The sequence below is a fragment of the Bacteroides sp. 1001136B_160425_E2 genome (assembly GCF_015559655.1).
GTDB classification, from domain to species: Bacteria; Bacteroidota; Bacteroidia; order Bacteroidales; family Bacteroidaceae; genus Bacteroides; species Bacteroides luhongzhouii.
Window position 1 is genome coordinate 346,029 of the sequence record NZ_JADMQH010000001.1, and the last position, 57,671, is coordinate 403,699.

General features: G+C 39.2%; 61 protein-coding genes and 3 tRNA genes (1 of these 64 only partly in view). 49 read left to right on the plus strand and 15 right to left on the minus strand.

Annotated elements, in window-relative coordinates; translation table 11 throughout:
* From I2I04_RS01210 to I2I04_RS01225, 4 genes are all read left to right on the plus strand, one after another.
* Positions 1–213: the 3' portion of a SusC/RagA family TonB-linked outer membrane protein gene (locus I2I04_RS01210; protein ID WP_195470157.1), read on the plus strand. 2,853 nt of this gene lie to the left of the window's left edge; only the last 213 of its 3,066 coding nucleotides appear in the window; its start codon lies off the left edge, out of view; the stop codon is at positions 211–213.
* Between the two features lie 12 nt (positions 214–225).
* The gene (locus I2I04_RS01215; protein ID WP_195654084.1) at positions 226–1,758 is read left to right on the plus strand and encodes a RagB/SusD family nutrient uptake outer membrane protein; all 1,533 of its coding nucleotides are present in this window, start codon (positions 226–228) and stop codon (positions 1,756–1,758) included.
* A gap of 142 nt (positions 1,759–1,900) precedes the next feature.
* Positions 1,901–4,210: a beta-glucosidase BglX gene (gene bglX, locus I2I04_RS01220; RefSeq protein ID WP_149941787.1), complete on the plus strand. Its 2,310-nt coding sequence runs from the start codon at positions 1,901–1,903 to the stop codon at positions 4,208–4,210.
* A 48-nt stretch (positions 4,211–4,258) separates the two neighbouring features.
* Positions 4,259–5,632, plus strand: a complete 1,374-nt coding sequence (locus I2I04_RS01225) for a glucoamylase family protein (protein ID WP_410489749.1) — start codon at positions 4,259–4,261, stop codon at positions 5,630–5,632.
* A 27-nt stretch (positions 5,633–5,659) separates the two neighbouring features.
* Here I2I04_RS01225 and I2I04_RS01230 read toward each other — a convergent pair whose 3' ends face one another.
* The gene (locus tag I2I04_RS01230) at positions 5,660–8,221 is read right to left on the minus strand and encodes an outer membrane beta-barrel family protein (RefSeq protein WP_195654086.1); all 2,562 of its coding nucleotides are present in this window, start codon (positions 8,219–8,221) and stop codon (positions 5,660–5,662) included.
* Positions 8,222–8,454: 233 nt separating this feature from the next.
* A complete protein-coding gene (locus I2I04_RS01235; RefSeq protein ID WP_055235161.1) occupies positions 8,455–8,904 on the minus strand; it encodes a hypothetical protein in 450 nt (149 codons plus the stop codon).
* Between the two features lie 967 nt (positions 8,905–9,871).
* Between I2I04_RS01235 and I2I04_RS01240 the strand changes: the two genes are divergently transcribed.
* The 21 genes from I2I04_RS01240 (at position 9,872) to I2I04_RS01340 (ending at position 27,734) form a co-directional block, all read left to right on the plus strand.
* Positions 9,872–10,624, plus strand: coding sequence for a class I SAM-dependent methyltransferase (locus I2I04_RS01240; RefSeq protein WP_195654087.1), 753 nt, complete (start codon positions 9,872–9,874; stop codon positions 10,622–10,624).
* Positions 10,625–10,738: 114 nt separating this feature from the next.
* Positions 10,739–10,813 (plus strand) — tRNA-Pro (locus I2I04_RS01245).
* Between the two features lie 35 nt (positions 10,814–10,848).
* Positions 10,849–10,923: transfer RNA gene (locus I2I04_RS01250), tRNA-Pro, on the plus strand.
* 252 nt (positions 10,924–11,175) lie between these two features.
* Positions 11,176–12,432, plus strand: a complete 1,257-nt coding sequence (locus I2I04_RS01255) for a phage integrase SAM-like domain-containing protein (RefSeq protein WP_195654088.1) — start codon at positions 11,176–11,178, stop codon at positions 12,430–12,432.
* A gap of 164 nt (positions 12,433–12,596) precedes the next feature.
* Entirely contained in the window at positions 12,597–13,712 is a 1,116-nt protein-coding gene (gene dnaN, locus I2I04_RS01260) for a DNA polymerase III subunit beta (RefSeq protein WP_195654089.1), read from the plus strand.
* 4 nt (positions 13,713–13,716) lie between these two features.
* A complete protein-coding gene (locus I2I04_RS01265) occupies positions 13,717–14,118 on the plus strand; it encodes a PcfK-like family protein (RefSeq protein WP_195654090.1) in 402 nt (133 codons plus the stop codon).
* Complete coding sequence (locus tag I2I04_RS01270) at positions 14,115–15,398, plus strand: PcfJ domain-containing protein (protein WP_195654091.1); 1,284 nt, start codon at positions 14,115–14,117, stop codon at positions 15,396–15,398. Before I2I04_RS01265 ends, I2I04_RS01270 begins: the two co-directional genes overlap by 4 nt.
* 13 nt (positions 15,399–15,411) lie before the next feature.
* On the plus strand, positions 15,412–16,305 hold the full coding sequence (locus tag I2I04_RS01275; protein ID WP_195654092.1) for a DUF4373 domain-containing protein: 894 nt from the start codon (positions 15,412–15,414) through the stop codon (positions 16,303–16,305).
* A 76-nt stretch (positions 16,306–16,381) separates the two neighbouring features.
* On the plus strand, positions 16,382–17,005 hold the full coding sequence (locus I2I04_RS01280) for a DUF6633 family protein (protein WP_229126896.1): 624 nt from the start codon (positions 16,382–16,384) through the stop codon (positions 17,003–17,005).
* Between the two features lie 86 nt (positions 17,006–17,091).
* On the plus strand, positions 17,092–17,517 hold the full coding sequence (locus tag I2I04_RS01285) for an ASCH domain-containing protein (RefSeq protein WP_229126897.1): 426 nt from the start codon (positions 17,092–17,094) through the stop codon (positions 17,515–17,517).
* Between the two features lie 95 nt (positions 17,518–17,612).
* The gene (locus I2I04_RS01290; RefSeq protein ID WP_008998646.1) at positions 17,613–18,176 is read left to right on the plus strand and encodes a hypothetical protein; all 564 of its coding nucleotides are present in this window, start codon (positions 17,613–17,615) and stop codon (positions 18,174–18,176) included.
* A 16-nt stretch (positions 18,177–18,192) separates the two neighbouring features.
* The gene (locus I2I04_RS01295; protein ID WP_117979996.1) at positions 18,193–18,681 is read left to right on the plus strand and encodes a hypothetical protein; all 489 of its coding nucleotides are present in this window, start codon (positions 18,193–18,195) and stop codon (positions 18,679–18,681) included.
* Complete coding sequence (locus I2I04_RS01300) at positions 18,678–19,421, plus strand: hypothetical protein (protein ID WP_117979997.1); 744 nt, start codon at positions 18,678–18,680, stop codon at positions 19,419–19,421. Before I2I04_RS01295 ends, I2I04_RS01300 begins: the two co-directional genes overlap by 4 nt.
* Positions 19,402–20,103, plus strand: a complete 702-nt coding sequence (locus I2I04_RS01305; protein WP_195654093.1) for a 7-cyano-7-deazaguanine synthase — start codon at positions 19,402–19,404, stop codon at positions 20,101–20,103. Before I2I04_RS01300 ends, I2I04_RS01305 begins: the two co-directional genes overlap by 20 nt.
* 5 nt (positions 20,104–20,108) lie before the next feature.
* Positions 20,109–20,441 carry a 6-carboxytetrahydropterin synthase QueD gene (queD, locus tag I2I04_RS01310; protein ID WP_195654094.1) on the plus strand — a complete coding sequence of 111 codons (333 nt, stop codon included), beginning with the start codon at positions 20,109–20,111 and terminating at the stop codon, positions 20,439–20,441.
* Positions 20,428–20,973: a 7-carboxy-7-deazaguanine synthase QueE gene (locus I2I04_RS01315; protein WP_195654095.1), complete on the plus strand. Its 546-nt coding sequence runs from the start codon at positions 20,428–20,430 to the stop codon at positions 20,971–20,973. Before queD ends, I2I04_RS01315 begins: the two co-directional genes overlap by 14 nt.
* The gene (gene folE / locus I2I04_RS01320) at positions 20,928–21,521 is read left to right on the plus strand and encodes a GTP cyclohydrolase I (RefSeq protein ID WP_117980001.1); all 594 of its coding nucleotides are present in this window, start codon (positions 20,928–20,930) and stop codon (positions 21,519–21,521) included. Before I2I04_RS01315 ends, folE begins: the two co-directional genes overlap by 46 nt.
* 3 nt (positions 21,522–21,524) lie before the next feature.
* Complete coding sequence (locus tag I2I04_RS01325) at positions 21,525–22,019, plus strand: helix-turn-helix domain-containing protein (RefSeq protein WP_117980002.1); 495 nt, start codon at positions 21,525–21,527, stop codon at positions 22,017–22,019.
* Complete coding sequence (gene terL, locus I2I04_RS01330; protein WP_195654096.1) at positions 22,000–23,445, plus strand: phage terminase large subunit; 1,446 nt, start codon at positions 22,000–22,002, stop codon at positions 23,443–23,445. The genes I2I04_RS01325 and terL overlap by 20 nt, the downstream gene beginning before the upstream one ends.
* A 428-nt stretch (positions 23,446–23,873) precedes the next feature.
* Complete coding sequence (locus tag I2I04_RS01335) at positions 23,874–25,322, plus strand: phage portal protein (protein ID WP_008998656.1); 1,449 nt, start codon at positions 23,874–23,876, stop codon at positions 25,320–25,322.
* A gap of 3 nt (positions 25,323–25,325) precedes the next feature.
* Positions 25,326–27,734 (plus strand): toxin glutamine deamidase domain-containing protein, encoded by a 2,409-nt coding sequence (locus I2I04_RS01340; protein ID WP_008998657.1) that lies wholly within the window; start codon positions 25,326–25,328, stop codon positions 27,732–27,734.
* On the opposite strand, the gene I2I04_RS01345 is transcribed toward I2I04_RS01340, so the two are convergent.
* On the minus strand, positions 27,729–27,992 hold the full coding sequence (locus tag I2I04_RS01345; protein ID WP_008998658.1) for a hypothetical protein: 264 nt from the start codon (positions 27,990–27,992) through the stop codon (positions 27,729–27,731). The genes I2I04_RS01340 and I2I04_RS01345 overlap by 6 nt on opposite strands.
* A gap of 83 nt (positions 27,993–28,075) precedes the next feature.
* Here I2I04_RS01345 and I2I04_RS01350 point away from each other — a divergent pair, with 83 nt between their 5' ends.
* The 11 genes from I2I04_RS01350 to I2I04_RS01400 all read left to right on the plus strand — a co-directional run bounded on the left by I2I04_RS01350 (position 28,076) and on the right by I2I04_RS01400 (position 33,555).
* Positions 28,076–28,780: a hypothetical protein gene (locus I2I04_RS01350; protein WP_008998659.1), complete on the plus strand. Its 705-nt coding sequence runs from the start codon at positions 28,076–28,078 to the stop codon at positions 28,778–28,780.
* 19 nt (positions 28,781–28,799) lie between these two features.
* Positions 28,800–29,384 (plus strand): hypothetical protein, encoded by a 585-nt coding sequence (locus I2I04_RS01355; RefSeq protein WP_008998660.1) that lies wholly within the window; start codon positions 28,800–28,802, stop codon positions 29,382–29,384.
* A 21-nt stretch (positions 29,385–29,405) separates the two neighbouring features.
* Positions 29,406–30,527 (plus strand): major capsid protein, encoded by a 1,122-nt coding sequence (locus I2I04_RS01360; RefSeq protein ID WP_008998661.1) that lies wholly within the window; start codon positions 29,406–29,408, stop codon positions 30,525–30,527.
* A 5-nt stretch (positions 30,528–30,532) separates the two neighbouring features.
* Positions 30,533–30,865, plus strand: a complete 333-nt coding sequence (locus I2I04_RS01365) for a hypothetical protein (RefSeq protein WP_008998662.1) — start codon at positions 30,533–30,535, stop codon at positions 30,863–30,865.
* The gene (locus tag I2I04_RS01370; protein ID WP_008998663.1) at positions 30,859–31,170 is read left to right on the plus strand and encodes a hypothetical protein; all 312 of its coding nucleotides are present in this window, start codon (positions 30,859–30,861) and stop codon (positions 31,168–31,170) included. The genes I2I04_RS01365 and I2I04_RS01370 overlap by 7 nt, the downstream gene beginning before the upstream one ends.
* Positions 31,167–31,622, plus strand: a complete 456-nt coding sequence (locus tag I2I04_RS01375) for an HK97 gp10 family phage protein (protein ID WP_032853451.1) — start codon at positions 31,167–31,169, stop codon at positions 31,620–31,622. Before I2I04_RS01370 ends, I2I04_RS01375 begins: the two co-directional genes overlap by 4 nt.
* Before the next feature lie 2 nt (positions 31,623–31,624).
* On the plus strand, positions 31,625–32,005 hold the full coding sequence (locus I2I04_RS01380) for a hypothetical protein (protein ID WP_008998665.1): 381 nt from the start codon (positions 31,625–31,627) through the stop codon (positions 32,003–32,005).
* Between the two features lie 2 nt (positions 32,006–32,007).
* Complete coding sequence (locus tag I2I04_RS01385; protein WP_008998666.1) at positions 32,008–32,607, plus strand: hypothetical protein; 600 nt, start codon at positions 32,008–32,010, stop codon at positions 32,605–32,607.
* An 8-nt stretch (positions 32,608–32,615) separates the two neighbouring features.
* A tRNA-OTHER gene (locus tag I2I04_RS01390) sits at positions 32,616–32,684 on the plus strand.
* Positions 32,685–32,785: 101 nt separating this feature from the next.
* Positions 32,786–33,313: a hypothetical protein gene (locus I2I04_RS01395; RefSeq protein WP_008998667.1), complete on the plus strand. Its 528-nt coding sequence runs from the start codon at positions 32,786–32,788 to the stop codon at positions 33,311–33,313.
* Positions 33,314–33,336: 23 nt separating this feature from the next.
* Positions 33,337–33,555 carry a hypothetical protein gene (locus tag I2I04_RS01400; RefSeq protein ID WP_229030923.1) on the plus strand — a complete coding sequence of 73 codons (219 nt, stop codon included), beginning with the start codon at positions 33,337–33,339 and terminating at the stop codon, positions 33,553–33,555.
* 99 nt (positions 33,556–33,654) lie between these two features.
* Here I2I04_RS01400 and I2I04_RS01405 read toward each other — a convergent pair whose 3' ends face one another.
* On the minus strand, positions 33,655–33,849 hold the full coding sequence (locus tag I2I04_RS01405; protein ID WP_008998668.1) for a hypothetical protein: 195 nt from the start codon (positions 33,847–33,849) through the stop codon (positions 33,655–33,657).
* Positions 33,850–34,112: 263 nt separating this feature from the next.
* On the opposite strand from I2I04_RS01405, the gene I2I04_RS01410 reads away from it, so the two are divergent.
* The 4 genes from I2I04_RS01410 to I2I04_RS01425 are packed head-to-tail and all read left to right on the plus strand — an operon-like array spanning position 34,113 to position 42,921.
* The gene (locus I2I04_RS01410; protein ID WP_195654097.1) at positions 34,113–38,747 is read left to right on the plus strand and encodes a phage tail tape measure protein; all 4,635 of its coding nucleotides are present in this window, start codon (positions 34,113–34,115) and stop codon (positions 38,745–38,747) included.
* Complete coding sequence (locus I2I04_RS01415; RefSeq protein ID WP_008998670.1) at positions 38,744–39,709, plus strand: hypothetical protein; 966 nt, start codon at positions 38,744–38,746, stop codon at positions 39,707–39,709. The genes I2I04_RS01410 and I2I04_RS01415 overlap by 4 nt, the downstream gene beginning before the upstream one ends.
* A 37-nt stretch (positions 39,710–39,746) precedes the next feature.
* Positions 39,747–42,374, plus strand: a complete 2,628-nt coding sequence (locus I2I04_RS01420; RefSeq protein ID WP_229126898.1) for a gp53-like domain-containing protein — start codon at positions 39,747–39,749, stop codon at positions 42,372–42,374.
* A 16-nt stretch (positions 42,375–42,390) separates the two neighbouring features.
* Entirely contained in the window at positions 42,391–42,921 is a 531-nt protein-coding gene (locus I2I04_RS01425; protein ID WP_195654098.1) for a DUF4376 domain-containing protein, read from the plus strand.
* Here I2I04_RS01425 and I2I04_RS01430 read toward each other — a convergent pair.
* Genes I2I04_RS01430 through I2I04_RS01450 form a run of 5 tightly spaced genes read right to left on the minus strand, consistent with a single transcriptional unit; the run spans position 42,891 to position 45,102 of the window.
* On the minus strand, positions 42,891–43,421 hold the full coding sequence (locus I2I04_RS01430) for a DUF4376 domain-containing protein (RefSeq protein WP_195654099.1): 531 nt from the start codon (positions 43,419–43,421) through the stop codon (positions 42,891–42,893). The genes I2I04_RS01425 and I2I04_RS01430 overlap by 31 nt on opposite strands.
* Positions 43,422–43,437: 16 nt before the next feature.
* Positions 43,438–43,848, minus strand: a complete 411-nt coding sequence (locus I2I04_RS01435) for a gp53-like domain-containing protein (protein WP_229126899.1) — start codon at positions 43,846–43,848, stop codon at positions 43,438–43,440.
* A gap of 26 nt (positions 43,849–43,874) precedes the next feature.
* Positions 43,875–44,279, minus strand: coding sequence for a gp53-like domain-containing protein (locus I2I04_RS01440; protein ID WP_195654100.1), 405 nt, complete (start codon positions 44,277–44,279; stop codon positions 43,875–43,877).
* A gap of 30 nt (positions 44,280–44,309) precedes the next feature.
* On the minus strand, positions 44,310–44,702 hold the full coding sequence (locus I2I04_RS01445) for a gp53-like domain-containing protein (protein ID WP_147338757.1): 393 nt from the start codon (positions 44,700–44,702) through the stop codon (positions 44,310–44,312).
* A 25-nt stretch (positions 44,703–44,727) separates the two neighbouring features.
* Complete coding sequence (locus I2I04_RS01450) at positions 44,728–45,102, minus strand: gp53-like domain-containing protein (RefSeq protein ID WP_195654101.1); 375 nt, start codon at positions 45,100–45,102, stop codon at positions 44,728–44,730.
* A 145-nt stretch (positions 45,103–45,247) separates the two neighbouring features.
* Between I2I04_RS01450 and I2I04_RS01455 the strand changes: the two genes are divergently transcribed.
* The 9 genes from I2I04_RS01455 to I2I04_RS01495 all read left to right on the plus strand — a co-directional run bounded on the left by I2I04_RS01455 (position 45,248) and on the right by I2I04_RS01495 (position 53,774).
* The gene (locus tag I2I04_RS01455; RefSeq protein WP_195654102.1) at positions 45,248–49,204 is read left to right on the plus strand and encodes a hypothetical protein; all 3,957 of its coding nucleotides are present in this window, start codon (positions 45,248–45,250) and stop codon (positions 49,202–49,204) included.
* A gap of 11 nt (positions 49,205–49,215) precedes the next feature.
* A complete protein-coding gene (locus I2I04_RS01460; RefSeq protein ID WP_195654103.1) occupies positions 49,216–49,539 on the plus strand; it encodes a hypothetical protein in 324 nt (107 codons plus the stop codon).
* The gene (locus tag I2I04_RS01465) at positions 49,536–49,802 is read left to right on the plus strand and encodes a hypothetical protein (RefSeq protein WP_195654104.1); all 267 of its coding nucleotides are present in this window, start codon (positions 49,536–49,538) and stop codon (positions 49,800–49,802) included. The genes I2I04_RS01460 and I2I04_RS01465 overlap by 4 nt, the downstream gene beginning before the upstream one ends.
* Before the next feature lie 20 nt (positions 49,803–49,822).
* Complete coding sequence (locus tag I2I04_RS01470; RefSeq protein WP_070751215.1) at positions 49,823–50,287, plus strand: phage holin family protein; 465 nt, start codon at positions 49,823–49,825, stop codon at positions 50,285–50,287.
* 127 nt (positions 50,288–50,414) lie between these two features.
* Positions 50,415–50,909 carry an N-acetylmuramoyl-L-alanine amidase gene (locus tag I2I04_RS01475; protein WP_195654105.1) on the plus strand — a complete coding sequence of 165 codons (495 nt, stop codon included), beginning with the start codon at positions 50,415–50,417 and terminating at the stop codon, positions 50,907–50,909.
* The gene (locus tag I2I04_RS01480) at positions 50,906–51,415 is read left to right on the plus strand and encodes a histidine kinase (protein WP_117611181.1); all 510 of its coding nucleotides are present in this window, start codon (positions 50,906–50,908) and stop codon (positions 51,413–51,415) included. The genes I2I04_RS01475 and I2I04_RS01480 overlap by 4 nt, the downstream gene beginning before the upstream one ends.
* Before the next feature lie 367 nt (positions 51,416–51,782).
* Positions 51,783–52,850 carry an ATP-binding protein gene (locus tag I2I04_RS01485; protein ID WP_147337309.1) on the plus strand — a complete coding sequence of 356 codons (1,068 nt, stop codon included), beginning with the start codon at positions 51,783–51,785 and terminating at the stop codon, positions 52,848–52,850.
* A 7-nt stretch (positions 52,851–52,857) separates the two neighbouring features.
* Entirely contained in the window at positions 52,858–53,292 is a 435-nt protein-coding gene (locus I2I04_RS01490) for an STAS-like domain-containing protein (protein WP_195654106.1), read from the plus strand.
* Positions 53,268–53,774: a hypothetical protein gene (locus tag I2I04_RS01495; RefSeq protein ID WP_195654107.1), complete on the plus strand. Its 507-nt coding sequence runs from the start codon at positions 53,268–53,270 to the stop codon at positions 53,772–53,774. Before I2I04_RS01490 ends, I2I04_RS01495 begins: the two co-directional genes overlap by 25 nt.
* A gap of 129 nt (positions 53,775–53,903) precedes the next feature.
* On the opposite strand, the gene I2I04_RS01500 is transcribed toward I2I04_RS01495, so the two are convergent.
* The 6 genes from I2I04_RS01500 to I2I04_RS01525 all read right to left on the minus strand — a co-directional run bounded on the left by I2I04_RS01500 (position 53,904) and on the right by I2I04_RS01525 (position 57,650).
* The gene (locus I2I04_RS01500) at positions 53,904–54,191 is read right to left on the minus strand and encodes a hypothetical protein (protein ID WP_117611177.1); all 288 of its coding nucleotides are present in this window, start codon (positions 54,189–54,191) and stop codon (positions 53,904–53,906) included.
* 104 nt (positions 54,192–54,295) lie between these two features.
* Positions 54,296–54,700 (minus strand): VRR-NUC domain-containing protein, encoded by a 405-nt coding sequence (locus tag I2I04_RS01505; protein WP_117611193.1) that lies wholly within the window; start codon positions 54,698–54,700, stop codon positions 54,296–54,298.
* Between the two features lie 330 nt (positions 54,701–55,030).
* Positions 55,031–55,564 (minus strand): ASCH domain-containing protein, encoded by a 534-nt coding sequence (locus tag I2I04_RS01510; RefSeq protein ID WP_195654108.1) that lies wholly within the window; start codon positions 55,562–55,564, stop codon positions 55,031–55,033.
* Positions 55,565–56,015: 451 nt separating this feature from the next.
* Positions 56,016–56,429, minus strand: a complete 414-nt coding sequence (locus I2I04_RS01515) for a YopX family protein (protein WP_008998690.1) — start codon at positions 56,427–56,429, stop codon at positions 56,016–56,018.
* Positions 56,430–56,459: 30 nt separating this feature from the next.
* Positions 56,460–56,657 carry a hypothetical protein gene (locus I2I04_RS01520; RefSeq protein WP_138301452.1) on the minus strand — a complete coding sequence of 66 codons (198 nt, stop codon included), beginning with the start codon at positions 56,655–56,657 and terminating at the stop codon, positions 56,460–56,462.
* 237 nt (positions 56,658–56,894) lie between these two features.
* Positions 56,895–57,650, minus strand: coding sequence for a DNA-methyltransferase (locus tag I2I04_RS01525; RefSeq protein WP_008998692.1), 756 nt, complete (start codon positions 57,648–57,650; stop codon positions 56,895–56,897).
* Positions 57,651–57,671: the final 21 nt, after the last annotated feature.

Consider the following 57,671-nt stretch of genomic DNA (forward strand, 5'->3'; position numbering starts at 1 on the left):
GTACAGTTAGCGTATACGTTCGACAAGAACTTGATTTCTAAAATACGCCTGCAGGCTCTGAAAGTCTATGTCAATATACAGAACCTGAAAACATGGAAACATAACACCGGATATACTCCCGAACTTGGAGGAACTGCCACCGCATTCGGAGTAGATGACGGCAGTTATCCTGTACCTGCAGTCTATACCTTCGGTATCAACCTAACATTCTAAAATTATAATTGTATGAAACTAGATAAATATATATATTCAATCTTTATTGCTGCAGCCGCGCTATCGCTAGGTAGCTGTAGTGACTTTCTGGATCGTAGTCCACAAGGACAGTTCACGGAAGATGACAATCCGAACGCACTGGTCAACGGTAAGATTTATAATGTCTATACGATGATGCGTAACTATAATGTCACAGCCGGACCTCCCGCTTTTGCCATCCATTGTTTCCGTTCGGAAGATTCGGAAAAAGGAAGTATTGCCAGCGATGGTTCTGATGTAGCCGAAATGTATGATGATTTCGTGTATACGCCGACCAACGGCCTGCTGGGTGCTTATTGGGGACAGAATTATGCCATCATCTACCAATGTAATGACATTCTTGACGCCATTGCAGAAAAAGAGACAGCCGGACAAACAGAGGCCGAGGACATCATCAATAAGGGAGAGGCTTCTTTCTTCCGTGCTTATTGTTACTTCAATCTGGTAAGAGCTTTCGGAGAAGTCCCCCTGGTGACTTATAAAATCAACGATGCATCGGAAGCCAATATCCCGAAGACAACTGCCGATAAAATCTATGAGCTGATTGACAAGGACCTGAAGACAGCGGAAGAGTCATTGCCGGAAACCTGGAGTACCGAATACACCGGACGACTGACTTGGGGAGCTGCCCGCTCTTTACACGCACGCACTTATATGATGCGCAACGATTGGGACAATATGTACACAGCCTCCACCGATGTCATCAGCAAGGGACTCTACAACCTGAAGACTCCGTATAACGAGATCTTCACAGATGACGGTGAAAATAACGGAGGTTCCATATTCGAATTGCAATGTACAGCCACTGCAGCTCTTCCTCAAAGTACCGTTATCGGTAGCCAGTTCTGTGAAGTACAAGGTGTGCGCGGAGCAGGTCAATGGGACTTGGGATGGGGATGGCACATGGCAACAGAAAATATGGCACAAGCTTACGAGCAGGGTGATCCACGTAAAAATGCGACCCTACTCTACTTCCGCCACTCGGACAGCGATCCTATCACTCCGGAAAACACCAACGAACCATACGGCGAATCTCCGGTTTCTCCGGCAATAGGTGCTTACTTTAACAAGAAAGCCTATACCGACCCGGCTTTGCGTAAAGAATATACCAACAAAGGATTCTGGGTAAACATTCGTCTGATCCGCTACGCAGACGTACTGCTGATGGGAGCCGAAGCGGCCAACGAAAAAGGCATCCCGGGCGAAGCAATCGGCTACCTGGAACAAGTTCGTGCACGTGCCAGAGGCACCAATATCAATATATTGCCTAAAGTGACGACTACCGATCAGGGAGAATTGCGTGAGGCCATCCGCCACGAACGTCGTGTGGAATTAGGTCTGGAATTCGACCGTTTCTATGACCTCGTTCGTTGGGGCATTGCAAAAGAAGTGTTGCACGCAGCCGGTAAAAACAATTATCAGGACAAAAACGCACTGCTTCCACTGCCGCAGACAGAGATCGACAAGTCTAAGGGAGTACTGGTACAGAACCCCGACTACCAATAAGAAAGTTTCCCGGTGCCGAACGGTTGTTTCCTCGGTGCCGGAACTACTGTTTCCCGGTGTCGAACAATGTCCTCCTCGGTACCGAGCATTCAGCGTATAAGGAGGACTTTATATGAATAGATATAAAAGTAGGAATAATAGCATGATATACAAAAAGTTAAGTCTATCCGTCCTGTTGTTTGCCGCAGGTTTTCTAACCGCGTCGGCACAAAAGTCGCCACAGGATATGGATCGTTTCATCGACGTATTGATGAATAAAATGACGCTGGAAGAAAAAATCGGACAGTTAAACCTTCCAGTCACCGGAGAGATTACTACGGGACAAGCCAAAAGCAGCGATATCGCCGCAAAAATCAAGAAAGGTGAAGTGGGAGGATTGTTCAATCTGAAAGGAGTAGAGAAGATACGTGAAGTACAGAAACAGGCTGTGGAAGATTCCCGGCTGGGTATTCCGTTATTGTTCGGGATGGACGTTATTCACGGATATGAAACGATGTTCCCTATCCCGCTCGGTTTGTCTTGCACCTGGGATATGACAGCCATTGAAGAGTCTGCCCGCATTGCGGCCGTAGAAGCGAGTGCCGATGGGATCTCATGGACTTTCAGCCCGATGGTGGATATCTCACGTGACCCTCGTTGGGGACGTGTTTCCGAGGGCAACGGCGAAGACCCGTTTCTTGGAGCAATGATTGCCGAAGCGATGGTGCGCGGCTATCAGGGGAAAAACATGGAACGGAATGACGAAATCATGGCCTGCGTAAAACACTTTGCGTTATATGGGGCAGGCGAAGCCGGCCGTGACTATAACACCGTAGATATGAGCCGCCAACGAATGTTCAATGATTATATGTTGCCGTATGAAGCAGCCGTTGAAGCGGGTGTAGGTAGCGTGATGGCTTCTTTTAATGAAGTAGACGGTATTCCGGCCACTGCCAATAAATGGCTGATGACGGATATTCTTCGCGGACAATGGGGATTCAACGGTTTTGTAGTGACTGATTATACCGGAATTTCAGAAATGATCGATCATGGTATCGGTGATCTTCAGACAGTATCTGCCCGTGCCATCAATGCCGGAGTGGATATGGATATGGTAAGCGAAGGTTTTGTAGGAACACTGAAGAAATCCGTTCAGGAAGGAAAAGTCTCTATGGAAACATTGAATACGGCTTGTCGTCGTATTCTGGAAGCCAAATATAAACTGGGATTGTTTGATAATCCTTATAAATATTGCGATCCGAAACGTCCGGCACGCGACATCTTTACTAAAGCGCATCGTGATGCAGCCCGCAGAATTGCAGCAGAAAGTTTCGTTCTTCTGAAGAATGACAGTCCCGACGGTAATCCGAACGGAAATCCGTTGTTGCCTTTCAACCCTAAAGGAAATATTGCAGTAATCGGTCCGTTGGCAAACAGCCGTAGCAATATGCCGGGTACATGGAGCGTAGCCGCTGTGCTCGACCGTTGCCCTTCTTTGGTGGAAGGATTGAAAGAGATGACAGCCGGAAAAGCGAATATCATGTATGCTAAAGGAAGCAATCTGATTAGTGATGCAAGTTATGAAGAACGGGCAACAATGTTCGGCCGTTCCCTGAACCGTGACAACCGCACCGACCAGCAGTTGCTGGACGAAGCATTGAACGTAGCCCGTCGGTCGGATATCATCATCGCAGCGCTAGGTGAATCTTCTGAAATGAGTGGTGAAAGCAGCAGTCGCACGGACTTGAATATTCCCGACGTACAACAGAATCTGTTGAAAGAGCTTTTAAAGACAGGCAAACCGGTGGTACTGGTGTTATTCACCGGACGTCCGCTTACGCTGAACTGGGAACAGGAGCATGTGCCTGCCATTCTGAATGTATGGTTCGGAGGCAGTGAAGCCGCTTATGCCATTGGTGACGCACTTTTCGGTTACGTCAATCCGGGTGGTAAACTGACCATGACTTTCCCGAAGAATGTCGGCCAGATACCTCTTTATTATGCGCACAAAAATACCGGACGCCCATTGAAAGAAGGCAAATGGTTTGAAAAATTCCGCAGCAACTATCTCGATGTGGATAATGATCCGCTTTATCCGTTCGGTTACGGCCTTTCTTATACGACGTTCTCTTACAGCGACATCGACTTGAGTCATTCCTCCATGGACATGAACGGTTCGTTGACTGCCGCAGTGGAGGTTACCAATACCGGAACATGGCCCGGATCGGAAGTGGTACAGCTTTATATCCGCGACGTTGTGGGTAGCAGTACCCGTCCCGTCAAAGAGCTGAAAGGTTTCCAAAAGATATTCTTGGAACCGGGAGAAATGAAGATTGTCCGTTTCAAGATTGCTCCGGAAATGCTTCGATACTATAATTATGACTTGCAACTGGTTGCCGAACCGGGCGACTTTGAAGTGATGATCGGTACGAACAGCCGGGATGTGAAAACTGCGAAGTTCACGTTAAACTAAACTTTTATGACCTTGATTATGAACGATAAATATAAAAGAATAATAGAAATGAGCGCACTTCCGCTCATGTTACTGTTTCTATCTACCGTTGCCCTGACTTTCCAGAGCTGTAAAGGGAAAAGCAAAAGCAACAACCTTTCCGCAGCCACCGACTCGTTATCGGACGACGCCCTGATGGATACCGTCCAGCGACGGACTTTCCTTTATTTTTGGGAAGGTGCCGAGCCGAATAGCGGGTTGGCTCCCGAACGTTATCATGTGGACGGCGTTTATCCTGAAAACGATGCCAATGTAGTCACTTCCGGCGGCAGCGGCTTCGGCATCATGGCTATCCTTGCCGGAATCGACCGCGGTTACGTCACCCGCGAAGAGGGACTGGCACGAATGGAACGCATCGTTTCTTTCCTCGAAAAGGCAGACCGTTTCCATGGAGCCTACCCTCATTGGTGGTATGGTGATACGGGCAAGGTGAAACCATTCGGTCAGAAAGATAATGGGGGCGATCTGGTAGAGACCGCTTTCCTCATCCAAGGTCTGCTGGCCGTACACCAATATTACGTCAACGGAAACGAGAAAGAGAAAGCACTCGCCCAACGTATCGACCAAATTTGGCGGGATGTCGACTGGAACTGGTATCGGCAAGGTGGACAAAACGTTCTTTACTGGCATTGGAGTCCGACGTATGGCTGGGAAATGAATTTCCCTGTACACGGCTACAACGAATGTATGATTATGTATATTCTTGCCGCCGCTTCTCCTACACACGGAGTACCTGCGGCTGTCTATCATGACGGTTGGGCACAGAACGGAGCCATCGTCTCTCCGCATAAAGTGGAAGGTATCGAGTTGCATCTCCGCTATCAGGGCACCGAAGCCGGACCGCTTTTCTGGGCTCAATACTCTTTCCTCGGACTTGATCCGGTGGGACTGAAAGATGAATACTGCCCCAGCTACTTCCACGAGATGCGCAACCTGACACTGGTCAACCGTGCTTACTGCATCCGCAACCCTAAACATTACAAAGGTTTCGGACCGGATTGTTGGGGACTGACCGCCAGCTACTCCATCGATGGATATGCGGCTCATTCGCCCAATGAACAGGACGACAAAGGAGTGATCTCCCCTACCGCCGCACTTTCGTCTATTGTCTATACACCGGAATATTCCATGCAAGTGATGCGCCATCTGTATGGTATGGGAGATAAAGTGTTCGGGCCTTTCGGATTCTACGATGCTTTCAGCGAAACGGACCATTGGTATCCGCAACGTTATCTGGCTATCGACCAAGGTCCTATTGCTGTCATGATCGAAAATTACCGGACCGGATTATTATGGAAACTCTTCATGAGCCATCCTGATGTACAGGCCGGATTAACCAAACTTGGTTTTAACACCAACAAGCAAGACGTGAGACAGAAATAAGAGGGAATCACGGTGTGCGGAAGTGGTCTACTGACCACCTCCACCACCGGTGTTTCCACCTCCTCCGCCGCCACCTTTCACATCGTCATTGTCGATGCTTCGTGCGGCTTTCTTCACACTGGCTTTCAACTCTCCAAGCCGATAGCTGATACTGAAACCGTAATACCGGCTCGGATATTTGCTCGAACTCTTCGAAATAAAGTTAGCTCCTTCTGTGTGATTATTGTAAGTTCTGTATTTCTCCAGAACATTGCTGCAATAAATATTCAAAGAAAGACGTTCTTCTTTCAGGAAAGAACGGCTCAATCCCAAACTATAATAACTATATCCTGAACCTTTTCCCTGCAAACTGATTCGGGGTGTGCTACCTCCGCCGTTCAGGCTCAAACGTACTTTTCCCGGTAAGGTCTGCTGAATTCCTCCATAAGCAGAAGCATTCCATCCATAATTGTGCAGCTCTTGGGCAGGACTCCGCAAATCGCTATAATTGCCACGTCCATTGACGTAAATTCTCGTTTTAGGAGAAGCATTCCAGTTCAAATAGAAGTTTAATCCTGTTTCCCGGCTCTTTCCGATATTACCGTATGTACTATACAGTGCACCGTAGGGAGCTTTATGCCCACCTTCAAAGATTTCTCCGTCTTTATCAGTAATCAAGCGACTGATTCTTTCAATTCCATTGTTATTGAAAGAATGACGCAAAGAAAGATTGATGTTGAACTTGGACGTAAAACTGCTGTAAGACAAGTCGAACGAATGACTCTTCTCACTCTTCAAGTTCGGATTTCCCTGACTGATAAACATCGGATTCTGATTATCGAAATAAGGATTCAAATTCCAGATACCCGGACGCCAGATACGCATATTATATCCACCACGCAAATTCTGCGTCTTTCCTAGTTTTATTCCCAAGGAAACGGAAGGAACCAGATCACTAAAATTCGAATTAAAGTTCTCGCCCGGACCCACCAGATACTTCACTTCTTGTATAGTTTGCTCATAACGCAATCCCGGTTTAAAAGTAAATCCCTTGTATTTCAACGTATATCCGGCATAAGCCGAGAGAATATGATTCAAATGACGGTACTCGCTACTACGATTTTCATTATATGCATAGTTTTCACTTGCTCCCTCGGCTTCATAAAACCGATTATCACTGGAGTTACGTCGGAAAATATATTTGGCTCCGGTTTCAATCGTATGCAGTTTTCCAATCGGAGTAGTATAGTCTACCTGGAAAGTCTGCTCCATCGTATTTGTCTTCCCGTCCGAATGGAAATTCTTTAATGACAATTCTTTTATAATATCCAGTTTATTTTCATCAGGCTCGATGTCCAGATAAGTATTATATGAATCATTCGTTTGGGGTTGGGAATTGATTTTATAAGAAAGCGTAATCATTCGTTCTTTATTTTTTCGGGAAGTACGCTGATAATCTATATTTCCGTTGATAGAATACCATGATCCTTTTCCATGATTGTCCGTTCTATAACGGTACGCAAAAGCCTGGCGATCAGCTCCGTGCATAATCGTATTTCCGTCACTGTTACTTTTGTCACTGCTGCCGTACATTCCGAAAGCCACGGTCAGCAGCCTCAACGTATCAATCTCGTAACTGGCTTCCAAATTGCCATACTGAAAATTACCTTTCGACTTGGAGCTACTCTCCGATTCCAGGTATTTTTCATTCTCCTTAGCAGGCTCATAGTTTTCGCGGTAACTGTCGGAATAGCTGCGCGGACTATTATTATAATTATAGTTGTAGTTGGCAGAAACAGTCAGCTTACCTTGTTTCACCATTGCATAAGTGCCGGCACCAACACCGTTATTGTTGACATTCCCCCTGAAAGTAGCCGTGTATCCTTCAAATCCGGAACCTACTGTGACGATATTCAGAATACCTCCGATACCTTCCGCATCATATTTAGCTCCCGGTGAAGTTATCACCTCAATATATTTGATTGTGTTTGCCGGCATACTTTTCAGTACTTCCTTCGGATTATTGCTCATCATATTATTGGGCTTTCCATTCACATGTATCTTGAAACTGCTACTGCCGTTCACCTGTACATTGTCTTCTCCATCCACCGTTACTAAAGGCACTTTCCGAAGCATCTCCAAAATGCTGTTCGATTTTGAGTCCGGGTCATCTTCAATATTATATTCAATCTTATCCACATCTACCTTTACCAAAGGTTTTTGTGCGACTACCTCCACTCCTTTCAGTACGTTATTAGCTTCTGAAGAAATCATTGTACCCAAGTCAACCTCCTTCGCAGACGGTTTTAGAGTAAACTCCTTTACTATCGGTGCTTTACCAATCGAAGAAATGGTGATGATGTAATTACCTGCAGCGACATTCAGCTTCTCCTGAAATTTACCATTTGCCCCAGTCACCGCCATCTTGACTGCTTTATCCGGAGCATTTTTCTTTGCTATTTTGATGGTAGCATACGGTTCTCCCTCTTGTGTTAAAGAATCAATAAGTACTCCTTTGACTGTATAAGAAGGAGCTGTGGATTTTTGTGCCCACCCCGCCACAGATGTGACGAACACGAATAGAATCAGTAGTAGCAGTCTGTGTTTCATGACTAGAAATATATTAGTTTATGTTTATTAGACGCAAGACATTCAAAAATGCTGCAAATTCGAGAGCCAAAAGTAGTTGGTTTATCTACACTTACGAATTTTTCGGAGTTAAGAATATAAAACGAATGGATAAAAAATCTTACTACAGTATATTTCTAGTATTTTTAAACATTTCTGTTTAGGGATATCTTTAAATATATCTATTCAGGGTTTAAAATGAGATAGAATGGTATTTACCGTCGTATCAACCGTATCAGCCGCCTTAAGTGAGCGCAGATTCTTCCAATCCAGCAGGTACTAAAGTTCTCTTCATATTTCGTGAACACTTTCTCACAATCCCGGAGCCGGCTGTTTTGCCTTTTCATAGCTGTTTGTATCTCTTTCATTCGAGCTATTTGCTCTCTTTGATACAAGAGTTCTTTGTCTTGACAGCCAATAATTTCAGCATATAAGTTACAGATATTTGCTTTTTCAATACATAGGTCTTCCAATGTGTCGATATACTCGGCTGTAACTCGATCCTTATTCTGATGCAGGAATCCGATAAGGCTTTCTTCATCAACAGTGGTGATACCTTTCTCATACGACATCGGGAATCTTTTCATATCCGCCCAAAGCCAGATTACTTCTTTGTTGATTCCATACTTGGCCGCCGCTTCTTCTACGCTAATCCATTTTGGCATAATGCTTTTGTTTTAATGTGTTCCACAATAAAAATGGAGTATTATTTTGTTTATGTGGAGCAACGGGCATTCACGTTTTCTGTATTTCGGGCGGACGGGGAATTGTTTAGGTTAGACTTTTGGGGTAATCATAACCGACCGGACACAAAAAAGACGTGAATGCTGTTGCACCATTATCTCCACTCGAGGTCTTAGCATACCCTATAGAAAGACAATGATAACAACAGACATCCACGCCAATCGTTTATATATAACACATCTCCAACGGATATGTTGATATAAAGCCGTTCGCGTGGAATATCTGTTGAATCATCTCTCCTCTATATGAAATTGCTAAGTTTCGAGTGGGAGAGACAATACATTACATATTCCATTTAGTAATATATATCGCCTTCTACTAGTTTCATCACGCTGATGAGCAGAAAGCGTATGACAAAGATATACATATTTTTTGAAATGTGGTGGAAATATGGAAATAAATGCTGGAAGTTATGTATATTCAACAAGCCGACTCAATTGTAATTCTTGGAGGATTTGGTTTAGGACAGCTATATCCCTAAAATTTGATTCATTCCTGCACTGTTTTGAATAAAATAATGGAGTATTATTCTGAAAACGTTGTGGTAAATCTGAAAAAGACGATTGAGTTTTTAAGATTCCCCGTTATCTTTTTATTATAAGATATGGGTCAAGGGTGAGGGGTGGTGAGGGTAGATTTATAACCTTTTATTTTATTATTTTCTATACTATCTCCTTTTTTATCTATAAAAAAAAATACGAAAGTTATAAATCTACCCTCACCACCCCTCACCCTTGACCCATTCATTAGCGCAACGTTTAACTCGTTTCTATGCAGAGATGAAACAAACTTTTAAGTCGGTTGCCCTGATTTATGCATACCCTTTCTATAATATATAAATTAAATCATATATTTGTGTTTTCATTCAACTTATCCTTTTAATAAATTATGAAAGAAAACAAATATAATAACAGCCATTTTTTCAGTCAGTATTCTCAAATGTCCCGTTCGGTAGAAGGCTTGAAAGGAGCCGGAGAATGGCATATATTGCAGAAAATGCTCCCCGATTTTGCAGGGAAAAGAATTTTGGACTTAGGCTGCGGATTCGGTTGGCATTGCGCCTATGCGATAGAACACGGAGCGACACACGTTACCGGAATTGATATTTCGGAGAAAATGCTCGAAGAAGCCCGGAAAAGAAATCCTTCTTCACTCATTGAATATCAATGCATGGCTATCGAAGACTTTGATTTCCAGCCAGATTCTTATGACATTGTCATCAGTTCGCTAACCTTCCATTATCTCGAGTCTTTTACAGATATATGCAAAAAAATCAATAACTGCCTGACTCCGGAAGGCGCCTTCGTCTTCTCCGTAGAACATCCGGTATTTACAGCCTATGGCAATCAGGAATGGCATTACAACCAGGACGGGAAGCCTATCCATTGGCCGGTAGATCGTTATTTTACGGAAGGCAGGCGCACGGCAGTCTTCTTGGGCGAAGAGGTTGTCAAATACCACAAGACGCTGACTACGTATATAAACGGACTCCTTCAAACCGGATTTGAGATATGCGAACTTATAGAGCCACAACCGGACGAAAGATTGCTGGATACCATCCCGGGAATGAAAGATGAATTACGGCGTCCAATGATGCTTCTGATCTCTGCCAAGAAAAAAAGTGAAGACGCAAAGCTATGAGATTCAAGGCATTGAAAAATAATAGATAAAAAACATTCGTTTAGCTATTGTTAATTAAAAAATACTCCCTATCTTTGCACCGCTTTTGAAAAGAACAACCCTTCAAAAAAGTAGCGGGGTGTAGCGCAGTCCGGTTAGCGCACCTGCTTTGGGAGCAGGGGGTCGTGGGTTCGAATCCCGCTACCCCGACTACAAAGAGAAAGGAAGTTCTGTTAAAAGTTTTTCGGGGTGTAGCGCAGTCCGGTTAGCGCACCTGCTTTGGGAGCAGGGGGTCGTGGGTTCGAATCCCGCTACCCCGACGAAAAAATCAAGTCAAGAAAAATTGAATGGTGTTGGGCTGATACAGTTTGTATCGGCTTTTTTTGTTTGTGCAAAATAGACCCAATTATACCCTATTTTGGGGCAAATAAAAGGGATAATTCTTTGAACTATCTTTGAACAAGTTTTTCTATTTGCACCTATTTAGTGGAAAATAAAGCAATTTCCCGCCAATTTACCCCGATTCAAGCTGTTTAATGCAATTTTAAACAATTAAAAAACATTAAAACAGTATGGCAACATTTAAAGCGATCGTTTTCCAAACAGGAAGACATATAAAACAAGATGGAACATCAAATATAAAAATTAGAATCTATCATAATAGAGAATCCCAGTATATAGCAACCAGCTACTATATCCGCCCAGAAAACATGGACGACTCTGGCCGGATATTACCCAACGTACCTAACAGTGAAATGATAGAGTACGAAATAAATGCGTATATCCAAAAGATCAGGAGAGAGTATTTGAAGTTAGGACAAGAAAGAACCCAATTTATGTCATGCAAGGACTTAAAAGAAGAAATAGAAAAATCATTAGTTCCTGATGCCGAGTTTATAGATTTTGTAGAGTTCACTCAAAATATAGTAATTCAAACGGAAAAGAGAAAAACTGCCGAATGGTACAGATCTTCTATCGATACCCTATGTTGGTACATGAAAAGAAAAAAGATAGATATAAAACTTATCACTTCATTCATGCTGAATAAGATGATCAAAGACTTATATCACTCCGGACCTGCCGGCACACCTTTAGAACCAGGCACGATAAGCCATTATCTTAGGGGAATAAGAGCATTGTATAACAAGGCAAAACTCTATTATAATAATGAAGACTTTGATATTATAAGGATTCCTGGCGACCCATTCAAGAAAGTTGAAATCCCAGAGTATCGGAGAAAACGAAAGAATATAGATGCCAACACCTTATTAAAAATCCGAGATTTTCAGTCTGATAAGAAATGCACCAATATGGCTCGTGATGTCTTTATGATGATGTTCTATATGATGGGAATCAATATCAATGATTTATATAGTATATCATGTGAACGTCGTGGAAGGCTGGAATACACACGTTCAAAAACAAAAACGCGGAACAATCATGAGCAAATACCACTTTCGATAAAAATAGAACCGGAACTCCGCATCCTCCTTGATAAATACACAGAGGGTTATTTCCTCTCTTACTTTCATACCAACTATTGTAACTTGAACAATTTTATGCGGGCAGTCAATAATGGGCTGAAAGACATTTGCATGAACTTAGAACTCGATTTCAAGATTACCACGAACTGGGCCAGGCATAGCTGGGCCAGCTTGGCGCGCAACAAGGCTGGAGTTCCTAAAGCTGATATTGATTTCTGCCTTGGTCATGTGAATAACGATTATAAAATGGCCGATATCTATATTGATATAGATTATAGTATTTGTGATAAGGCAAATCGTGCTGTTTTGGACTTATTGCAAAAAAAAGAAGAAAAAAAGACCTGAAACGTTTGCAAAAACAAAAACTCTCTATATATTTGCAACCGAAATGGTGTTGAGCTGGATAAAATAATGATTTTATCCGGCTTTTATTGTATATATATGCTTCAATAGCTCATATTACTGGAATTCATTTCATTTTTACGCTATGCGCCACAAAACAATGACGCATGGAAATTACAGTTTCAAAAACAGCTTTATTAGATAAGCTTAAATCAATCGGGCGAATCATACAGCCCAAAAATTCAATACCGACCTATGACAACTTTTTGTTTGTCGTCGATGAATTTGGTATCATCCTAGTTACAGCAGGAGAAGAAGGCGGGCGTATCTCTACCAATATTGACGGTAAAGCAGACTTTACTGATCGTTCTTTTATGGCTAATGCCAAAATATTACTTGATGGATTAAAAGAAATCCCAGAGCAGCCATTAACTATTCATCTCTACGAAAAAGAATTGGTTGTCAAATATGCTAATGGAAAGTTCTCTATACCTGTTGAAAAAGGAGATCAATACCCGACAATGAGTACGGATAATACTGCTACCCCATTACTTGTATCAGGAAATGACTTACTATATGGAATAAGGCAAGTATTGTTTTGCAGTGCCAATGACGAATTACGTCCGGTACTGAATGGAGTCTATTTTGATATAGATTTAGATACTATCTCATTTGTTGCAACAGACGGTACCCGACTTGCGATGATTGAGAATCCTTCCGCTTATACACGCAAGGAACGGGCAGCCTTCATCTTGCCAAGTAAATTTGCCAAAGTCCTTTCTAATATTGTTCCGGAAGATTGCATGGAAGTAGAAATATCGGTAAATCAGACTAATATTTTATTTAAGTTTGATTCATACCGTTTAATCTGCCGCATGATTGAAGGTCGGTTCCCTAATTATCGTGCTGTTATCCCTCAAAAGCAACCCAACCGTGCAGTATTGAAAAGAACCGATATTGTATCAGCCTTAAAACGCGTATCTGTTTTCTGTGATGAAAACTCTTCTTTGGTGATACTTAAGTTTTGTCCTGATTCCCTTAAAATTACAGCCCATAATGTAGACTTCTGTAAATCAGCAGAAGAAACTGTCGCTCTACGAACAGGTTGTGATATTGAAATTGGCTTTAAGAGCAGCTTTTTAATCGAAATGATAAACAATATTCCCTCCGAGGATATTGCTATTACTATGAGTGACCCGTCGAAAGCCTCAATTCTTACTCGTTGCGATGAAGAAGTTCGTAGCTTGACTTATTTATTAATGCCTTTATCTATTAACTATTGATACTATGGGAAAAGAATACCAATCACCTAAACAGGTTATTCAATCATATTTGGAAGAGAGAGCAAAGAGTGATTCCCTCTTTGCCACTTCCTACGCAAAGCCAAACAAGAATATAGATGAATGTTACGACTATATCATAGGAGAAGCAAAAAAACGTGGTGGTAGTGTTGTATGTATGTCTGACGATGAAGTATTCGGATTGGCAGTTCATTACTATGATGAAGATGATATCAAAGTTAGTAAGCAGCCTGCAACAAAAGCAGTTGTTTCTAATCGACCTGAAAAGAAAAAGGAACTTATACCATCTGTTGAGAAGACCAAACCGGAGCAGATTGCTAATAATAAACGTAAAGGAAAGAAAAAGGAAATACCTTCTGGACAATTTTTATTATTTGAAGACTTATGAGACCAAGAACAAAATTACAGCTTAGGGTTACTAATTTGAGTAGCCATCTGCCTAATATTGAGAGTTTGATGATTGACTGGGCTAAGAATGAGTGTTTGAAACATATAGGATATGCAACCAAGTCACGTATTATCTGTATGGAGTGCGGCCAACGTTTCGCTCCGGAACTTGTAAAACGTAAACGTGCTGTTTGTCCTCATTGTGATACGTCTTTGAAAATAGAACAGTCAAGGAAGCGAATCAATAAACAGACGATGTTTATTGGCAAGGCAGAAATTTGTGAAGAATTCCAGGTTATCCGATGCTTTGAACTATATGCTTATTATCGTGAAGGCAGGGAACCTCATTATTTTATTCAGGAAGTGCTTCAACATTGGATTAAAGACGATGGAAAACGGGAAGTGATGGCTCTTGCAAGAAATACAGGCTGTAGTGGTTGGTGTGGAAATCTTGAAATTCGTAACAAGACTGTAGGATCGTATTATAGTATCGGAGATAATGATGTTTACTGTGATAAATACCATCCGGATTCTGTATTCAAACCGCAATACACAAGGATGGGAATAGATTACAGACTTCATGGACTGTCATTTCTTGATGCAATTAATGCCATTCCTGTTAATCCTAAGCTCGAAACGCTTCTTAAAGCAAAGCGGTATGATTTATTGAGTCATTGGTACAGTCTTCGTTATAAAGTAAGCAGCTATTGGCCTTCTATAAAAATCTGTCTTCGGAACAAGTATAAGATAAAGGATGCTTCGATGTGGTTTGATTATTTGGACTTGCTGACACGTTATCATAAAGACCTGCATAATGCTTACTATGTTTGCCCTACGAATCTGAAAAGAGCCCATGACTTATATGTAGCAAAGAAAAAGCGTGATGATGAAAAGGCACGCAAGGCACGTGATATGCAGCGTTTGCTTGAACTTAAGAAATATGCCGAAGACTACATTAAGGAGAAATCGAAATTCTTTGATTTGAAACTGTCGGATGGTAAGATTGTGGTGATACCGTTGAAAAGCCTTGAGGAATTTAAGAAAGAAGGAGAAATTATGCACCATTGTGTCTTCTCAAATGAATATTTCAAGAAGAAGGATTCTCTTATCCTTTCTGCCCGAATAGGCAAGAAACATATTGAAACAGTCGAGGTCAATTTGAAGACGTTAAGTATTGTTCAATCTCGTGGTGTCTGCAACAAAAACACCGAGTATCATGAACGCATTATCGGGCTCGTAACAAAGAATATGAACTTAATACGTCAAAAGCTGACGGCTTAAAAAAGATCTAAATATGGCAAGACCATTAAAACAGGGACTGGATTATTTTCCTTTAGATACAGATTTCTTATCTGATAGGAAAGTACGCAAGATAATAAATGCTTGTGGTCCAAATTCCGTCACTATACTAATTTGCCTGCTATGTAATATCTACAAGGATAAAGGGTATTACATTGTGTGGGACAAAGAAATGCCTTTTGATATTGCTGATATAGTTGGGGTATCCGAGGGCGCTGTAAGTGAAGTTGTGAAGAAGGCCCTACAAGTGGAATTATTCGATAACACCCTGTATAGAAAGTTCCATATTTTATCTTCCCATGGTATTCAAAATAGATTTAAAAGCTGCACTTCAAAAAGGAAAGATGTTGAAATTATCCCCGATTTTTGGATTATTGACGTCAATAACTCGATTAATGACGTCAATAACTCAATAAATGTAGTCGATAATGAACAAAGTAAAGTAAATAAAAGAAAATCTTCTCCCCCACATATACGCGTGGGAGAGCTTTTTCCGGCGGATAGCTTCTTCGATAAGTCCTTAGATGATTGCTATGCTGAACTTAAATCAAATCAATCATGGGCGGAAACAGTAACGATGAATACTCGTTCTTCCGGCTACAATGACTTTACACTAGAAATTTTTTACGAGTATTTGAAGCAGTTTTTCATGGAGCAACAGAATAAAGGCGAAACAGAGAAGTCTCCCAAAGATGCTATGTCCCATTTTGCTAGTTGGTTGAAAATTGAGCTTAAAAACAAGAAAGATGAACGGAGAACTAATAAAAACAGGACTGCAGATAGTGCTAAGTCCGTCACAGATTGTCCAGAAGACAGCAATCAGAAAGGAACTAACGCCGATACAGAAGGCCTTACAAGCTGGATCGACAGCCTCTCAATTGGTCGCTGAATGGAGCGGTACAATCGCACAACTGAACTGTAATGTCTTATTGTCAGATGTGGCTAATGCAGAAAATATACCCACTTTGGCAGACGTAAACAGGAGCTTTAGCAACTCAACATCGGTAGAGATCATTACCGAGCATTTGAAATCTGTGCTGAGATATGCTGGTGTTGAGTTGACTAATGCTCAGCTGGCAGAAACAGCCCTATCGATACTATCTAGCTACTGGTACCTGAATTTAGCTGAGTTATGTATCTTCTTCTCCCAGCTAAAGAACGGCAGCCGCGGACAATTCGTCTGGGGATCGAAGATCAATAATCAAGCGATCATGGTAGCACTTGTCGAATTTTGCAAAGACAGGCGACGTGAAATTGAGTATAGAGAAAATGAACTTATACGAAAAAAGGCTGAAACTGGCTATACCCGTAATGAGAACTTGGTTAAAGATATCGTAACGGGAGTTCAAAATACCAGAAGAGAACGAGAAAAAGCAAAACAGGACTTCAAGACCTTCTGTAAGCTATTTCCATATCTGCCTGATAAGTATGAGCCCATGGTGCTTTGGAAAGCATGGGGAGGCGACAATGAAGCTCTACATAAAATCTACGGCGAGAAGATTCCTGCTAAAGATGTGACCGAGATGGATATTGGAATGTATTTGTGTAATTACAATATTGCAAAAAGCAAAGATAATGAGAGAATATAAAACATTGGCTATTATTGCCATTTTAGCTATAATTTTTTATACAGTGTGTTATTTCGCATTGTATTGGTACATAGATAAGTATCTATATGAAAATTAAAGTATTAACAGTAAAACAACCGTGGACCTCTTTGATAGTTCACGGTATCAAAGATATTGAGAACCGAAGTTGGCAAACAAATTTTCGTGGACGTGTATTTATACATTCAAGTGCACAGGGCGATATTGCTAAATTTGGTTGCTTACAGCCAAACCAAAGATTAAAGGTGCTCAATACACCTATGAGTCGTATAGGTTTCAACGATCTTCCTTTTGGCTCCATCATCGGTAGTGTAGAGATTGTAGATTGTGTACAAAATCATCCCTCAATATGGGCGGATAAAGGTGTTTATCACTGGGTACTCGCTAATCCCGTTCTCTTTGAGAAACCCATCGTGGATATGAAAGGTAAGTTAGGATTGTGGAATTATGATTGGGAGGATACGAATACTTCCAAAGCTATTGTCGGTATATAGAAAATAAAAGCGGCCAGCGTACCACCGCCGGCCACTCTCATAAGCACAAAGCTTATAGCTATTAGGAACAGCAAATATATAAAATCTTTGTGCTTATGGCAAGTAAAGCAGTAAATAATTACATAACTAAACGCTACGAACGCTGGCTTGATTACTCTTTGTATCATTGTGGGCTTGCCGGCATTCCTGATGAAGCGACAGATGTCTTGAATGAGGTCATTTGTTCGCTCCTTCAAAAGAAAAACAGGTTGCTTGACAAACTACTTGAAACAAAAAAAAATGGCTATACAGAGCTTGATTTCTTTGTTTTGAAGATGATAAAGCTAAACGCATCCTCTCCTACTTCACAGTATAGGAGTAGATACAAGCCCCTGCCTGTGGATGATAATGTAGATTATTCAAGGCTGGATATTGAAGATATCCCGGATGAATCAGAAGATAGAAATACTGAAATACTAAATAAACTGCATTTAGTAAGAGATACATTTGAAAGCCTTGATTTAGGTCCAGTAGCAGCTCGTGTTTTTGAGTTTCATTTCTTCCAGGACGGTAATTTTTCCGACTGGGAAGGTCCGGAGACATTGAAACAACTATATGAAATTTATAACGGAGTGCAGGAACTTATTAGAAAGAAAATAGCCGGGGAAACTATATTTTAGTGAAAATTCCTTGGTCATGGAAGAAAAAGTAGAAATTAAGATTGATCCCCGGAACTATCGTATCCATGGGGACGAAAACAAGCGGCTTATTCATAAAAGCCTCGTTGAATGTGGAGCCGGTCGGTCCGTATTGGCCGACCGTGACAATGTGTTAATCGCTGGAAACGGCGTGTATGAGGAAGCTCAAAAGTTAGGTCTCAAAGTGCGTATTGTAGAGTCTGACGGAACGGAGCTCATTGTTATTAGACGCAAAGATTTATCTACGGAAGATGAAAAGAGAAAACTGCTAGCCTTGGCAGATAATCATACTTCCGATACTTCTCGTTTTAACTTCTCTGCTATTGTGGAAGATTTCGATATTGATAAACTTGGAGACTGGAAAATGGATATTCCTTTTGATGATATTCCTGCCGATATAGATAGTTTCTTTGTAGGATCCGACAAGACGGAGAAACAAAAGAAAGTTATTGTTTGCCCGCATTGCGGTAAAGCCGTCGAAATATGATACTATATTTGGCAGGTTTTAAATCTAGTGCTAGAAGATGGAAACTTGATACAAGCAATATTTATCTTCTTAGCTCATTTTGGGAACACAAATCCGGTAAATATGGTGAGTATGTAAAGCAAGAAAAACATATCCTTGATAGTGGTGCTTTCTCTGCGTTCTCCGGTAAGAATAATAACTTTGATTGGGATACATACGTAAAAAAGTATGCAAACTTTATTATTCAGAACAATATTCAGAAATTCTTTGAACTTGATATAGACGTTGTGGTTGGATTGGAAAAGGTCGAATACTACCGTCGTTATCTAGAAGACAGAACAGGTCGTCAGCCTATTCCTGTCTGGCATGCTAATAGAGGAAAAGATTATTTTCTCCAAATGTGCGAAAACTATAGCTATGTTGCTATTGGTACGACTTCAGCTATGGAGGAAGGACGACGGATCAGACAGAATCCGATGATCTTAAAGTGGTTTATAGATCAAGCTCATAAAGCAAATGCTCGTATTCATGGGCTTGGTTTTACTAATACAAACTATCTCCCTTTTTTAAACTTTGATAGTGTTGATAGTACCACATGGCTGGCCGGTGCAAAGTATGGCCAAGTTTACGTATTTGAGAATAATAAGATGGTTTATCACAATCCCCCTAAAGGTATGCGAGTGGCTAACCACGATTTAGTAAATCGTCACAATTTTAATGAATGGATTAAATTTCAACAGTATGCAAAACAATTCTTATAATAACAAAGTACTCCTTTACTCGGGAGGCATGGATAGTTGGCTAATAGACAAGATTTGGAAACCAGATGTGAAACTATATGTAGATATGAATACAAAGTACTCACAAGAGGAAATAAAGCGTCTTCCCAGAGACGTAATCATTGATAAACTGGACCTGTCCAAGTGGGAACGAGAAGATAAAATTATTCCATTACGGAACATGTATCTTATTGGAATTGCCTCCAATTATGGAAATGAAATCTGCCTGGGTGCTACAGCTGGGGATAGAGTTCTTGATAAGTCTCCGGTGTTTGCAGATATCTATGAACAGCTTTTGAACTATCTCTATCAAAAACAACATTGGACAGAGGAAAGAAAAATTAAAATAAACCTTGACTTCAAGCGATACACCAAAACAGAGCTTATCAGAATTTTCGTAGAACAAGGAGGCAATATTGAAGAAGCTTTTACTTCTTCCTTTAGCTGCTATTCTCCGGAAGGTGGTAAAGAGTGTTGGAGCTGCAAGCCTTGTTTCCGGAAGTTTATAGCCTTTGCTCTAAATGGTTATCCCTTCACAGAAGAAGTGGTCGCAAGGAATATCACTTATATCAAACGAGAAGTTCTTCCTCTAATTGAATCTGGATATTATGGACGTAAGCAGGAAGAAGAAGAAATAAAACAAGTATTATCAATTTATAAATAGTTATTATGTACACAGTTAAGAAACGTATCGAGATATCAGCTTCACATAGTTTGAAGCTATCCTATGAGAGTAAATGTCAGAACCTGCACGGACACAATTGGATTATAGTTGTTTGGTGTCAGGCAAAAGACTTGAATTCAGATGGAATGGTAATTGACTTCAGTCATATCAAACAAAAGATACAAGATAAGTTGGACCACAAGAATCTGAATGAGATTCTTCCCTTCAATACAACTGCGGAGAATATGGCAAAATGGATTTGTGATCAGATCCCGGGATGTTTTAAAGTAATGGTACAAGAATCTGAAAATAATATTGCGTGGTATGAAAAAGATTAATGAGATTTTTTATAGTATCCAGGGAGAAGGTTATCGTACTGGTACTCCTGCTGTTTTCGTTCGTTTCTCCGGATGTAATTTGAAATGTCCCTTCTGTGATACACAGCATTCCTCCGGAAAAGAGATGTCGGATGAGGAAATTATCAAGGAAATCTGCTTCTATCCTACCCGCTTCGTAGTTTTAACGGGTGGCGAGCCGGGACTGCAGATAGACCGAGAGTTTATCGATAAGCTCCATCAGGCAGGAAAGTTTATTCAGATAGAAACAAACGGGACAGTTCCCCTTCCTATCGGTATTGATTGGATTACTTGCTCACCGAAAGAAGGAAGCAAAGTTATTGTTGTCAATCCTCACGAAATAAAAGTCGTCTATACAGGGCAAGATCTGTCAACCTATGAAGCCATGACAGCTGCAGTATATTATCTGCAACCATGTTCCTGTCAAAACACAGAAGAAGTTATTAACTACGTAAAAGAACACCCAAAATGGAAACTAAGTCTACAGACACAAAAGATATTGAATGTGCAGTAAGGACAATCTTATCGTATATTGGTGACAATCCAGAACGCGAAGGATTAAAAGGAACACCGGAACGCATTGTCAGAATGTGGAAAGAACTATTTCGCGGGTATGATCCTGAACAGGCACCGAAAATAACAACTTTCCCCAATGGTAAAGATGGATTATCCTTTAATAGCATAGTTGCAGACTCTGGTAACTACTACTCAATGTGCGAGCACCACATGATGCCTTTCTTCGGAAAGTATTGGTTTGCCTATATTCCTAATTCGGAAGGAAGCATATTAGGCATCTCAAAGATTGGCCGCGTTATCGATTATTGTGCAGCCCGCTTACAGGTACAGGAGAGACTAGCTCAAGATGTCGTTACGATGATAGTGGATGCACTCGGAAAAGAACACCCACCGTTAGCAGTTGGTATTATTATGGAAGGAGAACACTTGTGTAAAACCATGCGTGGAGTAAAAAAACAGGGAAAAATGCGTTCTTCTTTCTATTTTGATAATGGAAGGTTGCCTGAATTGAGGGCTGAATTATCACAATTTGCTAGTTTTGGTTAGTTTATGACAGAGAAGAAGAATCCGGCCGAGAAGAAAAAAAGAGGGCGTAAATCAGAGTACAGAATAGAGTATGCCGATCAAGCTCTAAAGCTTTGTTTGTTGGGTGCAACAGATAAAGAGCTCGCCGAATTCTTCTCTGTTTCAGAGCAAACCTTAAATAAATGGAAAAAAGACTATCCCGAATTTCTTGAGTCCCTAAAAAAAGGAAAGAATATTGCGGATGCGAACGTTGCATCTCGGTTATATAATCGTGCTATCGGTTATTCCTGTAAGGCAACAAAATTTGCAACATCCGAAGGAAGAATAACAGACTCAAAAGAATATATTGAGCATTACCCACCTGATACGACAGCCGCTATATTCTGGCTGAAGAACCGGCAGCCGGAGAAATGGAGAGACAAAAAAGAAGTTGATGCAAATGTGAACCTTGGTGATGAATTGGAAGGATTGAGTGACGAACAACTACAGGCTATAATTGATGGCAAAGAAGAAGAGTAAAAGACAAATATTGATTCGTAAAGCAAAGGCTGCTACCATACTCCGCAAACGAATAGCAAAGAAAGACTTTTGGGCGTTTTGTTTGTACTATGATCCGAAGTTTTTCTCTAAACGTCTGTTCCTAAAAAAGGTCGCAGAAGCGTTCATGCGTGTGTATGAATCATATTCTGCCAGTATAATCTACCGTCTTGCTGTCAGTATGCCGCCACGTGCCGGAAAGTCTTATATATCTTCTCTATTCATTGCCTGGATGTACGGACACTTTCCGCAAGAGTCAGTTATGCGTAACTGTTGTTCGGATACTCTCTATAATAAACTATCATACGATACTCGAGATGTTGTGAAATCTAGGCGTTTTAAAGAAATATTTCCCGATATCCATTTAAAGGGTGATAAGCAGAATGTCAAGAGCTGGAGTGTGGAAGGCGCTCGGCAGGTAAGCTACTTCGGTGGTGGTGTTGGTGGTACCGTTATTGGATTTGGCGCGTCAATGCTCGCCATGACGGATGACTTGTACAAGAGTCTGGAAGATGCATTATCGGATAATAACAATGAAAAGGTATGGTCTTGGAAGCAGGGTACGCATGACTCCCGTATTGAAGGAAGCTGCTGTATGATTGATATTGGTACTCGCTGGTCCTCTAATGATGTCCTTGGACGCATGGAAGAAGCCGGCAAGTACAATGAAATCATTCGTATTGCTGCGCTGGATGAGAATGATGAAACTTTCTGCGCCGATGTTCATACTACAGAATATTACAAGGAATTACGTTCTGAAACAGACGAAAGTATTTGGATGGCCGAGTATATGCAGGAACCGTTCGAGGCCAAAGGGTTACTATTCCCCAAATCGTCTCTCATGCGCTTCAAACTTGCCGATATTGCAGGGAAAAAACCTGATGGAACACTCGGAGCCTGTGATACTGCTGATAAGGGAGATGATGATTTCTGCGCACCATTCGCAAAGGTGTTTGGTCCAAAATACTTCATTACCGATATTCTTTTCACTAAAGATCCTGTCGAAGTCACAGAACCGCGCCTGGCGCAAATGGTTATTGATACAGAGTGCGATCAACTACGTATTGAATCAAACAATGGCGGGCGTATATTTGCTATCAATGTACGCAAACTTGTTACAGCTAAAAAGAAATCGTGTATGATTCAAGCCCGGGCAACAACACAGCACAAGGAAACACGTATCATCATGAAAGCTGGCTGGATAAAGAAGCATTGTGCTTTTCTTGATGAAACAGAATATTCTAAAGGATCAGACTACGGTCGTTTCATGAAAGCGTTTACCAGTTACAAGCGCGAGGGTGATAACGCTCATGACGATGCTCCGGATGGCATGACAATCCTTGCCGAATTTGCTGAAGCAATCGGTCTAAACCTCAAAAAGCAAACCCGTAAGGTGGGCCGTGGATAGTATCCATTCCTATAACTACATAAAGAATGTTGTAATCACATCCCAAATGAACCAAAGAATTTGGTTGTCTCTACTTTGTTCTTGATATAAGAACCATTTGATAGCATAAGCCACTCTTTTAAATACCTTCATTATTATTTATTTTTGAAGAATAGCTTTCGGTTAGTATCAAGGTTTGAAAAAGACCTATTATCCCCAAAAGCATGATTGGCTTCTGCTTCTGCGAAATACGTATAAATTTAGTGAACTTAAAAAGACAACATTAAAGCGCCCTCACAACTAAATGATTATCAATAAAATAACATTTATCAGCTGTAGAAACAATATCTTTTTCAGCACTTTTCCGACACTTTTACCGCCAAAAAAGGACAAAACAATGCACTTGGTCGGTGATTTTTTTCTGAACATATATTTTAAGAGAAAAGTATATGCCAGACATTAAGGATATTCTGAAAAATGAAGATTTCGGTAGCATAGTAGGTGATTTATGTGTTGATACCCGTGAAAATCGTAATCCTCGTGAATATATGGAGGAATACAATGGAGACAGAACCCGTCGTAAAGAATCAGTTGGGTATCGGGAGCCTAAAAAGATTGCTGTATATTCAGATACAGAAGTAGAAATTGACCCCGAAACAGGAGCCGAAAAGCCAAAGAGACTAGAAGACAAGACTGTCGATGTAGCTAAGGTCGTAACCAACCTACCTAAAAAGATCGTCCGCACATCTGTTGCTTTTCTGTTTGGCGGTGAAATGACTATCACAGCAGAAGATTCGAATGACGGATTTGATGAGTTTAAGAAGGTCTATAAGCGAAAGCTCAAGATGCAATCGGTATTGAAAGAGTTTGCTCGCAAGGTGTTATCTGAAACCAAAGCAGCTATTATATTCTATCCGGTCACTAAAGATGATGGAAAAAGCCAGTTGAAGGTTAAGATTCTATCTACTCCCAAGGATAGTAATGTCGAATGTGAATTTTATCCACACTTTGATGAAGACGACGATATGGACGGCTTTATCTATAAGTACAATGCAGAAGTCAATGGCCGTACTTGCGAATGCGTGAAAGTCTATACGAAAGATGTTATTTACTCCGGTATTATGGACGGTGTTTGGCAAGTGAAAAAGATAAAGAATCGTTTTGGCAAGATTCCGGTAGTATATGCCGAAGTCGATTGTCCGGATTGGGAAGATGTCGCTAATTTGATAGACAAGAAAGAAATGAGACTTTCCCGCCTATCAGATACTAATGACTACTTTTCCGAACCGATACTGAAAACTTATGGTCTGGCTAATCTTCCGAGCAAAGAAACTGTAGGCAAAGAGTTAAACTTTACTATGGAAGTAGATGCGGATACCGGTAATACATATCATGGTGATGCAGATTACTTAGCATGGCAACAGTCCTGTGAATCCGTAACACTTGAACTTAACCAGTTAGATGATGCAATACATTCCGGATCTTCAAGTCCTGATTTATCTATGAGTAAACTAATGGGGCTTGGCAACCTTAGTGGTACCTCACGTCGTTTTATGTTGATTGATGCAGAGATTAAGGCATCTGAACAAATGGAGATATTCGGCCCGGCAGTTCAACGTACAGTGGCAATAGTTCAGGCTGGAATGGCTAATATTACGCACACTAAATATGCATCGCAATTAAATGATAACTACATTGAGGTTGAGTTTGGTAGCATTCTCCCACAAGATCTAGCTGAAGAACTCAAGAACCTTGAAACTGCTTCTCAATTCAATAGCAAGGAAACGATTATAAAGAATTCACCATACACTGACGATGTGGAAACAGAATTGAATCGTAAGAAGCAAGACGAAAAAGAGACTGCACAGAATAATTCATTTATTGGAGCAACTTTATAATCTATGCCCGGACTTTCTTTCTACGATAAACAACATATACAGAAAATTGCTGCACAGCAGGCCGTAATAGCCAATATCTTTAATCAGTTTATACTTTCTGTTTCCCCGTATCTCCGTAAATGGTCTGATGCGGGGAAAAACAATGTATGGATAAGCAATCAGGGAATAGAGAGTGCAGTTGACCGGGAACTGCTGAATCTTGAATCAATGCTATATGCTAATATCTCTGCATTTCAAAAGGACGGTTGGGAACGAGCAGAAAAAAAGAATGATGATTTTATTTCCCAGTTCATCAAGGGAATGTCTATTTCCAGTGCAACAAAAGATGGTATGTTCGCTCATAGCTTATCTGCATTTGAAACTCTAAAGAACGATATAGATGCTAACGGATTCAAGTTATCTGATAGAGTTTGGAATATTACGCAACAAACGAAATCGCAACTCGAATTCTATCTTGATAGTGGCGTAGTTGCCGGACGTAATGCAAACGGAATCAGTAGCGATATACGGCAAATTTTGCAAAATCCCCAAAAACGCTTTCGCAGGATCCGGAATGAGAAAGGTGAATTGGTATTATCACAACCAATGAAGAATTATCATCCAGGACAAGGTGTTTATCGTTCAGCATATAAGAACGCTCTCCGGACATCTGCAACAACTACGAACATTGCTTATCGTAGTGCGGACTATGAACGTTGGAGCAAACAGGACTTCATATTAGGTATTGAGGTACATCGCTCGGCCAATAATCGAGGACCGTGCAAGATCTGTGATGCGATGGTAGGTAAATATCCGAAAACGTTCAAGTTTACAGGCTTTCATCCTTTTTGTATCTGCTTTGCCACTCCTATCACCATGGAGCCGGAAGATTTTGCTGATTTCTTGCTAAATGATACGGTTCCGCAAGAGCAGGTTATTACTGATATTCCCCAGGCAGCAAAGGAGTTTGTTAGCGAGAATAAAGACGGTTTACAATCGGCTTTCTGGTATAAGGATAACTTTACGCAAGACGGGAATGTAAATGAGCGCCTAAAAATAGTTGTAAAACAGCCCGAGAAGTCTAAACAATCTGTAATTGAGCCGATATCTCCTTTCAAAGAAAGTCAGAGCGTAGAAGAAGCTCAAAATTATGCAACGAAGTTAGGTGTTAAATATGCAGATTTTTCCGACTTATCATTGGATATTGCCAATGCATTAAATGAAGCATTGCAAACACTTCCCCAGGAAGATATGCCTTTATTTGTTGGAAGCGCAAAGAATCTGCAAAATCTATCAGGGTATGCTATCAAGAAGAAAGGATATCATGGCATTACAATGGAGAATATAATAAGAATCAAAGAAAATGAGATATGGAAAGTTGAGAATGGTACATTAGTTGGTATAAATGCCAAAAGTATTAATGCGATAACAAAAGCTAAAGCCAAAATTGAAACTGAATATATGGCAAGGACAGGGCATCATTGGCGCTTTAATACTGACGGTAAATCTACAACTTTTCATGAGATAGGGCATGTTTTTGACCAAAAACACTTAGTATCATCAGATTCAAAATGGCAAACTATCGCTAAGAAATGGGCGGAAGAGTCTCAATGTGATATTCTTAAAACACCATCTGAAGCATTTGCTGAAGCTTGGGCGGCTCGTAATACAGGAAAAGAACTTCCCTCATATATAACTGAATATTTTAAAGAATTAGATAGACAATACTTTAATAAAAAATCATCCATACCTAAGCGCATCAAAACTGATGCAGAAAAGAATGATATTCAAAAAAGATGGGACGACCGATTTGTAAGAAACTTCAACCAAGCCAAAATAGAACAGAAGATTGGTGTAAAAAAAGGCAAAGAAATGACCTTCGAAGAAGCTAATGAGTTACGGGGAAACATTAATTATGGAAAAGCAAGCGAATATAGTGTAAATTGCCAGTCTTGCGTAGTTGCTAATGAATTGAGGAGACGTGGATATAATGTTACAGCTCTACCAAATCTTCAAAAGACAGGGAACATTCCATATGAGTTATCAATGCGGACCAATTGGGCATGGATCGACCCCAAGACTATGGTTATCCCTAAAAAACAGACTGCAGGAGGCATATATGATATAACAAGATCGGGAGCTTTAAAAAGCAAAAGTATAAAAGAGTTAACCAAAGAATTAGTTGAACTAGTAAAAGAACCGGGAAGATATCATATTGATTTTGCTTGGAAAGGCAAGAATTCTGGGCATATTATTACTCTGGAAAAATTACATAATGGAAAAATAATAATATATGACCCACAAACTGGAAAGATGAAAAATTGGAGAGAACTATCAAAGGAAATAAGTTTGAGATATGGAGTTAATGTATTACGTGTAGACAATTTGTTGGTAAATACTGATATTATTGACGGAATAGTGAAAAAATTATAGTAATGTATCTACATGGTCTTTAGGCATGGAAGTCATTCCCATTATATCTTCTGATTGAGTATATGGTGCTAACGTAGCAACACTATCTTTAACAAGGATAAAGCGAGGATAACCAATACAACATCCTGCATCTTCTTTCCGGGATACTGTATATGCTAAATAGCCGTTCCATTCTCCATAATAGGAAACTTGATCGAATCCATTTTGAAGAGCGAGTTCTTTAGCTTTCTTTCTATATTCTTTCTTCTTATTATCCATGTTGCAAATATAGTCATTGATTCCGGAATAAAATATATAAGCAGGAAAAATTTACTCCCCTTATATTTTAATAGAAAATCGTTATGACAATCATTGATGCAATTAAAAAGAGCTTGAAAGCCGCAGGTGTAAATGAAAAGTACGCTGTAAAGGTTCAGAAACTCTTCAAAATCGAAAAGGAGGATGATATTGATACTTATATTGCCTTGTTCAAAGACAATATTCTTCCTGATCTTGAAAACACATCCGCAATAGAAAAAGCGAAAAAGGATGCTATTGCCGAGTATGAAAAGAACAATGGTTTAAAGGATGGTAAACCTATCAAATCGGCTAAAAAGACTAAGAAAACAGTAAAATCCGAAGACGATGATGAAGAAGACGATGATGAAGACTTCGAAGATTTGCCCGCATCTGTAGTTAAGCTATTGAAAGCCCAACAGAAGCAAATCTCCGAGTTGACCGCATCGGTATCTTCTGTCGTATCAACAGTCACAACTTCCACGAAACAGGCATCAGCCAGAACACTATTTGCAGATGCAAAACTCCCTGAAAAGTGGTTTAACCGTATTGATGTCAATTCTGAAACTTCTGTTGAAGATCAGATTAAAGAGTTGCAAGAAGAATACGCTGAAATCAGACAGTCGGTAATAGATGATGAGGTCGCCGGTGGCGGTTACAAGCCTAATTCCTACAAGCCCAAAGAACGTTCTGAAAAAGAATGGCTAGAACTTATGGAAGACGAAGAAAACTCAAATAATGGAACTGCCAGTCTTGGCCTCGATGAATAATAACTAATAATTAAAAGCTATGTTCAGAAAAAAACAAAAAGAATTTCAGTATGCTCCCGGAATCGAAAAGATTATTGAGGACATTCAGGGCGGTGGTACTATTGCCCGTGCGGAACTGAAGGGAATCATTGATGAACTTCCTCCGCTTGTTATGGTAGGTAAGGATGCTAACGGTCTTTATCATACTGTTAAGACCGGAAGAATTACGGCAGTTGCGGATGCTGATGCAGTAACTATTCAGATAGCAAAGAATCATGTGTTTAAAGTTGGAGAGGCTGTTACTGTTGGTGGTGCCTTAACTGGAGCTGCTGATGTAATCTCTGCAATCGACAAGACCAACCCAGGCTACGATACGATAACCCTTGCTGGACCAATTGGAGCTGCAGAGATAGGTAATGTATTAGTTCTTGTTACTGCCAAAGCTGATGCCAAAGCCGCCAAGTTCAAATATGTACCAGAAGTTATTACAATGAACAAGGTTGATGTAACGGTTGCTAACCAGCAATCAGGACTTCTGGTACGTGGTACTGTAAATGAGGCAGTAATGCCCTACCCTATTGACGAAGCAATGAAGGAATTGCTTCATTTTATCCGTTTTGTGTAATCCATTAATTCATAATTATGTATGGAAAGAAGTTTAATTAAACAAGTGAACCGTAAGAATATGGGTGCCCGTCTTAACTCGCGTAAAGTTAAGCCGGTATTCTTCCCTAATTTCTTTGGTGTAAAGCAGAAGAACTCTCTGAAATGGGAAACTCTTACTGGCGAAAAAGGTGCACCGGTTATCGCTGATGTTATTTCATTCGATTCTTCCGCACCGCAAAAGAAACGTGAAGTTATCGGCAAGATGTCAGGTGATATCCCTAAGACTGCCGTAAAACGCGGTATGAACGAAAGCGACTGGAACGAATACCAGCAACTTAGCCGGGATTGTGAAGGTGATGCAGACTTGAAATCAATTCTAGACCTTGCTTTTAAAGATCAAGACTTCGTATATAACGCTGTTCGTGGCCGTTTCGAATGGTGGTGTATGCAATTGATGTCTAAAGGTGGCTTCATTCTCAATTCAAGCAATAACAATGGCATTGTTACCGAAGAATTTGTAGGCTGTGGTATGCCTAATGAAAACAAGAAAGTTGCTGCTGTGGATTGGTCTAAGTCTACAACGGCCGACGGCTTACAGGATATTGAGGACACTGTGGTTGCCGCTTCTGCCGAAGGTGTTACTATCAAATACGTAGTAATGCGCAAAGACAGATTTGCTCTATTGAAGAAGCAAAAGGCTGTTATTGAAAAGGTAAAAGGCTGGATCAATCAGAAAGAAAAACTGACTATCTCCAAAAAGGTTATCAATGAATACCTTGCTGCCCAAGAGAATACGGAAGGTGTCCAGATTGTTCTTGTAAGTCCGTCTGTTCGTATTGAGAATGCTGCTCATCAACGTACTACTGTAAATCCATGGGAATCCGCTAATATTTGTTTCCTGGAAGATTTACAGTGTGGCGACATTCAGCATGGTCCTATCGCAGCGGAACATTCTGTTGAATACAAGAAGAAAGCTACAACGCTGAAAAAAGACTTTGTTTTCATCAGCAAATGGTCTGAACTGGAACCGTTCAAGGAGTGGACTAAAGCGGAAGCCAACGCAATTCCTGTAATTAATGATCCTGATGCAATGTACATCATGAAAACTGATGGCCAAGCATGGGAAGAAGGTGAAGATACTGAAAAAACAGATGAAGAGTAAACTATATGGCAACAATCAGAGAAACAATACTGGAATATCCTTCTATTGAGGATATGGAAAGCTTCTTAGATAAGGTAGTCTTCGTCAAGCGGGGCATCAACCCCGAAGCGGAATGTACTACTGAAAACATGAAGCAAGTTGGTCTTTGTGTCGCTGATACGTACGCCATGTTAGTAAACTCACAGGATTTCAGTGAGAATAAGCTTTCTATCACTCATCCCCGTTCTTTCTATGTCCAGACTGCAAAACAACTGTATATAGAAAACGGGGAGCCGGAGAAAGCCGGTAAACTCGGGAAACGAATCATTATCAAAGGAAAGGCTGGTAACAGATGGTAAAACGATATCCACATACAGCGATAGTCACTATCGACGTTAACGGAAAGACAGTAAACGGTGAATGGGTTCCGGGGAAACCGATTGAAATATCCGTTCCCGGACGTTATGATCCTGTAAGTGATGGTACTGTTGTCTATAAACGTAATTCTGCTGGTGATGAAGCGCAAGTACATGGCTATTTTTACACCAAAATCCAACCGCCGGCAGACAGTAAGTTTTTGCGTTTGAAAGTTGATTCCAAAGGCGTAGATGTACCAATTATTTGTTGGGAATCTTATCAATCACATTCAATTATCAACGTATGAAAAATGGCATGACTCCCCTATTCGACCAACATTCACTAGAACGTTGGTTCGATCACTTTCAAAGCAAAGCAGAAAACAAGATACTTGTATTGCTGCAGGCAGGAGGTGAAAAGTTTATCGATATAGCTCGCCGGAACGGCTCATATAAGGACCAGACTGGCAATCTTCGTTCATCTATCGGATATATAATTGCGAAAAACGGAGAAGTGGTTGCAGAGAACTTTACTGAAAGTGAAAAAGGAACTGACAAGACAACCGGTAAGTATAAAGGGCGTAGGCTTGCAGAAGAAGTATCTCTGTCTCATTCCGGTGGTTATGTGTTGGTTGGTGTTGCAGGAATGGAATACGCGGCAGCCGTAGAAGCTAAAGGGTATGAAGTAGTTTCAGGAGCTAATACGCAATGTGAGAAGTATCTAAGGGATACGTTGAAATCAGTTTTTAGCAAGATTTGATTATGGATGAATTCGACGCTGTTGATATAATCTATAATGCTGTGGTCGCTGCGGGCACCGATGTTATGATTTACAAGGACAAATCGGAAGCAGGCTTAACCAATGAACATATCGTTATCAATCATCTGCAACTGAATGAACTCGACTTCATTAATAAAGTGCCTATCAACGTCAACATCTTTGTTCCTTTGAATGAAAATGGTATGCCCCAACGTCAACGCATGAAGGAAATTAAGCGTAAAGTAAGAAAATCGCTTGATTCCATTAATAGCAATGACGGTATATGTAAAGAAGTGACAGTTCTCTGGAGTGTTCCAATGCCGGACTTGAAAGAGAAATTCGCTTGTACAAATATTAGACTAGAAATTTTAATAGATCAATAATTATGACAGGAGAAGTAAGACCTATCGCTATGGGCGTAGGTAAAATTAAATTTGGAACAGTCGGAGACGGTGTTCCAGGAGCGGACCTCAAAGATTTTCCTCTTCCGACAAAAGGAAGTGTAGTATTCAACTTTGCGGATCCTAAAGAAGTAAAAGTCGAAACGGAAGGAAGCGATGAACCTTTGTATGTTGAATTTGTAAAAGATACAACAGATTACATCGAGCTCTCTATTCCTACTCCTTCTAACGAAGTACTTAAAGAGTTAGCAGGTGGTGAGATTGATACAGCTGACGGAAGAAACATCTGGAAGAAACCAATCAACGTTCCTTCTATCTCAAAGACATTCCAGTGTGAAACATTACCCAAAAACGGTAAAAAGGTAGTTTATACCGTAGTTAATGGTAAGATTACTTCTAAGATCTCACAAGCTCCCGGTTCCGAGCAAGCGGAGTTGTTACTTATACGTGTATATATGCAGGCAGCCATTACAGCTTCCGGAGAAAAAAAGGCTGCTTTTATGCGTGAAGTTATAAGCGTGTCTGAAGGCGGAGAAGCCCCGGCAAATCCAGCAAATCCCGAAGGCGAAGAAGTAGTAGAGTAAAAATGGTTTCCTGTGTAGCTTAGTTGGTTAAAGCACTACATTAGTAGAGACCGGTGGTTCGAATCCACTCACAGGAACAAACTATTTGAAGGATGGAGCCGAAAGTATTAAAGGTTAGTCGCGAATAACTGGATATATTGTCAGGAAGTACAACTGACTAGGCTCCTTGATGAAATTTATGAGTATAAAAAACTTATTCCAACAAGAATCTGATTCTGTTACAGAACAACCTGTAAGAATCCCATTTGATTTCTCTAACCGAGATTCTATTCCTAATGGAAAGGACCCAGGTAATAGTATTGTAATAAAACCAATTACCGTCCGGACATGGTTTAGAATTCGTCCGCTTCTTCTTGAAATTGAAAAAGAAGATATTGATAGGATGATTGTAAAAAAGGGAGAGCTGCCAGAAGATTTTCCAAAAATTATGGATAAGTACGGAGAACTGCTTCTTGATATCGTATGCTTAGGTATTCATAATAAGCCAAGTGATCCGCCAAAATGGTTTAAACAAGCTCTTGCAGACAATTCCACATGGGAAGATATACGCATATTATTCAATGCAATTATATATCGAATAGGATATCACCCTTTTTGTACCTCTATCACGATGCTTCGGAACGTGAGCCCATTGCGAGAGACGGAGATAATAGCCGCTCGGAAAAATCTACAAAGCTGGAAGGATACAACCAAAGTAGATTCTTAGTTATTGTAAAAGAAGCTCTAGGATTGACTTTTAATGAGACGCTGGATAGTAGCTATGGATTAATAGAGATATTGCTTCAGGAGTACTCCTTTGTAATGAGGGAGCGAAATAAAACGACTGATGAAGACGGAGAAGTCGAAGGACGAGACTATGAATGGATAGAGCTACCAAGTTTTGATAATCCAAACGAGAAGATCCGGATGAAAAGATATTATGATATTAACGGGAAAGTCAAAAGATAAAGTAATTTGCCATTGTGTTTATATATTAGGTTAACTGTTTTTTTATTAAATTGATTTAGAGTTGTTTTTGGTCCCTTGTGTCTGTGAAGATACAGGGGATTATTTTTTCATTTCTTGAAGCATCTGATTGAGAGAAGCATTATCCTGCTGTAGATTTTTAATCAATCTTTTCTGATAAGAGAGCATCCCTTCAATTCTTCCTTCACTCTTCCCTTTCTCGTAGGCAGCTTTAATCTCTTCTTCCGTATAGCTACTTTTATTCGCTATGGATACGTTTTCATTTTCCTTGGTCATGGCGCTAATGAATAGTGATTTATATATTATAGAAAAAGGCTATCTCTCCCCTTTTATTCCGACCAAGGACCATAATCTATTATCTTGCAAATTGGATTATGTAGCAAAGGGAATTGATAGCCTATATTATACTTTCTGTAGGCTTATCAACTCCCAATTTGCAAGATTAAAAAATGTCCTTGGTCAAGACACTGCAAAGATGCTTATTCTTCTTGAAATAGCCAAATTTTGGCTCCTCTTTATATTTTAAGAATAAATGCTATATGGGTATTCAGAACAAAGATGGAGCGTTGTATTTCGCAACAGGCATAGATAATTCAGGACTATATTCCGGGCGTCAGGAAGCGATGGGAATCATTAAGGCAATGGCCAGTGAAATTACCGCTTTCGATGTATTCGGTGGGATCGGCATTAGTGCAGGTATCGCATTTGCCAGAGCTGCCAAAGGTGCATACGACTTTGAAAAACAATTTCAACAAAGCATGAAAGAAGTTGCTACTCTTTCAAATGGAATTAAAGGCAGCTTAACGGATTACATGAATCAAGTTATGGAGATAACTCGTACTATTCCCGTTGAAGCAAACGAAGCAGCCAAAGCTCTCTATCAGATCGTATCTGCCGGACATGATGGAGCCAACGGAATGAAAGTGTTGGAAGCATCCGCAAAAGCTGCTGTTGGTGGAGTAACCGATACTGCTACTGCAGCTGATGCTATTACTACAGTTCTAAATGCTTATAAATTGGATGCTTCTAAAGCCCAGGAAGTTTCGGACCAGTTATTTACCACCGTTCGATTAGGTAAGACTGATTTTGGTCAACTAGGCAAAAGTATAGCCCAAGCAGCACCTATTGCTGCATCATTTGGCATTGATATAAAAGAAGTCCTGGGCGCAGTAGCATCAATCACCAAACAAGGTGTTCCCACTTCGGAAGCAATGACGAAAATACGTGCTGCTATCTTAGGTACAGCCAACCAGTTGGGAGACGCTGCATTCAAAGGACGTACTTTCCAAGAAGCATTACAACTTATTTATGACAAAGCAGGTGGTTCATCAACCAAAATGAAAGAATTGTTGGGTACCGATGAAGCACTCCAAGCCGCTTTAATGCTTACTGGTGAAAAGGCCAAGGAAGCAGCTTCCGATCTAGACGAAGTTAATAATTCTGCCGGTGCAGCAGAAGCAGCCTTTAAAGAAATGGCTTCATCTGCCGAAAATCAAATGAAACTACTTGGCAATAATATAACAGCTACCCTTCGTCCCCTTGGAAAAGAGATTTTAAAAGAAGTATCTTCTATTGCTACTTCTTTTAACAAAGCCTTCGAAAATGGAGATGCACAAGAATCATTAAGAATATTGGGAACATTGATAGTGACACTTACTAGTGCTTTTATTGGCTATAAAGGTTCTATTATAGCTATAAATGCTGTTAAGAAAATACATATTTCATTGCTTGAAATGGAAAAATATGAAATGACATTGTACCAGAAAGCTGTTGAAGCCGGAACTGTATCTGAAAATGTCCTTACTGCTGCCCAAGTAAAACAGATGGCTACAAGGAAAGCAATGATTACAACAATTAAAATGCATACGGCTTCCCTATTAAAGAATACTGCAGCCATGTTGGCAAATCCCTATATTTTAGCAGCTGCAGCTGCTGCAACTCTCGGATATGCAATTTATAAGTATGCTACCCGTGCAACTGCTGCAGAGAAAGCACAATACCGATTCAATAAAACAGTAAAAGAAAGCCAACAAAGAGCAGAAGATTATAAGAATAAGATTCAAGGTCTTGTCTCTATAGCACGAAGCGATGCGGCTGCCACTACAGAAAGATATAAGGCTCTGCTTCAACTGCAACGTTTAATGAAGTCCGTTTTTAAAGATATGGACTTGAAGAAGTTGAAAGATATGGATGACTTAGAATTAACCAATAAAATAGCAGAAGCAGAAGCAAGAAGAAATGTTGTTATAGCTAAGACTAATTTAGTTATGGCAAAACAACGCTTACAAAAAATAGACAACCAAATCATCCTAACAAATAACAGAAATGGGTATACTGGTGCATTAAAAGAAGATAGAGAAGCTGTTGCTAAAGAAGTGGATTTGTTACAAGGTGAGGTTGACAGAGCAGTAAAGGTACATTCTATATCTATTAAGGCTCATGTACAATCCCAAAAAGAAGCCGCTACTCAAAATAAAGCCTTTTGGACCAAGCAAAAAGATGATGCAACGAAAGCACTAGATTCAATAGCTTCGGCTCAAAAGAAATTGATGGATGCTGGAAATTTCAAAGGGATTGATGCTACTGTCGTTACTGCCTACAAAGAAAACATCAAAAAGCTAAAAGAAGCAGAGAAAGAGTTAAAAGTTTATGATTCATTTTCCAAGCAAGATGATAAGGCACAAAAATTACGTGAAGAACAAGAAAAATATAAACTCCTGTTAGAGAAACAGAAGTTTGACCAGGAACGAATGAAAGAAGATTCAGCAAATGAACTTGAACAGATTGAAATCAATAAACTTAAAGAAAGCAGTGAAAAGGTTCTAAGGCAAAGAGCACTCAATCATCGGCTAGAATTACAGGCTATTAAGCGCGAAACCGAGGATAAGAAACGGAAAGTAATAGAAGATGCACGAGCTGCTTTTGAAATCAATCCTCAAAATAAAAAGAAGGTTTTTAATGCAGATGTTTTCATCAATTCAGAATCTACGAAAAAACTGTTTGCTTCATTCGATAATATAGCAAAAGAAGCTACAATCGCTACCAATACAAAGTTTGATCGCGGAGATGATTTATCTGACCTGTTGAATCAGTATCAGGATTATACAGACCAGCGTCTTGCGATTGAACGAAAATTTAATGAGGATATTGCAACGTTACAGGAACAGCGTAAACAAGCTACGAAGAATGGAGATACAAATCAGGTAGAACAGATAGACCGTTCCATTGCTCAAGCAACGAAAAATAAGGGAATGGAGTTAATGAAACTGGACTACGATAAGTTGAAAGAATCCCCAGAATATGTTCGCGCCTTCGAAAACTTGAAAGAAACTTCTTCCGAAACTCTTAATTCCCTTTTAACGCAATTAGAGAATGCAAAGAGTACAGCGGCACAAGTTCTATCTCCTGATCAACTTCGCGAATATACGAGTACAATTCAATCCATCATGGACGAATTGGATTCCCGTAATCCGTTTCAGTCATTATCTGATAAGAAGAAAGAACTAGCGGAAGCTGAAGAAGAGCTAGCCAATGCGCAAATCGAGTTAGAAAATGCTCGGATAAAAGCCGAGGCTGTGAAAGGAGGTGCTAAATTTGAGAATGGGATCAAATCCTCTAAATACAATCCGGAAACAGGTAAAATAGAATCGACTAAAGCCTATTTATCCGAAGCGCAGGCCTTGGAGCAAGTTAAAAAGAAAACTGAAAACTACAACGCAGCAAAAGATAAGGTTGTCAAGAAAGACAACCAAGTTAAAAAGGCAGAGAAAGAAGTCAGAGCACAGATATCAGAACTAGCGGACACAATAGATGAACTTGGAAAAACGATCGGTGGACCTGCTGGAGAAATTATCTCTTTGATTGGTAATATCGGAGCATTTACAATGACTGCTATGTCTGGCGTTGAATCAGCAGCAAATACATCAGCGAACGCTATTAGTACAGTTGAAAAAGCGTCTGTTATTCTTGCGATTATTGGCGCAGCAATGCAGGTAGCAATGAAAATCTTTGATTTGTTCGGCAAAGACGATACAACGGAGAAATACGAGAAAGCGAAAGAAACGTATGAGTCTTATATCAGTATTCTTGATAGAGTAATCGAAAAGCAACTGGAATTAGCTGAAACTCTTACAGGAGATAATGCCAATGCAGCCTATGAAAAAGCGCTTAAAATGGTAAAATTGCAAAGTGAAAATGCTAGGGTTTTAGGACAACAGTATCTAAATTCTGGTGCATCTGGAAAATCACACTCGAAGGGATATAGTGAAGTTGAAGATATGTCCTGGGAAGGTTGGAAACAAGCAGCGGACACACTAGGAATGTCTATTGATGATTTCAAAAAGAAAATGGGCGGACGTATGACCGGTCTATTTGATTTGACAGATGATCAACTTGCAAAGCTTCAGGAGAATGCAGGCATATTTTGGTCACAACTAGATTCCGATACACAAAAATTTGCCGATCAAATAGCAAATGGTGTCGCAAAGGTTGCGGAAGTATTAGAACAACAAATTGCTGATACGACTCTTATTGATTACAGTTCTCTCCGCTCTGACTTCCAAGACTTGCTTACTGATATGGACGCCGATAGTGCTGATTTTGCAGACAACTTCGAAGAATATATGAGAAATGCCATTCTTAATTCCATGCTTAAGGAGGATTATATGGACCGGTTGATTGAATGGAGGGAAAAGCTATATAATGCAATGGATGATGGTATGACCGAGGATGAATATAATGCATTGAAAGCCGAAGGCCAACAGATTGCCAATGAAATGAAAGCTAAACGAGATGCATTATCAGAAATATATGGTTTTGGCAAAGATGATGATGAAGAACGTGAGGCATCAAAGAAAGGATTTGCTTCTATGTCGCAAGACTCTGCAGATAAGCTAGACGGTAGTTTTGCTGTTATGATCTCTCATACATATTCAATTAATGAAGGTGTAAAGCATCTCCAGTCTAATTCGGATAAAATAGCGGAAAAACTCGCATATCTTTCAAATTTGGATAAATATATGGGAGAAATAATGAAATACAATGATATTGTTATCACTTATCTATCTGATATAAGCAGCCATACAGCACGGCTTGAAGCGATTGAAAAAGCCATAGAGTCTATAAAGCTGGGTATTGATACATTAAACACAAAAGGCATAATACTGAAGCGATGAAAGGACAATTACTAATAGATGAATTAGATATGTATACCAAACACGGTATTTCAATTATAAAGGGGAGCTACAATAATCTTGTTGCCTTCCCTACTTTGAAAGATCCGGAGAAAAACGACTGGCCGGAGGAAGACGGACAAGAATTTGATCTTTCTGTGGTTGCCCTCGACACAAGCGAAATTAGTATAGAATTTGGCTTTAGAGATGACTTGGGATTTGGTGGATTAATAGCGCTCCTTTCCGATATGGGATACCATAATTTCCGTTTTCCGATTCTTGGTAAAACATATCGTTTACGTTTGTTATCACAGAATAGCTATACAATTTATCCTAGACTTGAAATAGCGAAGATAGTTTTTGCAAACGATTTTCCTCATGAAGCAAATTATGAATATCAGGACCCTGTTAATTCTATCGCTATGCCAAAGGGTTATGAAATAGACAATAAAGATTTGTCCGATTATGGCGTAATAGTTCTTCCAGGTAGTAATGCCGAGATATTGAAAACTCCGGCAGTAAAAAAGAACCTATTGCAGAATTTCAAACGTCAAGATGGAGCAATCTATGACGGTGAAGTTGTGAAATTCCAAACCAAAGAAGTATCTCTCAAATGCCTGATGCGGACCGGGACGATTGAAGCGTTCTGGCGTAATCGCAATGCCCTACTCTATGATCTCACAAAACTGTCTGCTAAGGTCGATGATGAAGGATATGAGTATTCTGATGCTGAACGTATATTTTATTGTGATGAGTGGAGTGAAAGCTATCCTTGCTATTATAAGAGTTGCCAGACAAACAATTTTCTTCTTAATAATGGGGTATGGTGGGAATTTACCTTGAAACTTGTATTTACTAGTTTCCGGATTGGAGAAACAGATTTCCTGCTTGCATCCGAAGCAGGAGAATTTATCATAACAGAAGATGGAATATTTTATATTGACTTAAAAAATTATGCCAATTAAAAAGAAAAAAATCAGCGAATTAACGCTTGCTGATAGCATGGTAGGATTGTACACTATTGGCGTTAAAATGGTGAATGGCGTACAAACAAGTGTAAAAGTTAGTCTTGAATTCATAAAGAAAGCCTATGATGACGTAGTTGCAGCAACAAAGAAGGCCAATGACGCAGCAAAGGCGGCTGATGATTCCCGAACCCAAATAGAAGCGAATGAAGATACTCGACAACGCAATGAAGCTACTCGTATCGATGCTGAAAGAAATCGTTCAAATGAAGAACAAGCCCGGTCAGCTGCAGAATCAGTACGTATCATAAATGAGAATACCCGTAAAGCAGAGGAAGCAGCTCGTGCGACCGCTGAAGGGCAACGTGTATCTGCAGAACTTAGCCGCGTTGAAACAGAAAATAAACGAGTGTCAGATGAACAAGCACGTAAAAATAATGAAGATGCACGTAAGACCGCTGAAACAGGACGTTCTTCTGCAGAATCGGAACGTGTGAAGGAAGAAGACAAACGAAAAGCGGCTGAAACAACACGTTCTACAGCTGAAACAGATCGCGTAACAGCCGAAGATGAACGAAAAGAAGCCGAATCCACGAGAGAAACGAATGAAACTGCACGTGTGACAGCCGAAGATAATCGCGTTACTGTCGAATCTGAACGCGTATCTGCTGAAACAGACCGTAAATCAGCGGAGACAGCCCGAGTATCAGAAGAAAACAAAAGAAAGTCCGCTGAAACAGAACGTAAATCAGCGGAGACAGCCCGAGTATCCGAAGAAAATAAAAGAAAGCAAAATGAAGATACCCGCAAAGCTGCAGAAGATACTCGTTCCTCAAATGAGACTAGGCGTGTCTCTGCTGAAACAGAACGTGTAGAAGCCGAATCCCAACGTAAGTCAGAGTATAGCGGTATTATACAAGAAATGACATCTGCTACAGGTGATGCTACCGCACAACTAGAACTTGTAAAAAAAGCTACGAATGATGCAAATGCTGCCAAAAACGCATCAGTTGAACAGACTGCTCTTGCAAAGAAAGCTACTAATGACGCTAACGCAGCAATTATAAGTATTAATGCTGCCAAAGAAGAAACCCAACAAGCAACAGAAGAGGCTAACGCTGCCAAAGTTGCATCGGAAGCCCAAACAGCTTTAGCGAAAAAAGCTACTGATGATGCTAATACAGCCAAAAACGCATCAGTAGCGCAAACAGCTCTTGCTAAAGCTGCCACAGATAACGCAAATGCGGCAGCACAGGCCGCCAATAACGCAGTTTCTGGAGTTGATGCTAAAGTAAAAGCTGCAGTAGATGCACTTGTAGCTGGAGCACCGGAAGCCCTCGACACGCTTATTGAATTGGCTAATGCCCTTAATAATGATCCGAACTTCGCCGCTACCATGGCAACAGAGTTAGGGAAGAAAATCAACGTTTCCGATATTGTCAACAACCTAACAAGTGGTGGTACTGGCAAGGTCCTTTCTGCCGAACAAGGGAAGGTTTTGAAAGCAGCTTTGGATACACATAACCATGCAGGAATATACGAACCTGTATTCTCAAAAAATACAGCTTTCAATAAGAACTTTGGCACAACTTCCGGAACTGTTTGCCAAGGAAATGATAGTCGACTAAGTGACGCACGTACACCTAAAGCGCATACTCACAAAGTATCAGAGATTAGCGACTTTCCTACTTCCATGCCAGCAAGTGATGTTCCTGCATGGGCGAAGGCTGCAAGTAAACCATCCTATACAGCTTCCGAGGTTGGTGCGTCCCCATCGAATCATACTCATACAGGGGTCTATCAGCCAGTAGGAAGTTATGCAGCGAGTTCGCATAAACACGAAGCAACGGATATTACTCCGGATAGTACTCATCGCTTTGTTACTGATGCAGAAAAAAGCACTTGGAATGGTAAAGCTGCAGGTAATCATAACCACGATTCCGCATATCAACCTAAAGGTAGTTATGCAGCTTCATCACATAAGCATACAGCAACAGATATTACAGACGATTCTACACATCGTTTTGTCACAGATTCAGAAAAATCTACTTGGAATAGTAAAGCCGCCGGTAATCACAACCACGATTCAGCATACCAACCCAAGGGTAATTATGCATCAAGTTCTCATAATCATACAGCATCGGACATTAAAGAAGATGAAACGCATCGTTTTATGACGGATGAAGAACGTACAAAACTTAGTGGAATAGCCTCTGGAGCTAATAATTACTCTCATCCGGCTTCTCATCCAGCATCAATGATTGAAGAAAGTACTACAAGAAAATTTATGACTGATGCAGAGAAAACTTTACTAAGTTCTCTCGGAACTAATACTGCATTGAAAGATTTTTCAAATGTTTCAACAAAGAACTTCTCTCAAAATGGATATTATAAGCTACCGGACGGGCTAATGATTCAATGGGGGAAAAAAACTGGCGGTAGTTCATATCAGGGAACTATTACTTTACCACTTTCTTTCCATGATGATTATTATTCATTGGCGTGTAGTGCTATGAAAGGTAATTTAATTGATCTATCAAGTTGGGTTATTAATTATTTAGCTAAAACTAAATCTAGTTTTAACTATATATGTACTTATGCAGCGGAAGGAAACGGAACATCGAATGCGGAATTTCATTGGATTGCAATAGGACGTTGGAAATAAACTAAATATAATCATTATGAAGTATTGGAAACAAGGATTTTATGACGAACCGGTAAACGGTTCTATAGAAATTACAGAAGAGTATTATAGCCAATTATTAGCCGGACAATCTGCTGGATTACTCATAGTTGAAAGCAAAAAAGGATATCCGATCTTAGTTGTGCACGAGGCTACTATCGAAGAAATCAGGGCGCAAAAACTTGATGAATTACGATTGTTCGATTCATCTGAAGCAGTGAATCAATTCAGTATAAACGGAGTATTTGGATGGCTGAATAAGAATACTCGTGTAGGACTTATGAACTCAATTAGTATTGAAAGAGAAACTGGACGATCTGAAACAAGTATTTGGCTAGGTGATACGCAGTTTATTCTCTCTATCGAGAAGGCCATTAATATGCTGCAACAGATAGAGTTATATGCCCTTGCGTGCTATGACACAACACAAAGGCATATCAACGCTATCAATCAATTAGAAACAAAAGAAGAAATTGAAGCATACAACTTCAAAACTGGTTATCCCAGAAAGCTCAACTTTACCGGATAACCTATCGTATAATCGTAGTTTTCGATTTCCTCAATAGTCTGCAATGATCTGACTGCTGCGATGTGCGATTGTGTCACATTGTAGCAGTTGAGCGCATACAGTTCTAAGGCATTCAACATTGCTAAAGCGTCAGGTATAGGGATAACATACTTCACTGCATCATACCACAGGATTGTATGCGTTTTCCCTGCATTTTTCTCAATCGAAATTGAGTTAAATAATCCAACACGTGTGGATTTGTCTAACCACATACTTTCCCCTTCAATTTTAAAAGAATTGACATCGGTCGATTTGTCAAATATCTGTATTTCAGATATTTTCATTTTTCGCACTTCTTCGATGTCGTACTCATATTCTACCAAAACCGGGTATCCATTCTTACTTTCAACTATCAGTAAACCGTTAGACTGCCCATCTAATAGCTGATTGTAATGCTCATCCGTTATTTCTACTGAACCATCTACCGGTTCATCGTAGAATCCATTTTTCCAATACTTCATAATATTTGTTTTTTAATTATTTCCAACGCCCGATCGCAAACCAGTCCCATGATTCTTGTGATAATCCAGTAGTACCCCCACTTGCATAATTTCTATTCAAATAAAATCTACTAACTGTTTTATTTATTGCCAAAGGAGATGATGAATATACGGCGGAGTCACTACTAGGTTTATATACAGTTGCAAATATTTTATATTCAGTATTATAAAAAGATGTAGGCATAGTCACACTATACGAAGCTGTAGATGAACCTCCAACTCTGCCCCATTGTACAAGTAATCCATTATTGAATTTTGCATAACCGTTCAAGGATAGGTTTACGCTCATTGCATTCGATAGATCAGCTAAAGCATACGTAGTCCCGAGAGAACTTTGCAAGAAAATAATCATTAAAATAATTCTTAATTTTCTACTAAAACAGTTCATATTTATTTTTATGTAAAAAATGAATACTACTTCCAACATCCTATTGCAATCCAATGAAATTCCGCGTTAGACTGTCCGTTTCCTTCTGCTGCATAAGTACATATATAGTTGAAACTAGACTTGGTTTTCTTTAAATAATTAACAACCCAACTTGATAAGTCAATTGTATTACCTTTGATAGCACTACACGCCAATGAATAATAATCATTATAGAAAGAAAGTGGCAAAGTAATAGTTCCCTGATATGAACTACCGCTAGCTCTTTTTCCCCATTGAATCATTAGCCCGTCCGGCAACTTATAGTATCCATTTTGGGAGAATGTTTTTGTTGAAACATTGGAAAAATCTTTCAACGCACAATTTGTTCCGAGAGAACTTTGCCAAATTACAAGCAATAAAAGTAATACCAATTTTCTACTAAATCTATCCATAATCAAATTGATGTTATAATATTTCTATTTTCAACGACCTATAGCTATCCAGTCAAATGAACGAGTACTACTTCCTACGGTTATACTATTATCTGCAAGTAGAAACTTTCGCATGACATTTACATAAGATGCTGATTTATTATACGGTAAAGCAGTATATAATGTATGTTCATTAGATACTGTCTCCATCGTAGTCACAAATTGATAGGAGGCATCATGAAAAGAAATAGGGAACCATATAGTTGCACTTCCCGCTGATGAATTAGTTAAATGCCCCCATTGAATTAGTAGGCCATCTTCATATTTTCGATAACCGTTTTGTCCCAAATTTTGCTCTTTAATTTGCGCAGATTTTGTCCCGAGAGAACTTTGCCAAATAATTGCGGCAAAAATCAATACTATTTTTCTACTAAAACAATTCATAAGCAAATTGGTGTTATAATATTTTCTACTTCCATCTTCCTATTGCAATCCATCCGAACATCTCCCCAGCTTCAATTGTTGGACCTACCGAATAAACTTTGAAATAAGATACATTTTTCCCATTTATCATTTTTACAATAGAATTCATAACAGAAGAAATAGCAGTAGTTACTACAACATACGATGTATTGTAAAAACTGGTAGGAAAGTAAACTATTTGATTTACCCCAGTTCCTCCAGTCCCCCACTGAATTAACAACCCGTCTGGTAACTTATAATACCCATTCTGTCCGAGGTTCTTTGTTGAAACATTGGAAAAATCTTTCAACGCACAATTTGTTCCGAGAGAACTTAGGTGAATTAAACTACATTTTGAGTGATTTCTTTTAATATTTTCCATTTTGATTTATTTCGTGACAATGCTGTTGATGTTGTGTGTAATATATTATTTTATCAATGATTCGTCTATCATTTCCTTACTTTTATGCCTATTATTCAATACATTTCTATTTGACGTTTATATTTTAGGATATAATTCTAAGGACATGATAAGTTTATATAATGGTGATAAGGAAATAAAAATCGAAGTAAAGGATGAAAGCTACTCTTATGAAGCTATCATGGGAGAAGATACACTCACTTTGTATTTTTCTCATCCGGGGTATATTGAAATTCCGGTTGGCTCCTGGTGTGATTTCTACGGAAAACGGTATTCCCTCAAAAAAGACAGCAATTTCAAGAAGAACGGTGAACGTAATTTCGAATATACTCTGATTCTGGAAACTGGGGAGGCTGATGCTATGCTGTGGAAAGTACGTCATACCGTTGACAGAAGCATTAAATTCTCATATACAGCCAAGGCACATGAACACCTACGTCTACTCGTTGAGAACCTGAACCGTCGGAGTACCGGTTGGAAAGTCGGTGATTGCATTGAGGGAACGGAAAAAGTAATCAACTATAATCACACCTATATTCTTGATGCTTTCAATCAACTTGCAGAACTATATGAGACAGAATGGCAGATCACTGAAGAAACGGTTGAAGGAAAACAAATTAAGACTATCCATCTGCGTAAAGTTGAGTATAACAAAGAGAACCCTTTGAAACTGTCGTATGGTAAAGGCCACGGCTTCAAGGTCGGTGTTGGTAGGACTTCTGGGGATATACCACCCGAAATAATTTTGGTAGAAACTACAGATCGCAATATTGATTATTCTACATACGGATCTAAATACCTGTTACTTCCAAAGAATAAGACTCTTGTTTACGAAGGGAGAACGTATAAGACAGATGCGGATGGAACTTGTGTCATGCGTGCTGATAAAGAACTTACAACAGCAAAGGAAGATAGTCTGGACTGTACAGCTATTTATCCTTCCCGTGTTGGTACTGTTAGTTCTGTTATTGAAGTGAACAAGGAGAATAACTTCTTTGACTTTGTAGATAAAGACATTCCTGAAGAGTTGAATTTCGAAGATTGTCTCATAGCTGGAGAAAACATGACTGTTATCTTCCAAACCGGTATGCTCACCGGGAAAGAGTTCGAGGTGAAGTATATTCATGAAGAAAAGGATAAGAAAGCGGGACGTCGCTTTGAAATTGTCCCGCAGGAAATCGACGGCATTACTATGCCTGAACCGGAAGTCTGGCGACCGAAGGTTGGTGATACATACGCAGTGTTCGGAATGCAATTGCCGAAGGCTTATATCTGTAACGATAGCACACAAACGGGTGCGAGCTGGGAAGCTTTCAAGGAAGCAGCCAAGTACCTGTACGAGCATGAAGATAAGAAGTTCACATTTACCGGCACGCTCGATGGAATTTGGGCTAAAAAACGCTGGTTGGAGATAGGCGGAAAGATTGTGCTAGGTGGATATGTAAACTTCTCTGACACACAGTTTCATCCAGAAGGTTCTCTTATCCGGATGATCGGAATCAAACGCTATGTTAATAATCCATATTCTCCGGAAATAGAGTTGTCAAACGAACCAGTCAGTACATCTGTTTCAAGTGATCTGAATAAGATTGAGACGAACAAAGTAGAGGTAGATATCAAGCATAAGGACGCCCTGCAGTTTACTAAGCGTCGGTTCCGGGATGCAAAGGAAACGATGTCCATGCTTGAAGATGCACTGCTAAACTTCTCCGGCTCTGTCAATCCGATAACCGTTTCAACCATGCAACTGCTTGTAGGTGATGAAAGCCTGCAATTCCGTTTTGTCAATTCAAAAACGAATCCAGTTCAGGTATCTCACAATATTACTTATAATGCCAGCACAAGAATACTGAACGCTCCGGCAGGAATCCTTCAGCATTTAACACTCGGCATTAGTTCTCTTTCTTCTTCACATAAGGCAGACGAATATAAGTACTGGGATATGGCTGAATACAATTCTCCGGCACTCATTTCCCCGAACAAGAAGTATTATCTATATGCTAAAGTTGGCAAGGAGAATCAAGCCGGAACATTCCTCTTGAGTGAAACAGCTATTAAAATGGAACAGATAGCTGGATATTATCATTTACTCACCGGAGTGCTTAACAGCGAGTATGAAGGTAGTAGAAGTTTTGTTCAGCTATACGGATTTACTGAAATTCTGCCGGGCCGCGTAACAACAGAACGGATTATTTCGCCGGACGGAAAGACGTACTTCGATTTGGTAAAAGGGGAAATAGGCGGAAATATTCAAATTAAAGCCGGTTCCTCCGGATTAGAAAATCTATCTGAATGGGAAGATGCTCATCAGGAAATAAAGGATGCAGTTAAAGCGGCCAAGGATGCTGCTGATTCAGTGGAAGGACTTCATAATTATGTAGATGGAGCCTTCGCTGACGGAATTATAGACGAAGCAGAAGCAAAAGCTATTGAGAAGTATATCAATACTGTCAACAATACCAAACAGGCTATCGAAGCAACTTATAATAAACTCTACACGAATGTTTATTTATCCGGCTCTGCAAAAGTTGGTTTGCTCAATGCTAAGGTTACATTGATGGGAAGTATTGAGAACCTTATAAATGCTATCAATACAGCCATCGCTGACGGACAGACCACTGTAGAGGAAAAAAGAGATGTAGATAATAAGTTTACTCTGTTTAATTCAGCCTTAGCGACTTTCAATACAGCTGTTGAGGAAGCTAATAAGGCAATACAGGATAAACTAAAGGAATATTCCGATGAGGCACTGAAACAAGCGATACAAGCTTTAGAGGACGCTGCAGATGCTGCTAAAGCTGCACAAGAAGCTGCCGATTCAGTTGAAGGATTGCATAATTATGTAGATGGCGCATTTGCGGACGGCATTATAGACGAGGCGGAAGCTAAAGCTATTGAGAAATACTTAAATATAGTCAGAAATACGAAATCTGCTGTTGAAGCTACATATAGCAAACTATATGTGAACGCTTATCTGGAAGGCTCTGCTAAAACAGATTTACTTAATGCTAAGGTATCCATATCCGGTGCTATTGATAATCTTATAGCTGCAATCAATATAGCTATTGCAGACGGTCAAACAACTGTTGAGGAAAAAAAGAATGTAGATGATAAGTTCGCTTTATTCAACTCTGCTTTAGCTAGTTTCAATACAGCCGTTGAAGGAGCAAACAAAGCCATACAAGACAAACTGAAAAGCTATTCCGATGAGTGTACAGCCGATTTGAAAGTACTCAATACTCAAATCTCTGCACAAGTTACGCGGGTCGATAGCTTAACGCAAAGGATAGATACTGCCGGTTGGATTACTACAGCTGACGGTAATAAGATATATGCTTCTAAAGAACTGGAAAACGGTAATACGCTTATATCTTATATCAACCAGGCGGCCGGAGAGACTACGATTCACTCATCTAAAATTAATTTGGAAGGTGCTGTTACAATCACCGCACTGCATAGTGATCTGCAGACAATGATTAACTCCAAGATTGATCGAGACGGATTGGGTAAATTGGCATTTGAGGATGCAGTTGAATATGCAAAACTTGGTACTACCATTGTTGTAGGTGGATATTTGAATACTGATTTGATAAAGGTTCGCAGGATAGACGCTGATTCCGGGTTCATAGGTGGTTTTACTATCGAAAATGGACGTCTTGTATGGACGCGTTCAGGATATTTTGGAGGAACATCACGAAGTCTAAAACTAGGCTCTGGAACATCAAAAGAAGGAGTTGTCAATGTCACTTTCAATGCAGAAACAGATGGACGTTTTGGGGTTGCTGCTATTGGTTCTAATTTTGGTGGAGCTTGTATTTATGCCTCCAGAAATCTAAATGCATCAGACAGAAGCTATCCACTAGCAAATACAACGTATGCAGGCTTCTTTGATGGAGGTGTTTATGTGAAAGGAACATTATCAAGTGAACTATGCCTGGCTGATAATTTCGGCTGTATTACATCTAGGGATGGAAATGGTGGAATTAACTATTACCAAGGTATTGATTTCGATTTTGGTAGTAATATGAAATTCAGAAAAGGGTTATTGGTATCAATCGCTTAATATGTTATATTATGAAATTAAATTTAAACAAAACATTAGTTGACTTTAAAGGAAAAGAAGCCATTAAAGTAGTCAATGGTAAGGAACAAAAACAGTTTCTACGTGATATGGTTTCGGAAGCACTTTATGCTGCCGGTATGAATCCTCAATTAGGCATGGATATGGCAAAAAAACTACGTGCCTATAATATGTTACAACAGATTATCAATAATAGAGGAATACTTGAGGTTACAACTGAAGATGCTGCTCTATTAAAAGAGATTTGTGCGGATGTATTTACCGCTGGTGCTTTCGGGCAAATTAACGAATTAATAGAAGGAGGAAACAAAGAATGAACATCACAGCAACAAACAGTACCGCTACAACAAAGGTTACAGACACTATCAGAGTTAAATACAGAATGTCAACTCGTGGTACCGAAGCGGTGAAAGATATTACTGCCGAGATTATCAAAGATGAAACGACTGTCGGCTTCTTCAATACTTCGCGAAATGGAGTAACCGGCTTCTCGCTACATGAGGATCATGGGCTAACCTCTGGCGAAGTGAAACAAGTATTTCAGACTGCTATTGATGATTGTAGCGAGATATTGAAATGAAGTATTAATATTTTAGATATATGATTATGGATTATTTCAAAAACTTACTTATTGGATTGATTACTGGCATAGCTGCTTATCTTAATCCTATCTCTGGGGAGATCAAAAGTCTTATTGCTGTATTTGCCCTAAATTTCATCTGTGGACTACTTACTGCACTCCTTATCAATCATGAGAGTTTTTCTTTTAAAAAGGCTTGGAGGTGCATTGTAGAAGCAACCATTTTCTTTGTCTTGGTCAGCTGTATCTACTTTATTGGTGAACACAAAGGAAATCCGGAAGGTGCGCTACAATGTGTTTCATTTATTACGTATAGCGTTTTCTATTTCTACGGGGTAAATATTCTAAGGAATATCAAAGAAATTCTACCCAACTCTAGTAATGGCTATAAGGTAGTAGCTTTCTTGCACTATGTATTAAGTGTCGAGTTTATAAAGAATATCCCTTACTTAACGAACTACTTACAAAAAGGAGGTGCAAAATGATTGAAGTTTTGGAGTTTATTTTTCAAGATTCTTGGCATTGGCTAGGAACAGCCATTTTGATAGCTATCATTTTTCGTGTCAATTTGGTAAAGATTGGTCCAATAACAAAGAATAAGGAGGAGAAGAAATGAAGAAAATTGATGCAATTATCATCCATTGTTCGGCAACACGTGCCGGACAGGATTTGCGGGCGAAGGACATTGACCGGATGCACCGGGCCAGGGGATTCAATCAGATCGGTTATAACTTCATTGTTGACCTTGACGGAATGGTTGAGAATGGGCGACCGTTAAGCATTGACGGAGCGCATTGTAATACCAAAGGATTTTCAAAGTCTTCGTATAATAAGCATAGTGTTGGCATCTGTTATATCGGAGGCTTGGACGCATCTGGAAAACCTGCAGATACACGTACTCCAGCTCAAAGGACAGCACTACGCGAATTGGTCGCAAAGCTTTGTAAGGAATATCCTATAATTGAAGTACTCGGACACCGTGATACTTCGCCGGATCTGGACGGCAGTGGTGAAGTAGAGCCGGCAGAATATATCAAGGCTTGTCCCTGCTTCGATGTCAGGAGTGAATTTTCTAATTTTCTTCGTAATACAGTGATCCGGCCATGAAAGCGCTAATCTATATAACCATATTCCTGATGTTGGGAATATGGTTTACCTCCTGCAAGACTTCCCGGAATATGGAAACTCAAAAGCAGGTAGACTATTCCGGTGAATTGAGTCGTATTCAAAGTATAATTGAATCACTACGGCTGGATGTGAATAAGCAGACGAAAATTACTACTGACAAATTGAGTGATCTGAAAATTGAGAATAAAACTGTTTATTTGTCGCTTCCGGATTCGACCGGAAAACAGTATCCAGTCAAAGAAAGTACTACCACCGCTTCCAAACAGGAGCAAGAACGAACAGAAGCTGATGAAATATTATCTATTGCCTTGCAACAGTTCTCTAATAGATTGGGTTCATTGGGAAACAAGATAGATGCTGTACTGAATCAAAAAGAGAAGATAACCGAAATATCTTGGTGGGATCTACATAGAGATAAGGTATATATAAGCACCATTATTATAATCATTGTCAGTTGGCTTGTATATAGAATAAGAAAGAAATAACTTTTAAACCCACAAAAAAATCAACGCATCTATTTACGAAAGCCATAGCATTTTCTTCAGCATTTGATTTGCACCATTGACTAAGGGATCCCTTCTATTTGAAAACATTATTTCATTCAAACTCTCTCTGGCGTATCTTTAAATTACACTAATGATAAAATTACATTTATACTAGAATAATCATTTCATCTCACAAAGGAATATACAAAAATGAGCAGATTGAAGTATTTATCATTAATTCTCATTTATAAAATGTAATGAATTATCTCACTATTTTTTTAATCAAATTATTTTAGTTGAAATAAAAGAATCTCAAAATGTATTGTTTAGTCTAATATAAGTATTATATTTGTCCAAAATCTTGTATATGGGTATAAAAAAGGGCACATATAAATTTAAAAAATTTCTAAAAAATAGAGCTAAATCTTTCGCTAAAAGAAAATCTCATTTTAATGATAGAAAATGCATGAGGTTGATTTCTAAAGCTAAAGGCTTATCTTATATACATAGACCTGGACGTGCATACAAAAAATGCATTCGGAAAAAAGAATATAAAATTTCAATTCCTCAAAATTTCCAATTGTTTGAGAATCGAAGTGAGGTTATTCCTTTTTTATCTGATTTGCTTGAATACAGACTTAATCATCGTGTAAAAACTATTAATTTGGAATTACAGGATATAAAATTTATAGATTCTGGTGCTATTTGTATGTTACTTTGTGTCGTAAATCATTTAGCACTTTATCAAATTAGAGTACAAGGTGATGTGCCATTAGATGAAAAATGTAAAAAAGTATTTATCGAATCAGGATTTTTAAATTATATGAAAAACGAGGATGGGCTACCTTACCAAATAAATTCTCCCAATTTGATTGTAAAAGCTGGGAAAAATACAACTGGTAATAAAAATATATCTATGGCCATAAAGAAGTCTATGGAGTTTCTACTATCCACACCTCGTAGATACCAACCTGCATATACTGTTGCTATGGAGATCTGTTCAAACTCAGTTGAACATGCTTATACTTCTCATGCAAAAAATTGGTTATTAAGTGTTCATCAAAATGATAATAATACTGTCACTTTCACAATGACAGATACTGGTCAAGGAATTCTTAAAACCTTAAAGAAAAAGTTTAAAAGAGAAATCGAAAAGGTTATTCTTAATAAGAATGATTGTGATATTGTATTTAGTGCTTTTCAAAGAAAATACGGTTCTTCCACGGAAGAAATAAACAGAAATAGAGGATTGCCTTGCATTTTGGATAAGTTTAATAATGGATATATTAGTAAATTAAAGGTTATTACAAATAACGTATATTTAGATTTTGAAAATCAAACAAATAATAAAATATTGAACAAACCTTTTCCAGGCGTGTTATTTTCTTGGGTTGTTAACATTGATTGTATTAACAAATTCGATAATTTAAATTAACAAATATATGACAATAAGTATTTTATCTGATTTTAATGAATCACCAGGGCCAAGATACTGTAAACAGGGCAAAGCTTCTGGAGAAGAATTCTATCACAAAATTCTAAATTCTAAATTTGCTGATGCAATAAAAAGCAAGCAAAAGCTTCAATTGAATTTGGATGGTACTGATGGGTATATGTCATCTTTTTGGGATGAAGCTATCGGAAATCTAGTTTTTGACTTTTCAAGTCAAAAAGTAAATGAATATTTGGAAATTATATCTAAGGAGGAGCCTGTTTGGAAAGAACTAATTTTTAAGAGTATTATTCCTGAATGGGAAGAACGAAGGATAAAGAATGATACTCCCCAAAAAACATCGCAAAATGACCATAAAGCCTGGTTTAGATTAGTAAATGGACAACTTGAGCAAAAAATATGGATTTCATCGTCTGTTGTATAATGTCATCGGTTAATTGGGCTGATTGGGTATCAATCATTGTTGATATAATAACAGGTTGTGTAATAGCCTGGATATTAGCTGCTGTTGTACCTAAAAAAATGAATGATGATAGAGCATTAAAAGATTTTTATATAAATGAATTAAAAACTATTAAAGATGAATATAATGATTTATGTAAGGTGATAGCCTTAGGGAAAAGTAATTCCATAATGATAAAAGAGACTTTTAAACAATTGAGTATGAAATTATCTGATATTGAACGTAGTATAAACAAACAACTAAGAACTGATGTTAATGTAAATACCTTTCTTACAAGGACACAAACTCTAGTAACTGGCACTGAAGAGATTAACAATCAATACGATTCCGACAATATTGTATTTTCACCATCAACAAGAAACCGGATATTTGAATGCCAAGATATATTTAACAAGAATATGATTTCAGCTATTTCTTCTGCCAATAGTGCAAATAGGAGATAACGATTTAAATAATTAGGCGGTTACTTCATTAGCAACCGCTTAATCTCATTTTCTAGTTCTTTTTTTCATACCCTAGATATTTTTTATAAACAAGGAAACGCAGAGTTTGCTCACCACAGATACTCGTTTTTAATTATAAATAGTTTTTTCCCAATCATCTAGTACTGTTACATCCCACTTAGGAAGATCCAGGTTAATATAGGTAACAGATTTACCATATACAGAGAAACTCTTCCCGAGAAACTCGCTAATAGCCTCATCTTCTCCTTTCTGCAGGCAGATATTCATAAAGATATGCATTTCATCCCAGTTGGTAGGTCCGATGAATAGAGATTCAATGAGCCTACCTTTAACAGGTACACCGATAACTTGCTCTTTTATCCTATCAACTAATGATACTGCTTCTTCAAATGTCATACTTGTAATTTTAGAGCAAAGATATAAAAAATAGATGCCCTCTCCCCTATCATATAAAAGCTATTTCAATCTGTGGAATTTCAGTATTACAAATTTCAATTCTATTAAGAAAGATATTTTCGTAATTCTTCGATTGCCTGTGATGCACTTCGAACTACCACATACTTATTACGACATGATTCCGCTTGTTTTTGAAACTCTTTCTGTTCTTCTGACTGTTTCCCTACCCTCGTTTTAAACTCTATGCAGAGAGAAGCAAAACCTTTTTTGGGAATAAGTACGATCACATCAGAAACACCAGGCTTTACTCCTTGACGTTTCAGGTTAGCAGCTTCACGTATATGACGGCTTCCACCGTTCGGAACGGCAAATATAAGTTTGTCAGGTATATTAGGGAAATATAGAGGAATAAGTTTAAAAAACTCTGTTTGTATGCAAGCTTCCTCATTATTATGTACTTCTTTTGAACGTGGAGGATTACGCTGATCTGCATAGCAATTATAACACATAAAGTCGGTACCAGTTTTAATAACCGATACCGTTTCTCTTCCACATAAAATGCACTTTTCTTTAGTCATTATTCAAAATAAGCTAAATTGTATTGGTCTTCTACCTACTACTGCTATCGTTCTCTCATGAATTGGGCACTGCGAAGCATAGGGACATCTCCCTGACATAGCAGAAAGATGCGCTCCATGCCATTCATCCCAATCTGTTACATTATTAGCAGAGAGGAAAGTTATCAGTTTCATGCAGCAGAAGCCACGTTCTTTCTCTTGACCTCCTGCAACTTCGAATAATCCATTACTCTGTGGACGTTTCATTCAATTCTATAATTGTTATTCGTTAATCTTATTCCACTCACTCTCCATTATCACATACCCGCACTTATTGCAACTGTGGATGAATGTATTAAATGGAACTGTTGTGTAATCTTCAACTGCCATCTCAATACTGCCACATTCCGGACACTCAATCTTTACTTCGTTGCAACCGGAATAATCCCAAAAGGATAGCTTACCTTTCACGTTCTCAAATGGTTTTTCAAAGAGAATTGGATTAGCCAACACCCAGTTATATATACCTTTATCCGCCCAAATGGATGGGTGGTTTAGCACACAGTCTACAATCTCCACACTACCGATGATGGAGCCAAAAGGCATATTTCCAAACATGGTTTCTTTAGCTATTGCAGCAAATGCTGCCTTTGTCTGCGCATCAGTTAGGTCAACGCTAAACTTTCTACCATGGGAACCGGAAGCATGAATAAGGACACGTCCACGGAAATTTGTTCGCCAACTCCGGTTCTCAATATCTTTGATACCGTGGACTATCAAGGAAGCCCACGGTTGTTTTATCGTTATTGCTTTCATTTCTATATTTATATGTTAGTTATTGCCAATTATGATGTGTCTCACAAACTAGCTGCCTAAATGGGAAGAAATCATAAACATTACACTTTACGAAATTATCCCAAAAACAATCTGTTGAGTGTATACAGTTAGTACAGCACTTATCATAAGTACCGATATTTAATCCTATTTTCTTCATATCTACCTAGTTATGAATTAGTGTAAACACCTTAATCGTAATTCTCAATGCGTGACTGACATTCACTTACTACCTCTTTTAAAATCTCCGCACACTCTTCATTTGAGTAGTTTTGCAGCAATTCATCAATATGCTGCATTATATCATTTACTTCCATACGCTTTCTTTGCCATTATATTAATTAACTTTATTGTCTTATCACTTAATTTGCCATTAGCTGTTGTAACGTGCTGGATGGACTTATGTAATTGGATTCTGCTCATATTTTTCTTGTTATGGGATAATTAATTCGGGATTATCATAGATATTACCAATCACGATAGTATCATCCATTTTTGTAAGATCAGATTGCCCGAAATAGAATAAATTTCGACCATTAGAAAGTTGAAAACGACAATTATCATATAGGATAATAGCTGTATATTCTTCTGGTTCAAAACCAAATGTAATAGTGTGAAGAATATCCCCTTCATAGATTTCTTTTCCGTTCTTGTCGAATAAGCCTGTGAATTGTCCCACAGTTGTAGTTTCTACCTTACTTCTATTAAACATTTCAGTAGCTTCGCATCCATATTGGGAAAGTTTCTTGCTGAAAATAGCCATTTCACCACTTTCGTACTGAATCAAGTCACCAAATATCCATTCGTTATTATATAAGTTTTTACCTCTGAATTTTATTGTTCTCATATTCATTACTATCTTTATGTTATTCGTCAATTACTTCTTATTCTCCTTGCATTTCTTGCAGAGATAAAGCCCTGTATCTTCATCTCTACCCTCTGATTTCCACATATCAGACATACAATTATCGCAATATGTAGCCTCACTTTCATCTTCACATGCTCCACAAAAGTTCTTTCCCTCAATCTCGTAATGACAACCTTCGGAATAACTATCATACAATCTCTTACACACGTCACACATTTCTATCGAATCCGGTAGTATGGGGAAGTGTTCTTGTAGATACCAAATAACAGTACTTGATTGCTCTGGAGTAAGTTTAACTTTATACTCATCACCTAAAGAAATTCCTTCTGGAATATCACCCTACAAAAAGGAATGAAACTCTTGAATCCATTCTAAATCGCTCCAATCACGATTAGAATTATTCTTTTGAAGTTTGATCTCATTCTTATTCATTTCTATCTTGAATTATTGAAATAGTGCTTGCTGCACTTGCGACAATACAAATTTATTCGCATCAGCAAAGAACTTTTTCTTTATCTCGAATCCGTATGCTCTGCGTCCTAGTTGGGCGGCAGCTAATAAGGTAGAACCACTTCCGGCACATGGATCAATTACCACATCACCCTTATCAGTAAATATCTCTATTAACCTACGAAGAAGTGGAACCGGCTTCTGTGTTGGATGTATTTTAGGTGTATCATTGTCTCTTACCCAATCAAAGCAGTTGAATATCATCCGACCATCATTGTTGAACTTTGGAAGTTTTTCACGATAAAAAAGTAAACCGTACTCACAGTTACCTACTACTTTCATGTTTGCTTTTAATACCTGTGCGGAAAAATCTTTCCGGAATACAAGATTGATATAATTATTCAGCCCATATCTTTTACCTAGTTCAATATACCGGAACTGATCCTCAAACTCACAGAAGATTATCATACAAGGCGCCTTAGCTTTATCCTTTGGCTCTTTTACAAGCATCTGGGAACAGAAATGCATAAATTCCGCAGGTCTAAAATCCTTATCAGTATCAAAGAACTCTTTACCCGCCTTATCGCTTTCTCCGTTCTTATTATCACCATCCACATACCATGAGGGATTAGAGGCATAAGCATTATTTCCTAAATTGTAAGGGACATCGGCTATAATTAGTTGAGCTTTAGGAATTCCATAAACTTTATAATTCTGGAAATGATCATTGTATAACTCTATTTCTTTCATATTTAAATTGGCTTGAATTAT

Bases quoted from the DNA above. Each gene is read 5' to 3' on its own strand.
- I2I04_RS01215 (WP_195654084.1), top strand. From the start codon at position 226: ATGAAACTAGATAAATATATATATTCAATCTTTATTGCTGCAGCCGCG.
- bglX (WP_149941787.1), top strand. From the start codon at position 1,901: ATGATATACAAAAAGTTAAGTCTATCCGTCCTGTTGTTTGCCGCAGGT.
- I2I04_RS01225 (WP_410489749.1), top strand. From the start codon at position 4,259: ATGAGCGCACTTCCGCTCATGTTACTGTTTCTATCTACCGTTGCCCTG.
- I2I04_RS01230 (WP_195654086.1), bottom strand. From the start codon at position 8,221: ATGAAACACAGACTGCTACTACTGATTCTATTCGTGTTCGTCACATCT.
- I2I04_RS01235 (WP_055235161.1), bottom strand. From the start codon at position 8,904: ATGCCAAAATGGATTAGCGTAGAAGAAGCGGCGGCCAAGTATGGAATC.
- I2I04_RS01240 (WP_195654087.1), top strand. From the start codon at position 9,872: ATGAAAGAAAACAAATATAATAACAGCCATTTTTTCAGTCAGTATTCT.
- I2I04_RS01255 (WP_195654088.1), top strand. From the start codon at position 11,176: ATGGCAACATTTAAAGCGATCGTTTTCCAAACAGGAAGACATATAAAA.
- dnaN (WP_195654089.1), top strand. From the start codon at position 12,597: ATGGAAATTACAGTTTCAAAAACAGCTTTATTAGATAAGCTTAAATCA.
- I2I04_RS01265 (WP_195654090.1), top strand. From the start codon at position 13,717: ATGGGAAAAGAATACCAATCACCTAAACAGGTTATTCAATCATATTTG.
- I2I04_RS01270 (WP_195654091.1), top strand. From the start codon at position 14,115: ATGAGACCAAGAACAAAATTACAGCTTAGGGTTACTAATTTGAGTAGC.
- I2I04_RS01275 (WP_195654092.1), top strand. From the start codon at position 15,412: ATGGCAAGACCATTAAAACAGGGACTGGATTATTTTCCTTTAGATACA.
- I2I04_RS01285 (WP_229126897.1), top strand. From the start codon at position 17,092: ATGAAAATTAAAGTATTAACAGTAAAACAACCGTGGACCTCTTTGATA.
- I2I04_RS01290 (WP_008998646.1), top strand. From the start codon at position 17,613: ATGGCAAGTAAAGCAGTAAATAATTACATAACTAAACGCTACGAACGC.
- I2I04_RS01295 (WP_117979996.1), top strand. From the start codon at position 18,193: ATGGAAGAAAAAGTAGAAATTAAGATTGATCCCCGGAACTATCGTATC.
- I2I04_RS01300 (WP_117979997.1), top strand. From the start codon at position 18,678: ATGATACTATATTTGGCAGGTTTTAAATCTAGTGCTAGAAGATGGAAA.
- I2I04_RS01305 (WP_195654093.1), top strand. From the start codon at position 19,402: ATGCAAAACAATTCTTATAATAACAAAGTACTCCTTTACTCGGGAGGC.
- queD (WP_195654094.1), top strand. From the start codon at position 20,109: ATGTACACAGTTAAGAAACGTATCGAGATATCAGCTTCACATAGTTTG.
- I2I04_RS01315 (WP_195654095.1), top strand. From the start codon at position 20,428: ATGAAAAAGATTAATGAGATTTTTTATAGTATCCAGGGAGAAGGTTAT.
- folE (WP_117980001.1), top strand. From the start codon at position 20,928: ATGGAAACTAAGTCTACAGACACAAAAGATATTGAATGTGCAGTAAGG.
- I2I04_RS01325 (WP_117980002.1), top strand. From the start codon at position 21,525: ATGACAGAGAAGAAGAATCCGGCCGAGAAGAAAAAAAGAGGGCGTAAA.
- terL (WP_195654096.1), top strand. From the start codon at position 22,000: ATGGCAAAGAAGAAGAGTAAAAGACAAATATTGATTCGTAAAGCAAAG.
- I2I04_RS01335 (WP_008998656.1), top strand. From the start codon at position 23,874: ATGCCAGACATTAAGGATATTCTGAAAAATGAAGATTTCGGTAGCATA.
- I2I04_RS01340 (WP_008998657.1), top strand. From the start codon at position 25,326: ATGCCCGGACTTTCTTTCTACGATAAACAACATATACAGAAAATTGCT.
- I2I04_RS01345 (WP_008998658.1), bottom strand. From the start codon at position 27,992: ATGGATAATAAGAAGAAAGAATATAGAAAGAAAGCTAAAGAACTCGCT.
- I2I04_RS01350 (WP_008998659.1), top strand. From the start codon at position 28,076: ATGACAATCATTGATGCAATTAAAAAGAGCTTGAAAGCCGCAGGTGTA.
- I2I04_RS01355 (WP_008998660.1), top strand. From the start codon at position 28,800: ATGTTCAGAAAAAAACAAAAAGAATTTCAGTATGCTCCCGGAATCGAA.
- I2I04_RS01360 (WP_008998661.1), top strand. From the start codon at position 29,406: ATGGAAAGAAGTTTAATTAAACAAGTGAACCGTAAGAATATGGGTGCC.
- I2I04_RS01365 (WP_008998662.1), top strand. From the start codon at position 30,533: ATGGCAACAATCAGAGAAACAATACTGGAATATCCTTCTATTGAGGAT.
- I2I04_RS01370 (WP_008998663.1), top strand. From the start codon at position 30,859: ATGGTAAAACGATATCCACATACAGCGATAGTCACTATCGACGTTAAC.
- I2I04_RS01375 (WP_032853451.1), top strand. From the start codon at position 31,167: ATGAAAAATGGCATGACTCCCCTATTCGACCAACATTCACTAGAACGT.
- I2I04_RS01380 (WP_008998665.1), top strand. From the start codon at position 31,625: ATGGATGAATTCGACGCTGTTGATATAATCTATAATGCTGTGGTCGCT.
- I2I04_RS01385 (WP_008998666.1), top strand. From the start codon at position 32,008: ATGACAGGAGAAGTAAGACCTATCGCTATGGGCGTAGGTAAAATTAAA.
- I2I04_RS01395 (WP_008998667.1), top strand. From the start codon at position 32,786: ATGAGTATAAAAAACTTATTCCAACAAGAATCTGATTCTGTTACAGAA.
- I2I04_RS01405 (WP_008998668.1), bottom strand. From the start codon at position 33,849: ATGACCAAGGAAAATGAAAACGTATCCATAGCGAATAAAAGTAGCTAT.
- I2I04_RS01410 (WP_195654097.1), top strand. From the start codon at position 34,113: ATGGGTATTCAGAACAAAGATGGAGCGTTGTATTTCGCAACAGGCATA.
- I2I04_RS01415 (WP_008998670.1), top strand. From the start codon at position 38,744: ATGAAAGGACAATTACTAATAGATGAATTAGATATGTATACCAAACAC.
- I2I04_RS01420 (WP_229126898.1), top strand. From the start codon at position 39,747: ATGGTAGGATTGTACACTATTGGCGTTAAAATGGTGAATGGCGTACAA.
- I2I04_RS01425 (WP_195654098.1), top strand. From the start codon at position 42,391: ATGAAGTATTGGAAACAAGGATTTTATGACGAACCGGTAAACGGTTCT.
- I2I04_RS01430 (WP_195654099.1), bottom strand. From the start codon at position 43,421: ATGAAGTATTGGAAAAATGGATTCTACGATGAACCGGTAGATGGTTCA.
- I2I04_RS01435 (WP_229126899.1), bottom strand. From the start codon at position 43,848: ATGAACTGTTTTAGTAGAAAATTAAGAATTATTTTAATGATTATTTTC.
- I2I04_RS01440 (WP_195654100.1), bottom strand. From the start codon at position 44,279: ATGGATAGATTTAGTAGAAAATTGGTATTACTTTTATTGCTTGTAATT.
- I2I04_RS01445 (WP_147338757.1), bottom strand. From the start codon at position 44,702: ATGAATTGTTTTAGTAGAAAAATAGTATTGATTTTTGCCGCAATTATT.
- I2I04_RS01450 (WP_195654101.1), bottom strand. From the start codon at position 45,102: ATGGAAAATATTAAAAGAAATCACTCAAAATGTAGTTTAATTCACCTA.
- I2I04_RS01455 (WP_195654102.1), top strand. From the start codon at position 45,248: ATGATAAGTTTATATAATGGTGATAAGGAAATAAAAATCGAAGTAAAG.
- I2I04_RS01460 (WP_195654103.1), top strand. From the start codon at position 49,216: ATGAAATTAAATTTAAACAAAACATTAGTTGACTTTAAAGGAAAAGAA.
- I2I04_RS01465 (WP_195654104.1), top strand. From the start codon at position 49,536: ATGAACATCACAGCAACAAACAGTACCGCTACAACAAAGGTTACAGAC.
- I2I04_RS01470 (WP_070751215.1), top strand. From the start codon at position 49,823: ATGATTATGGATTATTTCAAAAACTTACTTATTGGATTGATTACTGGC.
- I2I04_RS01475 (WP_195654105.1), top strand. From the start codon at position 50,415: ATGAAGAAAATTGATGCAATTATCATCCATTGTTCGGCAACACGTGCC.
- I2I04_RS01480 (WP_117611181.1), top strand. From the start codon at position 50,906: ATGAAAGCGCTAATCTATATAACCATATTCCTGATGTTGGGAATATGG.
- I2I04_RS01485 (WP_147337309.1), top strand. From the start codon at position 51,783: ATGGGTATAAAAAAGGGCACATATAAATTTAAAAAATTTCTAAAAAAT.
- I2I04_RS01490 (WP_195654106.1), top strand. From the start codon at position 52,858: ATGACAATAAGTATTTTATCTGATTTTAATGAATCACCAGGGCCAAGA.
- I2I04_RS01495 (WP_195654107.1), top strand. From the start codon at position 53,268: ATGGATTTCATCGTCTGTTGTATAATGTCATCGGTTAATTGGGCTGAT.
- I2I04_RS01500 (WP_117611177.1), bottom strand. From the start codon at position 54,191: ATGACATTTGAAGAAGCAGTATCATTAGTTGATAGGATAAAAGAGCAA.
- I2I04_RS01505 (WP_117611193.1), bottom strand. From the start codon at position 54,700: ATGTGTTATAATTGCTATGCAGATCAGCGTAATCCTCCACGTTCAAAA.
- I2I04_RS01510 (WP_195654108.1), bottom strand. From the start codon at position 55,564: ATGAAAGCAATAACGATAAAACAACCGTGGGCTTCCTTGATAGTCCAC.
- I2I04_RS01515 (WP_008998690.1), bottom strand. From the start codon at position 56,429: ATGAGAACAATAAAATTCAGAGGTAAAAACTTATATAATAACGAATGG.
- I2I04_RS01525 (WP_008998692.1), bottom strand. From the start codon at position 57,650: ATGAAAGAAATAGAGTTATACAATGATCATTTCCAGAATTATAAAGTT.